Origin of the sequence: Corallococcus sp. AB045 (assembly GCF_003668895.1) — a bacterium.
Classification (GTDB): domain Bacteria; phylum Myxococcota; class Myxococcia; order Myxococcales; family Myxococcaceae; genus Corallococcus; species Corallococcus coralloides.
Map to the genome: position 1 here is coordinate 1 of NZ_RAWN01000022.1, position 55,074 is coordinate 55,074.

Consider the following 55,074-nt stretch of genomic DNA (forward strand, 5'->3'; position numbering starts at 1 on the left):
GGACTCACGGCGACTCCGGTGGAGAGGGTGGGGGCGGGCACGGACGCCCGCTCGAGGTCGATCCAGTGGCGCTGCCGCTGGAAGGGATACGTGGGAAGGGTGACGCGCTGGCGCTGCTCGTCGGCGTGGAAGGCCCGCCAGTCCAGGGCCACGCCCCGGCGCCAGAGCTGGCCCGCGGCGGTCAACAGGGCGGTCCAGTCCGCGGCATCGCCGGTGGACTCGCCCAGGGAGGCAAATACCCGCGAGCGCTGGTCGGCCGTGGCCTGCTGCCGCGCCAGCGTGGCGAGCGTCACGCGCGGGCCCACCTCCAACAGCAGGTGGTCGCCCTTGTCCCAGAGTGTGCGCAGCGCGGGGGAGAAGCGGACCGTGTCACGCAGGTGCCGCGCCCAGTATTCAGGGGACGTCGCCTCGGAGGCCTTCAGCCACGTGCCCGTCGCGGTGGAGACGATGGGGATGCGCGGCTCGGACAGGCGCATGCCCTTCACCGTCTCCAGGAAGGGCGCCACCGCGGCGTCCATCATCGGCGAGTGGAACGCGTGCGACGTCTGGAGCATCCGGCACGCGGTGCCCTCCGCCTCCAGCGCGGCCTGCAGCCGCTGCACGGCCTCCGTGGGCCCGGACACCACGCACAGGCGGGGCCCGTTGTCCGACGCGATGGCCAGCCCGTCCGTCAGCTTGGGCGCCACCGCTTCGGCGGACAGGCGCACCGACAGCATGCTGCCCGGCGCCTGGGCCTGCATCAGCTGGCCGCGCTTCGCCACCAGGTGCAGCGCGTCCTCCAACGTGAAGACGCCCGCGAGGCACGCGGCGACGAACTCGCCCACGCTGTGGCCCACGAGCGCGCCCGGCCGCACGCCCCAGCTCCACCAGAGCTGCGCGAGCGCGTACTCCACCGTGAAGAGGGCCGCCTGCGCGAACGACGTCTGGCGCAGCGCCTCCGCGGCCTCGGGAGATTCCGGGTCCTTGGGGAAGAGCACCTCGCGCAGGTCGCGCCCGAGCAGCGGCTTGAGCACCTCCGCGCACGCATCCACCGTGGCGCGGAAGGCCGGCGCGTGGCGGTACAGCCCGTGCGCCATGTCCGGGTGCTGCGAGCCCTGACCCGGGAAGAGGAACGCGACGGGCGGCGTGGACTCCAACCCGGAGGCCTCCGGCTCCGCGGCCGTCAGCGCCCGCACCGCTTCCTCATGGGTGCCCGCCACCACGGCGCGGCGGAACGGGAACGCCTTGCGGCCCGTGGCCAGCGTGTGCGCCACGTCCGCGAGCGAATCCTCCGGATGCGCCTGGAGGTGCGCGGCCAGCCGCAGCGCCGCCTGCGTCACTGCCGCGGGCGTCTTCGCGGACAGCGTGAGGAGCTGGCGCGGCTTCGACGGGCCGGAGGCCGGACGCTCCGGGGCCTCCTCCACCACGACGTGCGCGTTGGTGCCGCCCACGCCGAACGAGCTCACCCCCGCGCGCAGAGGGCCCGTGCCCTCCGGCCACGCGGAGCGCTTCGCCTGCACGAAGAAGGGGCTGCGCGGGAAGTCGATCTTGGGGTTGGGCGTCTGGAAGTGCAGCGTCGGCGGCAGCTCGCGGTGCTTCAGCGAGAGCACCGTCTTCAAGAGGCCCGCCACGCCCGCCGCGGCGGTGAGGTGGCCGAAGTTGCTCTTCACCGAACCGATGGCGCAGAAGCCCGTGTCGGACGTGTGCGCGCGGAACGCCTGGGACAGTGCCTCCACCTCGATGGGGTCGCCCAGCGGCGTCGCCGTGCCGTGCGCCTCCACGTAGCGGATGGTGCGCGGGTCGATGCCCGCGTTCGCGTGCGCCGTCGCGATGGCGGTGGCCTGGCCCTCCACGCCCGGCGCCGCGAAGCTCACCTTGGCCGCGCCGTCGTTGTTGATGCCCACGCCGCGCAGCACCGCGTGGATGACGTCGCCGTCCGCCTGCGCGTCCGACAGGCGCTTGAGCACCACTGCGCCCAGGCCGTCGCTGAAGAGGGTGCCGGTGGCGTTCGCGTCGAAGGGGCGGCAGTGCCCGTCCTGGGAGAGCATGCCGCCCTCCTGGTACAGGTGGCCGGACTTCTGCGGCACCGTCACGGACGCGCCGCCCGCCAGCGCCACGTCGCACTGGTGCGTCTGGAGCGCCCAGAAGGCCTGCGCCACCGCGACCAGCGACGTGGAGCACGCGGTGTTGAGCGACAGCGCGGGCCCGCGCAGGTCCAGCTTGTGCGCGACGCGGGTCGCCACGTAGTCCTTCTCGTTGGCGACCATCGCCTGGAAGGCGCCCACCCGGCCCACGATGTCCTGCCGGGGCAGCACGTGCAGCGGCTGGTAGCTGTTGTTGTGCGTGCCCGCGAAGACGCCGATGAGGCCGGGGTACGTCTCCGGCACGCAGCCGGCGGACTCCAGCGCCTCCCACGCCGTCTCCAGGAACAGGCGCTGCTGCGGATCCATCACCTGCGCCTCCTTCGGCATGATCCCGAAGAAGGCCGCGTCGAACAGCTCCACGCCGTCCAGGACGCCGCGCGCCCGCACGTACTCGGGGGCGTCGCGCTCGGCGGCGGGCACGGACGGGTCCACCTCCTCGCGCGTGAAGGTGGCGACGGACTCCACGCCGCCCACCAGGTTCTTCCAGAACGTCTCGACGTCAGGCGCGCCCGGGAAGCGGCCCGCCATGCCGATGATGGCCACCGGCTCCGCGCCGCCCGCCGCCTGCTGCCGCTTCGCCTGCCGCGCCTCCGCCAGCTGCTTGAGCGACGGACGCGACGCGTCCCCCGTCAGCACCGCCGCCAGCTGCGCCACCGTGGGGGACTGGAACAGCTGGACGATGGGGATCTCCAGCCCGTGCGCCTGCCGCAGCCGCGCCACGCACTGGAGCGCGAGCAGCGAGTTGCCGCCCAGCTCGAAGAAGCTGTCGTGCACGCCCACCCGGTCGATGCGCAACAGCTGCGCCCACGCGTCAGCGAACGTGCGCTCCAGCGGCGAGCGCGGCGCGACGAACGCCTGCTGCAGCTCCGGCCGCGTGGGCAGCGGGGCGGGCAGGCTCCGGCGATCAATCTTCCCGCTGGGCGTGCGCGGCAGGGCGTCCATCACCACGAACGCGGAGGGCACCATGTAGTCCGGCACCCGCGTGGACAGGTGGCGCCGCAGCGTCCCGGCCGCGTGCTCCAGCGTGCCGTCCGGGACGACGTAGGCCACCAGCCGCTTGTCGCCGGGCACGTCCTCGCGCGCCACCACCGCCACCTGCTTCACCGCGGGGTGGCTGCCCAGCGCGACTTCAATCTCGCCCAGCTCGATGCGGTAGCCGCGCACCTTCACCTGGCCGTCGATGCGGCCCAGGAACTCCACGTTGCCGTCCGGCAGCACGCGCGCCAGGTCGCCCGTCTTGTACGCGCGCTCGCCGGTAGCAGGCTTGAGCGGGTGCGGCACGAAGCGCTCCGCCGTCAGCGCCTCGCGGTGCAGGTAGCCCTTCGCCAGGCACACGCCCGCGAGGAACAGCTCGCCGGACTCGCCCTGCGGCACGGGCTTCTTCTGCTCGTCCAGCACCAGCAGCTCGCAGCCGTCCACCGCCTTGCCAATGGGCGGCAGCGCGGGCCACGTGTCGGGCGAGCCCCGGAGCACGTAGCTGGAGACGACGTGCGTCTCCGACGGGCCGTAGTGGTTGTGCAGCGCGCAGCCCGGCAGCGCGGAGAAGAACGCGCGCAGGTGGTGCGTCACCTGGAGCTGCTCGCCCGCGGTGACGACCTCGCGCAGGGCGGGCGGCACCTTCTGGTGCGAGGTGGCGATCTCCGCCACGTTCTGCAGCGCGATGAAGGGCAGGAACAGCCGCTCCACGCGCTCGTCCGCCAACAGCTGCAACAGCAGCACGGCATCCAGCCGCAACTCGTCCCGCACCAGCACCAGCGTTCCGCCGGAGCACCAGGTGCCGAACAGCTCCTGGAACGACACGTCGAAGGACAGCGGGGAGAACTGCAGCGTGCGCGTGCCCGGCCCCGCGATGGACTGGCCCAGCTGCCACGCGATGAGGTTGGCGAGCGGCCGGTGCCCCATCGCCACGCCCTTGGGCGTGCCCGTGGAGCCGGACGTGTAGATGGCGTAGGCGAGCCCCTCCAGGCTGGACGCGTCCACCGGCGAGGCCGGGGCCTCCGGAGCGAAGAGGGCAGGGGACTCATCCAGGCACAGCACCGGGCCCGCGAAGGCAGGCAGCCCCGCGCGCAGCTTCGCCTGGGTGAGCAGCACTGGCGCCTTCGCGTCCTCCAACATGAAAGCCAGACGTGGCGCGGGATAGGCCGGGTCCAATGGCAGATACGCGCCGCCAGCCTTGAGCACGGCCAGCACCGCCACCACCATCTCCACCGAGCGCTCCAGGCACACGCCCACGAGCACGTCCGTGGTGACGCCCAGGCCCCGCAGGTGGTGCGCGAGCTGGTTGGAGCGGCGGTCCAGCGCCGCGTACGTCAGTCCCGCTCCCTCGAACCGGACCGCCTCGGCGTCGGGCGTCAGGGACGCTTGCGCGGTGAAACGCGCCACCACTGTCTGCATGTGCGCTGCGTCCACGGACTTATCCCCCAGGGCCATCCGAGCGTCAGGTTCCGGGCGTTTGAGATTGAAGAGAATGGGAAAGACGGGTCAACCCGGTCACACAGCATGCCATGCCTGGAATGGAATGATCGCGTCTGGGCAGATTCCTTACATCCAGCCGGTCCCTCGGCCGCTCCCCAACCACCACATTCAGAGAAAGCGCGAGAAGAACGCCAGCACCCTGCGTGGATATTCTTCGGGCGAAATCTGGAGGTAGCTCTCGTGCCCCGCGCCCGGCACGCGCCACTTCTCCCAGGGTCCTTGACCCTGGCGAAGCAGGTCGTCCAGGGCCGCGTCCGGCACCCACGGATCCGACTCGCCCGCCACCAGCAGCACGGGGCGGCCCGCGAGCGCGGCCATGTCCCGCGCGGGCTGCACGGCGTTCACGTCCACGCCCGCGCGCTTCATCACCCCCAGCGCCGGCCACAGGCCCAGGGGACCCCAGTGTCCCAGCTCGTCCTGGAGCGCCTGGGCGGGGGCCACGGCCGCGGCCTCCACCACCACGGCCTTGAGGCGCGCATCCTCCGCCGCGGCCTTCAGCACCGAGTAGCCCCCCAGGGAGAACCCGAGCGCGCCGATGCGCTTCGCGTCCACCTCCGGCTGGAGCGCGGCGAAGTCCACCGCCGCCCGCACCTGGGCCGCCTCGCGGTCGCCGTAGGTGGACACCGTGCCGCCGCTCTCGCCGTGCGCGCCCAGGTCGAAGAGCACCAGCCCGTACCCGGCCCGGGCCAGGAAGCGGGCCTCGGGCAACAGCTGCGTGCGGTTGCCCGACAGCCCATGGACCAGGACGACGAGCGCCCCGTCGCGCGGCGGCAGGTACCAGCCCTTGAGCTGGAGGCCGTCGCGGTCCTGGAACGCCACGTCACGCAGGCCGGTGAGCTCCGCGTCCTTCGGAGGACTGCCCACCGGTTGCCGGGGCGGGTGCACCTCCTGGGAGATGTAGCGCGCGCTGCGCACCGCGACCCAGGCCGCCATCGCCAGCAGGGCCACGCCTCCCAGTAGAAGCCCGGCGACGAGCGGATGCTTCACGCGGACTCCCGGGCCACCCACGCGTCGAGCTTCGCCTCCAGCACGTCCAACGGCAGCGAGCCCGTCAGGAGCACCTCGTCGTGGAAGGCCTTCACGTCGAAGCGCGCCCCCAGCGCGGCCTCCGCCCTGTCGCGCAGCGCGCGGATGCGCAGCTGGCCGACCTTGTACGCCAGCGCCTGGCCGGGCCACGCGATGTAGCGGTCCACCTCGTTGGTGACGTCCAGCTCCTGGCGCGGCGCGTTCTCCATGAAGAAGTCCAGCGCCTGCTTCCGCGTCCACCGCTTCGCGTGCAGGCCGGTGTCCACCACCAGCCGCACCGCGCGCCACATCTCGTAGGCGAGCTGGCCGAACTTGTCGTGCGGGTCGTCGTACAGGCCCAGCTCGTCGCCCAGGGACTCGCTGTACAGCGCCCAGCCTTCATCGAAGGCCACGTAGGACGTGAAGCGGCGGAAGTCCGGCACGTCCGTCTGCTCGGAGGCCAGGGACACCTGGAAGTGGTGGCCGGGCACGGCCTCGTGCAGCGTCAGGGGCACCATCTCCCAGACGGGCCGCGTCTCCGGGCGGTAGAGGTTCACCTGGAACGTGCCCGGGCGCGAGCCGTCCGCGGAGGCCGGGAAGTAGAAGCCCGTCGTCACGTCCGGGGCCATGGCCTCCGGGATGGGTTCGACGACGTAGGCCTTCTTCGGCATCGTCCGGAACAGCCGCGGGAGCAGCGGGTCGATGCGGCGGGCCAGCGTCCGGTAGCGCGCGAGCAGCGACTCGCCGGTGGGCTCGTAGAAGCGCGTCTCCGTGCGCAGCGTTTCGAAGAAGCCCTGGAGCGTGCCGGTGTAGCCCGTGCGCGCCATCACCGCGTCCATCTCCGCGCGCAGCCGCTGGACCTCCGCCAGGCCCACCGCGTGGATCTCCTCTGGCGTCATCCGCGTCGTCGTGTGCCGGCGCGCGAGCACCGTGTACAGCGCTTCGCCGTCCGGGAACTGCCACACGCCCACCGTCTCCGGCGCGGCGGGCAGGTACTCCGTGGTGACGAAGTCCAGGGCGCGCTTCAGCGCGGGCATCACGGTGTTCGCGATGGCGTCACGGCCCGCCTGCGAAAGCCTTCGCGCGTCGTCGGGAGAGAAGTCCTTCGGTATGCGGGTGAAGGGGCCGTAGAAGCCGCTCTGCGTCGGATCCTTCACCACCTGCCGCTCCAGCTGCGGCGGGATGCGCTGGAGCACGATGCGCGGGTGGATGCGGTGCTGGCGCATGCCCTCGCGCATCAGCGCCACCACCTGATCCGCGTAGGCGCCGAAGCCTTCCAGCCGCTTCACCCAGTCCTCGTAGTCCCGCACCGTCTCGAAGCGCAGGGTGTCCGCGAGCTGGTACGCCGTCTGGAGCCCCGGCGGCTGCTTGAGCCCCTCCGGCAGGCCTCCCATCTGGTTGAGGGGCAGGAGGTGACTCTTCACCCCGTACTCCTCAATCCAGGTCTCGTGCATCCGGCGGAAGAGGTCCAGGTGCAGCCGGTCCGCGTCGCTGTCCAGCGCGGCGCGGTCCACGTCCTGAAGCCTGCGCAGCACGGTGTGGCTGTGCTGGTGATCCGCCTCCAGCGCCGTGAGGCTCAGGTCATCCCATCGGTCATTCCAGCGCCGGTCCCCCAGGAGCGACGCGTAGGTGGGGTACTGCTGGAGCGAGTACTGCCACTCCGCTTCCAGCAGGGCGTGCAGCGAAGCGGACGCGGCGCCGCGCTGGGGGACGGACTCGGATGACATGGACGGACTCCGGCGTGGAAACCGCGGCTAGACGAACAGAGAAGGATCGAACTCGTCCACGTTGACCGGCAGCAGCCGGGGCAGGGGACGCTGGAACACGCGGGCGTTGAGCTCCAGGTCGACGACCTTCAGGCCCAGCGGGGTGAGCTCGCGGAATTTCTGGCTCACGTACTCGCGCAGGCCGAGCACAGCGACCTGGCGCTTCTCCTCCAGCAGGGGCTTGAGCGCCTCCGCGAAGTCCGCGCCGTCGTGGCTGGCCAGGCCCACCGCCGCCTGCGGGCGCTGGGTGCGGATGTTCTCCAGCAGCTTGAGGATGCCCAGGTCCACGACCTTCTGGTCCGGACGGCCGTGCAAGAGCGCCACTTCACAGCCCGCGGACTTCAGCGCGCGCACGAAGCCAATCATCGCGTCCGGCAGCTGCTCGCCGCGCGAATTGAGCACCACCACGCACCGCACCGGCTTGGGGAAATACGTGTCGCAGAAGGCGACGAGCCGGTCGAACTGCACCCGGTCCTGGGGCTCGGGCTTGCGCCCGACGATGTTGGAGACGGCCCAATCAACGTTCTCGGCGTCGATGAGGACGTAGGATGCTGCGGCGGGGCGGGCGGATTGCATGGCGGGGACAATACGCGGGGTTCCGGCCGTTGGGGGTTTTCATCGACCCAGGCGAATTCGTTGGAACTCCTCCAACAACAGCTCTGACACACGTCGTACGCGGGGAATATCCAGCGCGGACTTCGCGCACACCAGGTGGGTCTGGCTCCGGGAGAAGGGCCCCAGGTCCAGCTCCAGCGGGACCAGGCGCGAGGGGCGGGCGAAGCGGTGCGCCAGGCGCGCCATCACCATCGCGCCCAGGCCGGCCTCCGCCGCCGCGAGCATCACCAGGTAGTTGTCCGCCGTGAATGACGGACTGAAGCCGGGGATCATCGACTCCAATTGGGGGTTGGGCGGGACGGCTTCGTAGGGAGGCGCCCAGGCCACCCAGGGCAGCTGCTGGAGCGACACCTTCTTCGGCAGCCGGGCCTTGAGGGCCTTGGACACGAAGACGGCGTTGGGGACCTCCAGCGTGTCCACGAGCTTCAGGTCCGCGCTGGTGGGAGGCCGTCCGCGCAGCGCGAGGTCCGCCTCGCCGCGCCCCAGGTCCAGGTATTGAATCTGGGATTGCACCTCCAGGCGCAGGCCCGGGTGCTTCTGGGAGACGAAGGCGGCGAAGGGGGCCACGAAGTCGAAGCTCATGTAGGGCGTGGCCGTCACGCGCACGATGCCCCGGGGCGAGCTGTCCGCGGACTCCGCCGCGCGGTGCAGCTCTCCGGCCCACTCCGCCATCTTCTTCGCGGGCACGAGCAGCCGCTCACCCGCCGCCGTGAGCGCCGCGCCATCCACGCTCCGGCGGAACAGCGCCGAGCCCACCGCGTACTCCAGCGCGGCCAGCCGCCGGCTCACCGTGGGCTGTCCGATGCGCAGCCGCCGCGCGGCCCCGCTGAAGCTGCCCGTCTCCGCGATGGCGAGGAACAGCCGGGCGTCATCCCAGGAGATATCCATGAATGGATGGCATCATGCCGCTTTCGCGGATTTCCATCCACGGACGCATCGCGCATCTTGCCGCCTGTCCCGAACGCCCGGTGCCTCGCGCCGGAAGGAAGAAGGAGTCCGCCATGAAGTCCTCCCTGCTCGCGCTCTGCCTCGGTATCGCTGGGTTCACCACCGGCTGCGCCACGTCCTCGCACGGCGTCCAGAAGTCCGCGCTCGGCGTGACGCGCCCGGCGGACGCGGTGCTGGCGGAGCTGGACGTGCCCGGGCCGGTGGAGCTGGAGACGGTCACTTCGTGCGACTGGGCCGTGGACCGGAGCGGCCTCATCAACCTGGACCACCCGACGGCGAAGGCGGCGCACCTGGAGGACGGAGACGAGCCCGCGCAGGTCTTCTTCCACGCGCTGCGCCACCCCACGAAGGGGATGTACATCGTGGACACGGGCGTGGAGACGGCGCTGCGGGACGCGCCGGACCGCGCGGCGCTGGGCAGCATCATCGTAAGCGCGATGCACATGGAGAAGATGAAGGTGCTGGCGCCGCTGGGCGAGTGGCTGGCGAAGCAGCCCCAGCCGCTCTCCGGCGTCTTCCTCACGCACCTGCATCCGGATCACATCAGCGGCATGGCGGACGCACCGGCGGGGACGCCCGTGTACACCGGCCCGGGCGAGGCGGGCCTCCGCGCCTTCCGGAACCTGGTGGTGCAGGGCGCCACGGACCGCGCGCTGGAGGGCAAGCCGGCGCTGTCGGAGTGGAACTACACGGCCGACCCGAAGGGCCTCTTCGACGGCGCGGTGGACATCTTCGGGGACGGCTCCGTGTGGGCGCTCTGGGTGCCGGGGCACACGCCGGGCAGCACCGCGTACCTCGTGCGCTCCACGAAGGGGCCGGTGCTGCTGTTGGGCGACGCCAGCCACACGCGCTGGGGCTGGGAGCACGACGTGGAGCCGGGCACCTTCACGGAGGACGGGCCGCGCAGCGTGGAGAGCTTCAAGAAGCTGCGCGCCTTCGTCGCGGCGCACCCACAGGTGGAGGTGCGCTTCGGCCACCAGCACTGAGGCGTGCTCCTCCCCGGAACGCACGGCGGTAGGCGAGGGGACTGGTGGTGACGAAGCGTTGGAAGTGTTCGCGGAACGTGGTGGGCGAATGGAAGCCCACTTCTTCCGCGACGGCCTCCACGGACCGACCGGTGGTCTCCAGCAGGTGCTGGGCGCGGCGCACGCGGGCGCGCAGGAGCCACTGGAGCGGCGTGGTGCCGGTCTGTTCCCGGAAGCGACGGCTCAGGGTGCGCTCGCTCATCGCCGCCTTCCGGGCGAGGGCTGGGAGCGTGAGCGGGCGGTGCAGGTGGTCCTCCATCCAGCGCAGGAGCGGCTCCAGCGACGCGCCTTCCGGTGAAGGTGGTGCGTGGGTGATGAACTGGGACTGGCCGCCGTCGCGCTCCAGCGGCATCACGGCCAGCCGCGCCGCATCCGCCGCCACGGCGGAGCCATGGTCGCGCCGCACCAGGTGCAGGCACAGGTCCAGGCCCGCCGCCGCGCCCGCGGAGGTGAGGAACTGGCCGTTATCGACGTAGAGGACGTTCGGGTCCACCTGGATGAGGGGATGGCGCCGGGCCAGTTCCTCCGTGCCCATCCAGTGGGTGGTGGCGCGCAGCCCGTCGAGCAGCCCGGTCGCGGCCAGAAGGAAGGCCCCGGAGCAGATGGACGCGATGCGCGTGCCCCGGCGGGCCGCCGCGCGGAGCGCCTTCAGGAGCTGGGGTGGAAAGGGTGCGGAGACATCCGAGATGCCCGGCAGGACGATGGTGTCCGCGCGTGCCAGCGCGCCCAGGCCGTGCTGGGTCTTCACCCGGAATGCGCCCGCGTGGACCTCGGGTGTCACGCCGCAGACGCGGACCTGGTAGCCCGCGCCGCCGCCCGGCAGTCGCACGCGGCCGAAGACCTCGGTGGGAATCGCGAGGTCGAAGGGCACCACTCCATCCAGCGCGACGATGGCCACGGTGTGCATGGCGGGAAGATGCCAGGGTGGGGGTGTTCCCGCCAGCCGGGTGCCGTGGCGGGAAGTCGTCGAAAGATGGCGTTTCCGCCACTCACGGTAGGGGTGGGGCCCGTGTCATACGGACGAGGCTTCGTGGCGATGGCCGCCACTGCGTGTCCGGGACGTGTGACGGGTGTTGATCTACCGCTTGCTGCTCCTGCTGAAGTTCGTGGGTGTGGTGCTCTACGGCGGCGGGCTCGTGGGGGCGCTGGCCGCGACGGAGTCCCGGGACCGCAAGCGCGCGGTGCACGCCATCGCGTCACCGGGGTTGGTGGTGACGTGGACGGCGGGCTACCTGCTCACGCTCCAGTTCAACATCGCGTTGACGGAGGCGTGGATCCTGGGCGGGTTGACGCTGTCGCTGGTGTCGCAGTTGGCGCTGGTGGCCATGGCGTCCAGAGGACAGCGCACGGTGGCGGGGGCGCTCTGGGCCGCGGTGCCGTTCTTCTGCGTGTTGGTGCTGATGGTCTTCCGGCCGCGCTGGCCCTGGGTGGACACATGAATGCGCTGAGACAGCTGCGGTGGGTGGCCTTCCTGGAGGGGATGTCCTTCCTGGGGCTGCTCTTCATCGCGATGCCGGTGAAGTACCTGTTGGATCAGCCCCTGGCGGTGCGGATTACCGGCAGCGTCCACGGGCTGCTGTTCCTGCTCTTCGTGTCGTCACTGTTTCGCGCGGCATCCGAACACGGCTGGACGGCGCGCCGTTCGTTCGCGGTGTTCGGCGCGTCGCTGGTGCCGTTCGGGAACTTCGTGCTGGACCGCTCGCTGCGGCGGGAGGAGCAGCGAGCGGAGGAAGGCACCCCTCATCCGTAACGGGCGCCTACCGCAGCCGGAACGACCCCTCGGAGATGATCAGCAGCTCCACTCCGGTGGTGGCCTTGGGGCCGAAGGCCGTCAGGGTGGCGGAGGCACCTCCGCGCACCGCGGCGTCATAGGTGGAGAAGGCACTGACCACCGCGTCCGAGAGCACCGTGGCGGACGCCTTTCCGGACTGTTCCAGCACCGTGCCCAGCGTGGCTTCGAGCGTCGCGCCCGCCTGCGCTCCCACGTGGACCGCCGAGTCGAAGGCGAGCTGGTTGCTGCTCGTCACCCCCAACTGAGCCCCCATCACAGACGTGCTGCCGCCGGTCGCGAGCTGGGTGTTGTAGTTCGCCCAGGCCGTGGCGGCGGCGCTGGCCGACGTGGCGGAAGAGAGGTTCGCGCGCAGCGACGTGGCGGCGGTGTTCGCCTGCTGCACTGTCAGGTCGGTGGCGCTCGCGCCCTGGAGCAGGGCCTTCACGGCGGCCTCGGTGACCCGGGCCTCCAGCGCGGCGGCGGCTCGCAATGACACGTCCGCGACCGCGATCCCTGCTCCCGAGGACAGCCGCGCATCCACAGCCATGCGATAGGCCACGCTGGCCTCGCGCTCCGCCTGCTGGTCCTGCGCGTCGTTCGCCTGGGGCGTGGCCGCGCGCACCGCCGCGAAGAACGTGTCGTAGGCCCCCGCCGCGGACTGTCCGCCGGCATCCAGCGCCGCGTCCAACTGCGCGGACGCATCCAACGACGCACTGAAGAGTTGCTCCTGCGTGACCGCCACGCCGGCCCGGGTGTACGCCTTGATCCGCGTCGCTTGCGCCGCGCGCACCGCCGCGGCGAGCGCCTCCACCGACTCGGTCGCCGTCTCCTTGAGCTGGCCCCGGACCGCCGCCGCCTGCTCCGCGTTCAGCCGCGCGCGCAGGTCCACCGTGTCCACGCTGTTCGCCGCGTCCCCGTCCCGCGCCATCTGGACGAAGACCTCCGCCTCCAGCGAGGACTCACTGGTGATGGGCGGCGCCGTGCGCACCTCCTGACCGGTTTGCGGCGTCGTGGAGTCCAGCACCGCGGAGCCCACCGTGACGCCCGCCCGGTTTACAGCTTCGATGATCAGCCGCTGCCCCGCGCCGTCCAGCTCCAGCATGTAGCTGCCATCCGCCTCGACGTCGGCCTCCGCCAGCGTGGTCAGGTCTCCGGACGCCACCACGCGGCTGATCCGCACCGTGGCCGCCGCCGAAACCGTCCCATCCCCGGCCAGCGCGGGCGCGCCGTCGGTGAGCCCCTGCGACTGCTGCCCGCCTCCGTTGGTGACGTGGCCCTGGACCTTCACCTTGTCGCCGCCACAGGCAGCGAGCATCCAGCACACCAGTGCACCCAGAACCACTTCACCCGCGCGACGCGTCTGCATGAATGGGGAACTCCCGGCCGGGCGAAAACCGCCTCGGCGTCATGGCCGGGATTACGCACCAGGGGATTGGCTGGATTCAAGCCGACGTCAGCTCAGCTTCTCGAGCAGGCTCCGGAGCTCGGCCTGCTCCGCCGCACTCAAGCGGCCGAGCCGCGCGCCGAACGCCTCCGACAGCATCGCGAGCCCCTTCGCCGTCACCTTGCGACCCGCCGGGGTGACCTGCAGCCGGTGCCGCCGCAGGTCCTCCGCGTCGATCTCCCGGCGCAGGAAGCCCGCCGCCTCCAGCCGCTTCACGTACACCGTGATGGTCGGCTTCGGCATGCTCAGGGTCGCCGCCAGCTCGGCCGGGTAGGGGTGCTCCTCCACCTGCGCCAGCACGAACAGCTCCTTCGTGTCCAACCCCAACCCGGAGATGTCGGGCGAGACCCCCGCGATGACCGACATCAACAGGTTGTAGTTCAGCGACCAGATCTTCGCCGGGTCGATTCTCGACATGGGCCCTTGCGCGGAAATTGGTACAAAATTAAATCAATTCAAGGCTGAACCAATTCGGCCTCCCTGAAACGGTAACACATCCCCTGGAGCCCCCATGCCTCTCGACCATTACGTCACGCTCGGCCGCTCCGGCCTGCGCGTGAGCCCGCTGTGCCTTGGTGCGATGACGTTCGGTGAAGACCTTGGCTGGGGCACCAGCGTGGAGGAGTCCCAGCACATCATCGACCGGTTCATCGAACTGGGCGGCAACTTCATCGACACCGCGAACTTCTACACGAAGAGCCATTCCGAGAAGATCATCGGTGACCACGTCGGCAAGCACGCTGCCCGGCGCGACCGCCTGGTCATCGCCACGAAGTTCAGCGGCAACCTCTACCCCGGCGACCCGAACGGGGGCGGCTCCGGCCGCAAGTCCATCATCTCTGCGTGCGAGAACTCGCTCCGCCGCCTGCAGACCGACTACATCGACCTCTACTGGCTGCACAACTGGGACAAGCACACGCCCATCGACGAGACGATGGCCGCGCTGGAGGACCTGGTCCGGGCCGGCAAGGTCCGCTACCTCGGCGTCTCCGACACGCCCGCGTGGAAGGTCGTCGAGGCCAACGTCACCGCGCGCTTCCGGGGCTGGTCGGCCTTCATCGGGTTGCAGATTGAATACTCGCTGCTCGAGCGCAGCGTGGAGCAGGAACTGGTCCCCATGGCCCTGGAGCACGGGCTGGGCATCACCCCCTGGTCGCCGCTCAAGAGCGGCGCGCTCAGCGGCAAGTACACGCGCAAGAACGCGGGCCAGCTGAAGGGAGACCGGGGCGCCTTCATCGAGCCCTACCTGAACGAGAAGACCTACACCGTCGTCGACGCGCTCGAGGCCATCGCTCGCGTGCATGAGAGCACTCCGGCGCGCGTGGCGCTGGCCTGGGTCATGGCGAAGCCGGGGGTGGGATCGACCATCATCGGCGCGCGGCGGATCGCGCAGCTCGAGGACAACCTGAAGGCCGCCGACGTGAAGCTCACGGCCGAGGAGCTGGGCCGGCTGGATGAGCTCACGAAGCCCACGTTCGGGTTCCCGCAGAGCATGGAGCCCATGTTCCCCTCCATCCACAACGGCGGGACGACGGTGAACGGCATCCAGATGCCGGCTTCCCCCTTCGGCGTGGAGAAGGGCGACAAGATCTACTGACCGCCGTCACCGCCGGGGCCGGGGCTTCGTGCCCGGCCTCGTCTCCTCGCGCGCGAACGCGTCCGCCACGAAGTCCACGAACACGCGGACGCGGGGCGACAGGTGCCGGCGCTCCGGATAGACGACGAACACGTCGGGCCCCGGCGAGTGCACCTCGCCGAGCACGGCCCGCAGCCGCCCGGAGGCCAGCGCCTGCGTGGCGACGAACTCCGGGATGCGCGCGATGCCCACGCCCTCCTGCGCCAACGTCAGCAGCGCTTCGTTGTTGTCGGACGCGAAGGGGCCGGGCACGTCCACCTCCTTGCCATCCAGTCGCCACGGGACGCGCTGGCCGCCGCGTAAGTAAGCCAGACACGCATGGCGCTGGAGGTCCGCCACCTTCCGGGGCGTGCCGTGCCGGCGCAGGTACGCGGGTGAGGCGCAGATGACGGCGCGAGACTCTCCCAGCCGCCGCCGCACGAGCCGCGTGTCCGCGCTCTCCCCCATGCGCAGCCCCACGTCCACGCGCTCCTCCACCAGGTCGATGAAGCGGTCCGTGAGTCCCAGCGCGCACTGAATCTGGGGATACGCGGCGAGGAACGCCGGCAGCCGTGGCACCAGCCAGTGACGGCCCAGGTCCATGGGCGCGGTGACGTGCAGCGGACCGCGAGGACCCTTCGACTCGCGCAGCTCTCCTTGCGCCGCCTCCAGCTCCGCCACGATGCGCTGGCCCCGCTCGAAGAGCGACAGCCCCTCCGGTGTCGGCTGGAGCCGCCGCGTGCCGCGCTGGAGGAGCAGCACCCCCAACCGGCCCTCCAGGCGGGCCACCGTCTTGCTGACCGCGGAAGGGGACACGCCGAGCGCCCGGGCCGCCGCGCTGAAGCTGCCCGTTTCGAGCGTGCGCACGAAGGCGCCCAAACCGGCGAGCGGCTCCTGGATGAGGGTCATTCAAGAACTCTAGGAACAGGACATGTGCCCGGCAAGCCACTACCCGTCCATGGGGGAACAGTGCAGGTTTCCTCCCATTCACGGGAGCGGACCATGAAAGTCTTCGTGTTGGGCGCGACGGGGTACATCGGCGGGTCGGTGGCGGCGCGGTTGATGGCGGCGGGGCACCAGGTGGTGGGCACCGCCCGGACGCAGGACAAGGCGCGGGAGCTGGAGGCACGCGGCATCCAGGCGACGGTCGCTTCGTTCGACGACCTGGACGCGCTCGCGCGGCTGGCGAAGGAAGCCGACGCGGTCATCAACGCGGCGTCCGCGGACGAGCGCAAGGTGGTGGAGGCGCTGCTCGCCGCGCTGAAGGGCTCCGGCAAGCACTTCATCCACACCAGCGGCTCCAGCATCGTCGCCACCGACGCGGGCGGCGAGCTGACCCCGGGCGTGCACGACGAGGACACGCCCATCGAGCCCGTCCCGGAGAAGGTGGCGCGCATCTCGCTGGACAAGACGGTGCTGGACGCCGCGAAGGACGGCATCCACTCGAACGTCATCTGCCCGTGCCTCATCTACGGCAAGGGCCTGGGCCTGAACCCGGACAGCGTGCAGCTGCCGCCGCTCATCCGGTACGCGCGCGAGTCGGGCACGGCGCGCTACATCGGGAAGGGCGAGAACGTCTGGTCCAACGTGCACATCGAGGACCTGGCGGACCTGTACCTCCTGGTGCTGGAGCGCGCGCCGGCCGGGACGTTCTTCTTCGCGGAGAACGGCGAGGCGAACTTCCGCGACGTGGTGACGGCCATCGGCAAGAGCCTCCACCTGCCCGTGGGCAGCATGCCGCTGGCGGAAGGGGAGAAGCGCTGGGGCGTGGAGCTGGGACGGCTGGCGCTCGCGTCCAACAGCCGTATCCGCGCGAAGCGGGCTCGCGCGCTGGGCTGGAAGCCGCACCGGCCCTCCGTGTTCGACGTGCTCGCGGAGCTGAAGTAGCCGCGCGCCCTCGAAGTAGGCCGCGAGCCCGGCAAGGCTCGCGGCCTGCTCACGTTCATGCCGGCGTCAGTCCGCCAGCATGAAGCCCACCTTGGCCTTGCGCGCCTGCGCCGGGAAGTTGCGCGCCACCGCGTCCGCCAGGTAGCCGGTGAGGTTGGGGAACACGTAGTCGCGCTCGGCGGCGGTGTTCAGCCCCAGCCACGAGGCAATCGTCCAGCCGTACTGCTCCACCGAGAGCGTGGGGATCCACCGGCCCCGCTCGTCCGTGGAGCCATCCAGTGAGCCGGTCAGGTCCAGGCTGGGAAAGGTGCCGTAGAACGCCCCTCCCGCCACGCGGTTGCCCAGGACGATGGCGTGACCGCCCCAGGCGTGGTCCGTGCCGCTGTCGCCGTTCTCCAGCAGCGTCCGGTTGAAGTCGCTCATGGTGAAGAGCGTGGCCTGCGGCGCGTTGGAGCCGAACACGGCGGTCTGCGTCTCCAGCAGCGTCATCGACTTCTGGAAGGCGTCCAGCGCGAAGTCCAGCTGCTCGAAGAGCTTCGGCTGATCCACGTCCTCGTCGTGATGCGTGTCGAAGGAGCCGAAGCCCACGGAGAACACCTGGCGCTTGAGGCCCAGGCCGCCCTTGTCCACCGGCATGGCGCCCGCCACCAGGTCGCGCACCACCTGGTAGAGCTGCGTGTGCAGCGTCCACTTCGCGGTGTCCTCCGGCGGCAGTGAGGGCTCGAAGTAGTGATCGATGGTCAGGCGGGTGACCTCGGGCAGCTGTGCCCACGCCGCTTCGCGCGCGGCGGCGCGGGCGGAGGAGAAGCCCTGCGCCGTGGTGAACACACCCGCGTAGGCCGTCTCCAGCACGTTGCCGTCCTGCACTGGCATCACGTCCGCCAGCGCCGACTGCTGGAGCTGGTCGAAGTCCGACGGCGGCGTGTTGACGGTGCGGAACGCGAGCGTGCCGTCCGGGGCCACCACCATGGGCTTGCGCTCCACGCCCGCGCAGAAGCGCGGCTTGCCACCGAACGACGTCACCTCCGGGTAGTCCGGCGGCGTGCTGGAGTTGAGGACGTGCAGCTTGTCCGCCGCGCGGCCGCCCCAGCCCGTGACCTTGATGTCGGAGGTGACGGTGCTGGAGCCGGGGTTGGCCAGCGCGCTCGCCCATGCGTCCTGCTGGTCGCTGTGGGAGAAGAGGTTCTCCGTCACGGCGGGGCCGCCGGCCAGGTAGTCCGCCTTGGTCAGCGGGAGCACCATCGGGCCCACGTTGCACACGAACGCGGCGCGGCCCGACTGGAAGTGCGCGCGCAGCTTCGAAAGCGTCCTGGGCATGCCGAAGGGGGTGGAGGGCAGGTTCGAGGGGCTGATGAGGTCCAGTTGGTCCGTCTTCAGGCCGACGGTGGGACGTGCATCCAGGTACGCCGCGTAGGCGTTGGTCTCCACCGGAACGATGAGGTTGTTGCTGTCGTTGCCTCCCAGCAGGAAGACGCAGACGGCCACGCGGCTGCCGGCGTAGCCGTTGAGGGTGGCCGCTTGGGCGTTGCCCACCCAGCGGGGAAGGGCGGCCGCGGCGGCCAGGAAGCCCAGGCCCTGCGTGGCGCGCCGGAGGAACTGGCGACGGGTCGTGGTCATGGGGTTCACCGCTGGACCTGGAAGGAGGGGGAGAGGAACGTCAGGTAGAGCGCCAGCTTCTTCTTGCGGATGAGCGAGTTCGCCCGGCTGTCACCCATGGCCGTCAGCAGCTTCTGCTCCAGCTCTGGCGCCATCGTGCCGTGCAGCCAGTAGCGGCCCAGGTACGCGACCAGGTCCGTGTTGGTGGACGGCAGCAGGTCGTAGTCCACGGTGATGCCCGCGTTGGCGGCGCTGTTGGTGTAGAGGAACTCGTGCAGGAAGTTGGCGCGCGCCGTGAGGGTGGCCGTGTCCAGGATGGCGAACTCGGGCCCCACGAGGCCGTCCGCGCCCGGCAGCGGTGCGTTGGGCGGGTAGTAGCTGAACACGGAGGGCGAGCGCGGCACCCACTGGTTCATCGACTTGCTCCAGTTGCTGAGCTTCAGGCCCGGGTCCTTGGTGGCCGTGTCCAGCGTGGGATCCAACCAGCGGACGACATGGGTGACGAACAGCGCGGGCGAGCGCAGGTGGCCGTAGCCGGGCCGCAGCGCCACGGGCGGCTGGGCGCCGCGCGCCTCGGTGTCCTCCAGGATGGCGCGCACCACCGCCTGGAGGTTGCCGCGCGTGCCGGTGCCGTCGTTCTTGAAGACGTTGGCCACGCGCCGGACGTAGTTGGGCGTCGGGTTGCTCGTGACCAGGTGCTGGATGAGCTGCTTGCTGATGAAGGGCGGGACGTTGGCGTCGTTGAAGACGTTGTTCAGCGCCTGCGTCAGGTGCGTGGTGATGTCCCCGCCCTCCGTGGTGGAGACGCCCCGCAGGAGCACCTGACGGCTCTTGTCGTGGTTGTTGTCGCAGGGCATCAGCGGGTTCTTGTAGTCGGGCGTATTGCCGGCGGCGCCCTTGGCCGGACACGCCGTGGCGTTCCAGGTCCAGCCGGACAGGGCGTGCGCGAAGGCCTTCACCTGGTCCTCGCTGTACGCGCGCTGCCGGTTGCCGTTGGTGTCCAGCAGCGCGGTGCCGTCGTTGTTCAGCTTGTCCGTGCCCAGCGTGAAGAGCTGGAGCATCTCCCGCGCGTAGTTCTCGTTCGGGTCAATGGGGTTGCCGTACTTGTCGAACGCGCGGTTGTTCGCCATGTCCAGGTAGCGGCCCATGGCGGGGTTCTTCGTCACCTCCTCCAGCAGCGTGCGGAAGTTGCCGAAGGCGTGCTGCGACAGCAGGTTCATGTACCCCGCGAGCGCCACCTTGGAGTCCGGGTATGGCGTCCGGGTGGACTCCGGGATGCCGTTCTGGGAGACGACGAAGATCTGGCTGAGCGCGAACGCCACGCGCTGGCGCAGCTGATCCTCTCCCGTCACCGCGCGCTGGAAGAACTGCGAGCCCAGGTCCTGGGCGCTCTCGCCGTCATAGGGCGTGGCGGGCTGGAGCGCGAACTGCTCCGTGAGCGACTGGGTGATGCCCACGGACATCACGCGCTCCACGGTGCCCACCGGCGCGGGCGCCACGCCGCGCGCCAGCTTGGGGCCGAAGGAGGACTGCTCCAGGAAGCGGATGCTGTTCGCCTCGCCAGGCGTCTCCAGGGACTCCGCGGCCTGTTCGGCCCGGCCCAGGACTTCCTGCTGTTCGGGGGGAGGGGACTCTGTTGCGGAAGGACCGTCGGCCTGTGTGCAGGACGTGGCGCACAGGGCGAGGGCCAGGGCGGCGCGACGAAGCATCCGGTACCTCCTGGGGACTGCGGGGGGGATCGACCCCGGAACGCCGGGGCCGCGACGTCACGAAAGATTCTAAGAGATATGTTAATTCGTCGAAAGCGGCTTTTTCTGGTAGTGCCGGAACCATGGGATGCCGGAGGTTTCTTCGCGCCCGGATGCGGGGCGCGGGCCGTATGTCTGGCGACCCCGTCTTCCAGCGAGCCCGTGATGCCACCCGTCCCACCCTGGTCCTGGTTCTCCGTGCTGTTCCTGGGGGCGCTCTGCGCCTGCGGCACGCCTGTCCCCGCGCCGGTCCCTCCCGAGGACACGCCGCCCCTGAGTGAGCAGATGGATCCCGCCCTGGCCGCGCGCCTCCAGGTTGCGCGCGAGGCCGTGCTGGCGGACACGTGCTTCCGGGAGCGGCCGGACGGGGACGGGTGTGAGTGGGGAGAATTCCCCTTCGACCCTGGCGCGTTCGCGATGAGCCACGACAGCGGCGAGGCCATCCTCGTCATCGACGACTTCCCCACGTTGCCGCTGCGGACGCTGCGCTACCAGAACCGCCTCCGGGGGTATTTCCGGGTGGACGGGCAGGGACGGCTGGCGCCGGCTTCCTTCTCCTGGCGGGTTCCCGTCACGCTCTACCGGGTGCTCCAGTCGTTCGCGACGCCGGACTGCCTCCCCGCGGAGCAGCTGCGCTCCCTGGAGTCGCTGCTCTCGGAGACGTACCCCGACCAGGCCAACGACAGCGCGGGCCATGGCAGCTTCGTGTTCTCGGTGCTGGTGGAGACCAACCCGCACCAGTCCCTGGTCCTGCTGGACACGTTGCGCTTCCAGACCTTCGCGGCCGAGGAGTTCTGCGACGCCTCCGGGACACCCGCGTCCTTCGAGCGCCTCCGGGCGAAGGCCTCGGTCGTCGCGGACGGGCTGCGCGGCCTGATGGCGGAGCACGGCGTGCGCTACGTCAACCTGAGCTCGGGCGTGACGCTGGCCTCGGTGCGTGAGGACTGGATGGCGTCCTGCCAGGGGCCCCTTCCCGGTGACGACGTGCTGCGCGGAAAGCTGGAGGCCTATACGCCCATCTACGCGGCGCTCTTCAACACGCCGGGCGTCTTCACGGCCCAGTCCGCCATCGATGCCGTCAGTCCGGTGGAGAATCCCTTCGACTTCCCGTCGGAGGCCTTCCCCAACCGGCTGCGGGTGGGGTTCATCACGGTGCTCGAGTCCGGGCTGGACGCGGAGGGCCGGGGGGCGCATGCGTCACTCGGCGGCTGGCCGGCGCGGGCCAACGTGGACCTGTATGTGAATACGGGCGTGCTGCCCCAGCGGCCCTTCGAACACAACCGGACGCCGCTGCTCCAGGCGGATGCCTTTGGCGTGGACATCCTGCCCATCACCCGGGCCACCACGTCCTGGGTCACGCCCCTGGCCCTCTCCCGGTTCATCCACGCGCGGTCCGCGCACTTCGCGGGGCAGGAGCTGTCGGACGCGTTGATCCGCCAGGTGATGGAACGGATGAGGCCGCCGCGTTGCGCGGACCTGCCCGGGGGCGTCTGCATCTACCAGGACCCGCTGCTGCACGGGCAGACGGAGGCGGTCCGGCTCAACTACCGCCGGCGGGAGTACACCGCGCCCTGAGTGCTCCCGGCGGGGCACGATGGTGTAGGAAGGCCTCGTGACGCCTCAAAGCCTCCCCACGCGCCCCGTCTCCACGGCCGCCTTCCATGGCGTGTCGCTGGCCTTCTTCACGGGCTGCGCCGCGTGGCTCGTGCGCGAGTCGCGGGAGCTGGGAGGCCGTCCCGGGATGATGGCGCTGGGCGTGGCGGTGGCCTCGGCGGGACTGGCGCTCGTGGCGCTGGGCGCGCTCGTGGCGCTGCTGCGTAGCGGAAGACTCCTGGCGCTGCGCTCGCGCGCGGAGATGGGCACCTATGCGCTGGTGCTCGCGACCATGGCCGTGCTGGCGCTGGTGGGCCTGCGGCTCTTCTCCTCGGAGGGACGGCCCGCGCTCGCCACGTTCTGTCTGGGCGTCGCCGGGTGGCTCGCGGGAGTGGGGCTGCATGGCGTGCCCGCGCTGTTCCTGGGCCCCACGGGCTTCATCGATTCGCTGGGGCGGCGCACGCCGTTCTCCCGGCTGGAGTGGTTCTCGTTCCAGCGGGAGACGGGGGACCTGCCCCGCGTGCGCCTCCAGGCGGGGCACGGGACGCGGCTGCTCCTGGCCGCGCGGCTCGCGAGCTCGGACGAGGACGCGGTGCGGACCGCGCTCGTCGGAGCGGGCCTTACTTCCCGGCGGCGGTAGCGTCCTTCCACGGGTCTCCGCCCACGCCGAAGGCCTCCAACCGGAAGGACTGCGTGCCGGAGACGCTCACCAGGCCCAGCACCGGGACGCTGGGGGACCACTGGGCGATGATGCCTCCGGCGTACGAGTACTCCGACACCGCCAGCTTCTTGCCGGCGATCGTCTCCGTCGTCTCCCGAAGCGGGTGGGGTCTCCGGTCGGCGCCCGGTTGGTTGAACGGCGCGGGCCTGTCTTTCGGCGGACGGCCGGGCACGCGCAGGCGCATGAGCAGCACGCTCTTCGCGCTGAAGCGCTCGCCCTCCACCAGGAAGTCGAAGCCCACGCGTCCGGCGGCGGGCACGTCGAGCTCGATGACGACCCACCGGCCGCGCTTGCCCTCGTGGCGTCCCGGACCGCCCAGCTTGATCACGAACTGCGGGGGCCCGTCCGGCGACATGTTCACGTAGCGCGCCCAGCCACCTTCACGCACGACGAGCGGCAGGCCGAACAACGCATCCGGCGCGCTGTCCTGCGCCCGGGCGGGCAGGGCCCCCAGGCCCACGAGCAGCAACGCGAGCAGCGTCAGGAACCGTCCCACGCGTCCCCCGGACTTGTCCGGCGCTGAGCCCCGGACCGATAGTGCTGTTCCCATGCGCCGCCTCCTGTGTCCCGTGTGCACCGCAGTGCTGCTCTCCGCCACATCGGCCATGTCCGCCGCGCCCGACGCGGGCCTCGCTCCCGCCACGACGGTGGCCCCATCCGACGCGGGGACACCCGCCCCCGCGGATCCGCCCATCGCCCCCGACCGCCTCGCGGAGGCGCGCGCCCTGGTGCCGCCCCTGCTGCTCTACGGCCAGCTCCAGCCCGTCGTGGGCACGTGGGTGGAATACACCGTCCGTTCGAAGCAGGTCACCTTCCCCGTGCGCGCCGCCGTCGTGGGAGAGACACCGCGCGAGCGCGACACGCTCTACCAGGTGGAGCTGGACTACCAGACGGCGCCCCGCGTCCTCATCATCGCCTGGGTGGCTCGCGCCGGTACCGGCCGCGCCGTGGTGGAGCGGCTGGCCATCACCGTGCCGCCCAGCACCCCCGTCGCCATCCCGGTGGACCTCCTCGCGGACCACGCCGCGCTCCGGGGTGCGCCCGTCCGTCAGCGCGACGTCGACCTGAGCGCCGGCCCCTTCGCCGGCAAGGGCCGCGAACAGACCTTCCGCCTGGAATCCGGCCAACAGATGACGGTGGTGACGGCCGCCACGGTGCCGGTGTTCGGCGTGGAGTCCCTGCGCGACGCGGAGGTCACCTGGACGGCGCGGAAGAGCGGCACCGGGGCCCGGCCCACGCTGGACTCCGTGCCCCTGTCGCTGCCCCGGCTGCCCGTGCCCTGACCCGAGCCTTCAGCCGAACGGGTAGCCCAGCACGCAGTAGAAGCCGCGGATGTAGATGGTGAGCGCCGCGAACATCTCCGGCGCGAACGTGGTGATGGCGCCAACGCCGAACATGAACGCCATCAGCAGCACCGTGAACTCCGCCATGGCCTGTCCCCGCGAGCGGGAACGCCGCATCCACCGGTAGCCACGCGACAACCAGCCATTCATCGATTCGACTCCTGGGGAAGGGGGGCACGCTCGAGCACGAACGTGATGAGGGATTCGGGCGGACCGTCCTTGTCGAGCGGCGCCAGCGTCAGCGACAGCCGCTCACCGGGGCGCTCGAAGTCGAGCACCTCCACGCCGCGCGCGAGGCGCCGGTCCGAAGGCGTGTAGCCTTTGGCGGGCAGCTGCGCCCGGTAGAACTCCGCGAGCATCTGGGGCGTGCCGTGCGCCACCTGCGTGAGCGTGGTGCTGCCCGAGCCCAGGCCTTCGTTGCCTTCGTCCACGCGCAGCACCGTCACCGCGCCCGGAGGCTGCGGCAGCGACGCGGGCGCCGTGCCCTGCAGGTGGATGCCCTCGCGCGCCTCCACCAATGAGGGGAACACGAGCGTGCGCGTCGTGGCGCCACCCACGCGGATGGTGGTGACGGCCACCAGCGCGCCCAGCCGCTCGTCGTAGTAGTTCACGGAGCCGCCCCCCGCGCCGTCGTCCTGCGTGACGATGTGGCGGCCCCGCAGCCGGAACTCCCGCGCGTAGAACTCCAGCACCTCGCCCGGCGGGTGGTCCGTTTCGAAGTAGAGCATCTCCATGGGGCTGCCGTTGGTCACCAGCCGGCCCATGGGCACCATCACCGCGCCGGGAAAGGGCGGGATGACCCGCGTCACCCGGCCCACGCCAGCATCCGGAAACGGCGGCGCCGGAGGCAGGGCGACCTGGGGCGTGGTGGGTGGCTTCGCCGGGGCCTCCGTCGACGGGGCCGGCGGGTCCTTCAGCAGCGCGGCGGTGGCCACGAGCGCGAGCAACCCGCCCAGGCCCAGCCAGCGCGTGAGCGCGCCCGTGTGGTCCGTCAGCCCGCTCATGGGATGCAGGCGTCGCTGTTGTAGTGGAAGTACGCCGCCGCCGCCGTCGTGGACTGCGTGTAGACGGACTCCGGCTGGTTGGAAATGGTCGCGCCCTGGAAGAAGTTCCCCCGGCACCGGTAGGAGCGCATGGGCCAGTTGTCGCCCCGGCCTCCGGAGTTGGAGAGGCCGCGCTTCGTGCGGATGGCGTTGGGCTCGCAGTTGCCGTAGCAGTAGCTGGTGTCGTTGCGCCAGTAGGCGGCCTGGAGCACGTCGCCGGGCACCGTGCGCGTCGGCCGGACCGCGTTGAAGCGGCCCGCGTCCGGCACCGCGCGGATGACCACGGACTGGCGGATGTATTCGTCGGAGAAGGGGAAATCGAGCCCCAGCACGGACAGCACCGCCGAGATGGAGTTCATCGCCCCGCCGCTGACGCCCGCGTAGACGATCTGGCTGGAGCGGTCATGTGTGAGCTGCTCCACGCGCGGATACGTCTGCGACGGAGCGTCGCCCGGCCCCCACGCCTTCCACGTGTCGTGGAAGAGGTAGAAGTGCTCCTGGAAGTTCAGGTCCAGCTGGTTGCCGTCGAAGCCCGTCGTGTAGAGGGCGACCTCGCGGGGGATGATGTGGTTGACCAGCCGGACCTGCACGTCCGCCTGGACCGCACCGACGCTGGGGTCGAAGCCCATGTCCTGGACCAGCTGCTCCGGCGAGCCGCCCAGCGCGCCAATGGCCGCGCCCGCCAGTCCACCCACGCCGGCCTGCCCACCCATCTTGGACATCTCCACGCCTTCGAGCGGCGCGTCCGCGTTCTGGGCCTGCACCTGAATGGTGATGCCGTTGCGGTAGGCCGTGCCCAGGTTTCCCGTCTTGGTGGAGCCGTCCAGGTCCTGGTAGCGCTGCCGCGCCTCCGCCGCGATGGTGGAGACGTCCTGGCGCATGGTGCGCTCGAAGGCGACGAAGCGCGCCATCTCCGCCATCTTGATGCGCGCGCGCTGCACCTCCCAGAAGTAGTTTGCCCAGAGGACGAGCACGACGAGCAGCGGCGCCAGCAGCGCCAGCTCCACCGTGGCCGCTCCCCGCGAAACGCGGCGGACGTGAAGGGGACGAGGGCGCATCAGTAGTTGATGCCTTGAATGAGCCATTCGCTGTCCTCCCATGCGGGCACCAGCCACTTGAGGTGATCCGCGTCCCAGTGCGTCTGCACGGGCGCCAGGCGCGCGGTCCAGAGCGGGTTGAAGAAGTTGGGCTCCTCCTTCCACGCGTTGGGGCGGTGGTAGATGGCGCGGCCCACCGCCATGGCCATCATGCCGCCCGTGCGCTGGCGGAAGTCCGCCGCGTAGCCGTCCTGCTTGCCGCCCACGTACTCCCAGGTCATGTCCAGGTACGACTCGCGGATGCCCTCGTCGTTGTTCTCCGCGGTGTTGTACTTGCCGTCGCCGCTGCCCTCCATGAACGCGTTGTTCTTCAGGTTCTCCAGCTCGTAGACGGGCTTGTTGCCGCTGCGCTCCGCGCCCATGTCCTTGCCCAGGACGATGAGGTTGCACGGGTAGCCGAAGTGGTTCTGCCGCGGGCTGACGAAGCTGGTGTCGGACGTGATGAACGGCGTGATGCCCAGCCACGGGTGGTGGTCATCCGTCTTGTTGGAGCCGTATTCCTGGTGGAAGCCGCCCCGGTTGTCCGCCGCCGCCCGGAAGCGCAGCCGGAAGACGTCGCTCCAGCCGAACAGGAAGCAGGTGGGGCGCACCTCGATGCGGATGTCGTCCGACGCGAAGAGCTGATCCTTGCGGTTGTTCTCGAAGTTCTCGTCGAAGCTCTTGATCTGACTGTCCGCCGTCTTGCGGATGCGCAGCTCGCCAATGCCGACGCACAGCCGGAACTCCCACCTGCGCCCGATGAGGATGGGCCCCTGGCCCTCGGCCGTCCACGGCCGGCGCACGCCGTTGGCCAGGTTGCCCATCAGCAGGCGGTACTTGGCCATGTTCGGATCCGACAGCTTGTTGCCCGTCACCAGCTTCCCGCGCGTGAGCATGCCGGTGGGGTCCACGCCCATGGTGGGACTGCTGCTGAAGGGGCCGTCGTCCAGGACGTGCAGGAAGTTCTTGGCGTTGGAGTAGTTGATGTCGCTCGGGTTGCCGAACAGCGAGGACACGGACGCGTTGTTGAAGGACTGCCCGGAGTCCATGTCCTCGGTGACGTCCGCCCGGGGGTCGGTCTTCCTGATGACGTCCCCGTGCCCCTTCGTGGTGTAGAGGTCGAAGAGGGTGCCCGTGAGCATGGCCTCCTGGGCCAGCCACAGCGCGATGTTGAGCGCTGTAATCACCGGGATGAGCAGTCGTGAGACGGTCTCCACCGTCACCTTCCAGGCTTTTATCGCCGTGGACACGGCCGTGAAGACGGCGCCGATTCCGGGGATGTATTGCAGGTACTTGGCCGCGACGCCGATGGTGCGGTCCAGGTACACCGCGTGGCTCACGTAGGACATCAGCGTGAGCATCGCGGAGTAGTGCACGATCATCGCGCGGTTGGTGTACGCGAGGAAGTTGTAGGCCCGCGCCTCCTTCACCGCCAGCGAGTACGCCTGCGCGTCCGCGGCGTCCTGCAGCTTGATCTTCTCGTAGACGCCCTGGCCAATGCCTACCGACGTCATGATGGTGACGGCCAGCACCAGCATGACCACCACCCCAAGCACCATGGCCTGCCCGCGCTCGTCGCGCCGCAGTCTTCGCAGTATCCGGAACATCCGAGGGGGTCCTTCTGGCCAGCGCCGGGGGAGGCGCTAGCCGTCCACGGCGCACGAGGTGGGGCCATGCGCGCCGTTGAGGAAGTTGGACTGCATTCGCATCGAATAGGTGGCCACGACGGGGATGGCGAAGACGTTGCTGTCGGCGAGCGTGCGGATCTTCTTGTGGTCGTTGCTCTGGCCCGCGCCCTGGTCCTCCAGGTGGTCCGTGAGGCTGCCGCCGTTCACCTTCTGGGTGGTGAAGTTGACGCCCCGCATGGCCAGGCCGTTGAGCGCCTCGCGGCCCATGTAGAAGGCGTGCAGCTGCCAGTTCGCGAACGGGATGCGCATCTCGTAGAAGTACGTGATGCGCACCGTGAGGAGGTTGGCCTCGATGACCTGCGCGTTGCGGATGTCGTCGAAGTCCACCTCCAGGCCCGACAGGTGCGAGCCATAGGAGGAGAAGAGGGTGGGCAGCTGGCTGCGCCGGGGGTTGAGCACCTCCACCCGCACGCGCTCCAGGTTCACCTGCTGGTAGCGCTGGTTCTGGTCCGCGAGCTTCTCGTCCGTGTACGCGTCATGGACCAGCGCCACGTTGATGAGCGTGTCCACGCGGCCCTTGCCGCCGGACTTGGGAGGACCCAGGGTGGGCAGCAGCGCCACGTAGGCGGCATTCTTCATGATCTCGCAGTCGCCGCTGTTGACGATGCCCGCGCGCGCTGCCCGGTACGCCGCGTACTCCGTCATCAGCCGCGCATGGTGGAGCGTGCCCAGCTGGAGGATGCCCAGGATGAGGAACACCATCACCGGGATGACCAGCGCGGACTCCACGACCGCCTGACCCGACTCACCGGGATGGGTTGAATGGGACCTTTTCATGGGACGTCCAATGTTCACACAGCGTGTTGCCGGGATGCCAGTTGGCGGCCCCTGGGTCGCCCGCCAGCCTCCCCCATGAAACAAGGGCCATCCAATACAAGACGTAAAAAGACGGTATCGGGCACGTGGACGCGCCCGTGCCGGAAGAGGCCACCCTGCGGGTGGAGGTGAAAGCTACCGCGCGCGCTTTCCGGGTTTCGGGCCCTGCACCAGCGTGGCGACGAGGGTCTGCGCCAGCACTTCCGCCGGAGATCCCTGGAATCCGGAGCAGGTGAGCTTGAGGCTGATGATCCCGTGCAGCCCTGCCCAGAAGACCTCCGCCAGCTGCTCCGCGGGTGTGGCCTCCGGGGCCCGGCCGGCCGCCTTCAGGTCCGCGCAAGCGCTGATCAGCAAGGCGAAGGACCGGGGGCCCTCGCCGTGCTGCTTGTCCTGGAAGAGCTCCGCGGACAGCTTGGGGTCCTCCATGAAGATGAGGCGGTAGGTCTCCGGGTGCTCCAGGCCGAAGGCCACGTAGGCCTCCGCCTGCTCACGAACCCCGTGCTGCTGGACGACTCCGCGCTGCGCGGGCTCCTGGGCTCGGTGCACAAGACGCCGTACCCGGAAGGCATCCGTCAGACGCTCGCGGCGCTGCGCCGCGAGCAGGAGGCGAAGGCAGGTCCGGCCCGGGTCGCCGCGACGACCTGAGCCGGAGCGCTCACGCGGGCCGGGGCGCCGGGGGACGAGCGGGGCCCAGGCCTCGCTCCCGCGTGCGTTCGTTCGCCAGCCGCTGCCGGTGGCCCGCGAGCAGGTCGCTGCGGGTGAGGATGCCCACGACGTGTTGTGGCTGCGTGCGGGAGACGACGGGCAGGCGGCCCACGCCCTCGTCCATCATCAGGTCCGCCGCCTCGCGCAGGGAGCTGTCCTCGAAGACGACCGCGGGCGGCCGCTTCACCACGTCCCGCAGCCGCCGGCCTTCGGTCGCGTGGCCGTCCAGCAGATCCCTTCGCGTGACGACACCCACGAGCGTCCCTTCCCGGGACACGACGGGGAAGCCCTGGTGTTTGGAGCCCGAGGCGTCGGACGCAAGCCACGCGCGCACCTCTTCCAGGAGCATGTCCGCCTGCAGCGTCACCACGAGCTTGAGGCCGTGGTCGCGCACGAGCGCCGTCCCCAGCGCGTCCGCGCCCAGCTCCGTGGGGATGCGGGCGCCGCGGCGGGCCAGCTTCTCCGTCATGATGGAGTGCCGCATGAGCAGCGCGGACACCAGGTAGGACGCCGCGCAGCCGGCGAGCAGCGGCAGCAGGCCCAGCGGCTGCCGGGTGGTCTCGAAGGCGAACACCACCGACGCGAGCAGCGCGCGTGACGCCCCCGCGAAGAGGGCGGCCATGCCCACCAGCGCCGCGACGCGCACGTCCACGCCCAGGCTGGGGAACAGCTGCGTGGCCAGCAACCCCAGGCCGGAGCCCAGGCCGCCGCCCAGCGTGAAGATGGGCGCCAGCGTTCCTCCAGACGTGCCGCTCCCCAGCGCGACGGACCAGGAGATGAACTTGAGCGCGCAGAAGAGGAGCATCGCCGTGCCCACGAAGCGGCCGGACAGGATGTCCTCGATGTTGGTGTAGCCCACGCCCAGCGTGCGCGGGGAGAAGTAGCCCACCACGCCCACGACGATGGCGCCCAGCGCGGGCCACCACATCCAGTGGATGGGCAGCTTCTCGAACATGTCCTCCAGCCAGTACACCGCGCGCGTGCACGCCACGGAGGCGACTCCAATGAAGAGGCCCATCACGCCGTAGAACGCGAGCGCCCCGCCGGACGGAGTCGTCAGGTCGGGGATGGCGAACGCGGGCGCGCCGCCCATGAAGGCGATGCGCACGCCGGTGGCGGTGGCGGTGGCCAGGGCCACGGGGATGACGGAGCGGGGCTTGAACTCGAAGAGCAGCAGCTCCACGGCGAGGAGCACGGCGGACACCGGCGCGCCGAACGTGGCGGCCATGCCCGCGGCGGCGCCCGCGGCGAGCAGGGCCTTGCGCTCGTCCGCCGTGACGTGGAGCCCCTGACCCAAAAGCGACCCCAGCGCGCCACCCGTGGCGATGATGGGGCCCTCCGCGCCGAACGGGCCGCCGGTGCCGATGGCGATCGCCGCCGACAGCGGCTTGAGCAACGTCATGCGGGGCGGGATGCGGCTCTGGTTGAACAGCACCTGCTCCATGGCCTCCGGGATGCCGTGACCCCGGATGGCCCGCGAGCCGTAGCGCGCCATCAACCCCACGATGATGGCGCCCGCCACGGGCACCAGCACCACCCAGCCGCCCAGCGTGTTGTCTCCGGGCGACACCGGCTGCGCGGACAGCCGCCCGAAGAAGGCCAGGTTCGTGACGAAGTGGATGAGCGCGCCCAGCCCCTGCGCCACCAGCCCCGCGACGACCGCGAGCACCACCGCCAGGCCGCTGATGAGCACGGTGCGGGAGTCCACCGCCACGGAGACGGGAGGGGTGCGCAGGCTGGCGAGCGCGGGGCCCATCGACGGGGCCACGGGGAGGCCGGAGCGCGCCTCCGCCCCCTCGCCCAGGCCCTCTTCGATGCGTTCCACATCAGGTTTCTTCATCGGTGTGCTCCTGTGTCTTGCTGCGCCGCGAAGGGCGCGAGGTTTCTTCCTCGAAGAAGAGCGGGGCCACGTCCCCGTCGAGCCCCAGGGCGCGCACCCAGGCGTCCAGCCCCTGGACCAGTCCCGCGCGCACGTCGGGCTTCAGCCCGCGCAGCCCGGAGATGAGCCGGGCCTGGGCCATGGGCGGCGCCTTGCGTATGAGCGCGCGGCCCTTGGGCTCCAGCGCCACCTCCACGCGGCGGCCGTCCTCGTCGGAGCGGCGGCGGCTCACCAGCCCCTGTTCAATCAGCTTGGTGACGACGACGGACACGCTGCTCTGGTGCGTGAGCGTGCGCTCCGCGAGCGTGTTGATGGAGCAGGGCCCGCTCTCCGCCAGCTCCTGGAGGATGAAGAGCTGGGCGCCGCTGATACCGACCAGCCGTTCGGAGGCGCGGGCGGAGACCCGCAGCAGCCGCACCAGCCGCCGCACGCCGTCCATGGCCGCGCGCACCTCGCCGGACACGTCCGGGGACGTCGGCGTTCGATTTGTATGGGAGCCCATATAACTGCCCGCAACCTACGGGGCAGGGCTGGCGGGCACAAGCGAAAGCGCGGGGGATGCCTGGCCGCCGGGGGGCAGAGGGGGGACTCACCGTCGGAGCGCACGGCCGGTACGTGTCACGGCTGGAACGACAGCGAGGCCCGGCAATGAAGCCCGGGCCTCGCGAGAAAGCGGACCGCGGCTCAGCTGTCGGCGGTGAGGGACTGCTCGGCGGCGGGATGCTCCTCGCTGCACACCTGCGAGGCGTCTTCGGCCTGACGGGCCTCGTCCCCGGTCACGGAGGCCGTGGACACGGACACATCCGGGACGCCGCCGCAGGACATGTAGTTGGTGTACTCGCCACACGTCGTTTCGACCGTGAGCCCGATGTAGCACGCCTCCTCGCACAGGACGTTGCGACAACCGATGTAGCTGCACTGGAACGGCAGGGCAAAGGCAGCCGTGGGGACCAACGACAACACAGCGGAGGCAGTCAACAAGGACTTCACCAACGTGCGCATGCGTGCTCCTCGTGAGGGAACGGCGCGGACACCGTGAGCCTGTTTCCCAGACAAGTCAATGCATGTCATTGGGAGGGTTTGTCATCACCCTGGGGTGATGCGTGTTGTTGGGAAACTTTCCGGCGTGACGGTGCAACGCTTTGCGTCGCGGGCGGTGGCGGTACCGTCGCGCTGTCGCGCTGCGCCAGCAGCCAGTCCACGAAGAGGCGCGCGGCGGGACGCAGCCGCCGGTGCGCGGGGTACACCACGAAGTAGCTGGCGCGGGTGGGCACGATGGGCCCGGGCAGCCGGATGAGACGGCCGTCCGCGAAGTAGGGCGTGGCGATCTTCTCTCGCGCCAGCGCCGCGCCCAGGCCCTGCACCGCGGCCATCAGCGCGCCGGTGGTGTCGCTGAAGCTGTAGCGCTCCTCGAACCGGGCCCCGCGCACGCCCGCCGAGCGAAACCAGTCCTGCCAGCCCTGGCGGGACAGGTCCGCGATGAGCGGGAGCTTCGCCACGTCCGCCGCGTCGCGCACGTGCTCGATGCCCGCGAGCCGCGCGGAGGCCACGGGGAACAGGGCGTCGTCCATGAGCGGCTGCGCGCTGAGGCCGGGCCAGGGCCCCTGGCCATAGCGGATGCCCAGGTCCGGCCCGCCCTCGTCGAAGCGGGTGAGCGCCATCTCCGTGTCCACGTGGATCCGGACGCGCGGATGCCGCGTGGTGAAGTCCGGCATGCGCGGCAAGAGCCACGCGTACGTCAGCGAGTGCACGGTGGTGACCCGCACCACGGCGTCCTCGTCCCGGGAGTGTTTGAGGCCCCCGAGCACGTGGTCCATGTCCGACAGCGCGCTGCTGGCTGCGTCCGCGAGCTGGCGCCCCTCGGCCGTCAAGGCCACGCCCCGGGCATGCCGCTGGAACAGGGCGACCCCCAGCCGGTCCTCCAGCTTGCGCACGTGGTGGCTGACGGCGCTCGCGGTCAGGTGCAGCTCCTCCGCGGCGCGGGCGAAGTTCTGGTGGCGGGCGGCGGACTCGAAGGCCGCCAGGGCGGGGAGCAGGTCGGTGCGCAGGTGCATGGGGACGAGCCTCAAATCTGGCTCATGTCTGCCACGGAAAGGATGCGCTTGTGAAGAAAGGGCCCCGGCGTGAAGAGAGGGCCAGACAGGAATCAGATTCCTTCCTCGCACGAGGGCCGCCATGAGCGCATCCGGTCTCACCCATCCCCAGGCCGTGACTCCTACCTTCAACAGGGCGTGGCTCACGCCCCTGGAGCTGGGCGGGCTGGCCGCCATCTGGGGCGCGTCCTTCTTGTTCCTGCGCATCGCGGCGCCGGCCTTCGGTCCCATCCCCCTGGTGGAGCTGCGCCTGGTGCTGGGCGCGGCGGTGCTGATGCCCTTCCTCTGGCGTGCTCGCTCGTCCATCCCTCCCGCGCTGTGGCCCCGGCTGGCGTTGGTGGGCGTCATCAACGCGGCGGTGCCCTTCTCGCTGTTCGCCTGGGCCGCGCGGCAGGCCCCCGCGGGCGTCGGGGCCATCACCAACAGCATGGCGGTGCTCTTCACCGCCCTGGTCGCCTTCGTCTTCTACGGCGAGCGCATCGGGGCCCGGCGCGCGCTGGCGCTGCTCACGGGCTTCGCCGGGGTGGTGGTCCTGGCCAGCGGCAAGTCAGCGGGTGCGAGCGTCGCCTGGGCCGTTGCGGCGGGGACCACGGGCGCGTTCCTCTACGGCATCGGCGGGAACCTGGTGCGCCGCCACTTCGCCGGACTGCCGGCCGCCGCGGTCGCCTCCGCCACGCTGGCCTGCGGCGCGGTGCTGCTGCTGCCCTTCGCGGTGGCCACGTGGCCCACGGAGTCCATCGGCCTGCGCCCCTGGTTGGCGGGAGCAGCCCTGGGCATCATCTGCACCGGCCTGGGGTACGCGGTGTTCTACCGCCTCATCCAGCGCATCGGCGCGCCGCGCGCCGCCGTCGTCACCTACCTGGTGCCGCTGTTCGCGCTGACCTGGGCCTGGCTGCTGCTGGGCGAGCCGCTGACGCCCACCATGCTGGTGGCTGGCACCCTCATCCTGGGGAGCGTGGCGCTGGGGCAGTCCTCCTCCGCGCCGAAGTCGAAGTGAGGCGTCAGCGCCGCTCGAACTTCCAGATGCGGTAGCCGTCGCGAACCGGCTGCATGAACCTCCGGACGATGAACGCCGGGACGCGCTTCCCGGCCAGTTCCAGGGCGCGCAGGGGGACGGAGGTGGAGGACGCGGCCGTGTAGCCCGCCTCCAGGAAGAGCGCCTCCGGCGTGTCCGTCATGTCCTGGAAGGACGCGCCCATGCTGGCGAGCACTGCGTGCAGGTCGGCGCTGTATTCGCGCTGGAAGCTTTCGCGCATCAGGTCGCAGTACACGGCGTGGTGGGGGAACACCTGCTGGAGCACCGTGAGCATGTCCCGGCGCTGCGCGTGCGACAGGTACATGAGCACGCCCTCGATGATGACGTGCGTGCGCCGCGAGTCTTGGTATCGCTCCAGCTTCCGGGCGAGTGACTCCGTCGCGAAGTCGATGGAGAGCCGCTCGAGCGGATTCTTCGCCTCCGTCACCGGCAGCTTCGCGTCCTTGAGCGTGAGGATGGCGGGCTCGTCCACCTCCAGCCACCGGCCGCCGCGAAGCCGGTAGGCCCGCGTGTCGAAGCCCGTGCCCAGCACCACCACTCGCGCGTCGGGAGCGCGGTCCAGCTCCTCCTGCACCAGCGCGTCGATGATTTGATGCCGCGCGGCGTTGCTCGCGTTGGGCCGGTCGAACGACTGGAAGCGGGACCAGATCTGCCGCGCCTCGTCATCCATGAAGCGGGAGGCGAAGGTGTCATTGCACAGCGGCCGTGGCTTGCGCGCGTCCTCCGCCCGGCAGGCCAGGGTGTAGTACGCGGTCTTCGAGATTGCGTTGGCCATGGTTTGAGCTCCTTGAAACCTGCTCACAGCTTGCATGAGATACGCGCTTTCTCGAAAGGTTGGTCCAGATGCGATTCATGATGGCCCTGGGCGTGGTCGCGTTGGGTGCGGGCTGTGCACATGCTCCGAAGCCGGCGGACCCGGCCGCGCGGGCCCAGCAGCTCTCGGAGGAAGCGGATCAGGCGTACAAGGCGCTGGATTTCGAGCGGTGCGCGGAGCGGTTCCAGGCTGCCGGTGATGCGAACGCGGAGGGGCCGGACCGCGCGGAGTTCCTCTATCGGGCGGCGGGGTGTGCCTCGCTCGCGGGCCACGCGGACGCGGCCGTGGACGTGCTGAAGCGCGCGGTCCAGGGCGGCTACTACGACGCGGATCACCTCGAATACAACCCGGAGCTGGCGGCGCTGCACGCGCTGCCCGCGTGGAGCGGCATCGTGGCGGAGGCCCGCGCCAACCTGGCGAAGGCACCCGAGGCGCCCTTCATGACGATGACGCTCATGGGCGTGGATGCCTTTGGTTCGCGCAAGGTGGACCAGGAGGCGGTCCAGCGGCTGATGGGGCTGGAGGTGGGCAAGCCCATCGTGGGCAGCGGCGCGATCTTCAGGCAGAAGGAGGCGGCGCTGCGTGAGCAGTACGGCCTCGCCTACGCCCAGGTGAGCATGTCCATCTACTTCGCGGACGAGCGCAAGGGTTCCGCCTTCGTAGTGGTGGACATGGTGGACGCCGAGGACGCGGCCCGGCTGCGCTTCCTCCCCGAGCCCAAGGGGCACGCCACGGATCCGGAAGGACTGCTTGCCCGGTGGAACGATTATGTGGAGCGCCTGCAGAAACTCCAGATGCAGGGGAAGATGTCTGAAGACACCAGCTGCAAGGTCGCGAATTGCATCGGTGGGTTCGGCCATCCAGACCTCGCGTCCTTCGAGCCGGAGTTCCTCGCGAAGGTGCCGGGGCAGCTGGACGCGTTGACCGCTGTCCTGCGCGAGGATGCGGACCCGGAGAAGCGGGTCGCGGCGGCCTACCTGCTTGCCTACGCCCCTACCCTCGAGGAGACAGCGCAACGGCTGCAGCCCTCCATCCGGGATCCGGAGTCCGGCGTGCGCAACAGCGTGCTGCGCGTGCTGGCGTCCACGCAGGAAGCCGCGACGAAGCCCCTGCTGGACGTGGCCAGGGTGGCGGACGCGGTGACGATGCCGAAGGCAACCGACCGCAACAAGGCGACGCACCTCCTCAACTACCTGCTGGACGACCTTTCACCCGAGGCGCTGAAGGCGCAGCGTGCCGGGCTGCTCCGCCAACTGGGAGAACACCTGGTGCGGATGTCCGCGCTCACGTTGCCCATCAACCGCGACCCCGCGGTCCTGGTGCTGAAGCAGCTCTCCGGTGAGAAGTACGAAACGGCCGAGGAGTGGCGCGCGTGGCTCGCGCGTCAGCCGAAGACGGAAGGGTAGGGGTCCGCTCAGTCCCCGACGATGACGGAGACAGGTGTGGAGAACTGCCGCACGACGCAGTCCTCCGCGCCCCCGTCCTCCCATGCCAGCATCGCGAACTCGGCCGGTTCATCGAGCGCGATGATGGGGTGGTGCCACACGCCCCGGTGGTAGTTCACGCCCTGGCCGGGGCCGCAGACGAACGCCACGAGCCCGTCCAGGTCGGGCCCGCCCGAAGGCGCGGTCGGCGCGACGCAGACCAGGAAGCGCGAGCAGCGCATGGGCAGGAACGCCTGGCTGGACTGGGGATGGTGTTCGAGCAGCTTCACGGTGAAGGGAAGCGGCTGCGGCACGGAGCGGAACACCGCGAGGTTGGGCTTCGCACCCGGCCGGCCGTTCTCCAGCCGCGCCGACCAGTCGAAGCGCACCGCGGTGCCCTGGTTCGCCGAAGCGCCGCTCTTGAGCCCGGCGGACACGACGTCGCCAAAGGGAGCGAAGCCCTCCGGCGTCAGGGGCAGGGCGACGATGGAGCGGAGCGGGGCGGAGGCGTCCTTCATGAGGGGGACTATAGGGGCGAGTGCCCGGGTCCCACCCCCTCCAAGGTCGTCGGGGTTCAAGGAGATATGGGGCCCCTTTCCCGCATGCGTGGGAAAGGGGCCTGGTGCTGGTTACTTCGCGGCGACGGTGGACTCGCCCAGGATGTTGAAGGTGCTGGCGGCGGCCTTCACGTCGATGGAGGAGAAGCCGGTGTACGGATAGTGGCCGTCGCCGATGTCCTCGACGATCTCCAGGAAGTCGCCGCTGATGCGCTTGCCATCCACATCCAGCGTGAAGGCATCACCGGTGCCGCGGAAGGTCCAGCTGCAGGCGCCCGGGGCGACGCGGCCGTACATGCTGCTCCCCATGCCGTGGTTCTTGAAGCCGAAGTCGTACCGCGTGAGCCCGATGTGGATCTGGTACCACACCGAGCCGACGCCGTAATCGGGCTCGAAGTAGTGCGAGTTCAGCAGCATGTTGCCGCGCCACAGGTTGACGGTGAAGGGCGAACCGCCCGACCGGCCCGTGAACGAGGGCCGCAGGGTCACCTGATCGCGGTCCTTGCCCGGCTGGACGCTGATGGTGCTGACCACCTGGTCGCCGTCACGCGCGGCGAGCGTGAAGCCCTGGCCCGCGGCGCCCACGCCACCCAGCTCCGTCTTCAGCACCCAGTCGACGGCGCGAGGGAACTCGCTGGAGAAGCCGTCCGTCTTCACGTTGGTCAGGTTGGACACGGCGATGCTCTTGCCGGTGTTCGTGAGCGTCGCGCGGCCCGTCGCGCAGTTCTTGATGCCCTCGAAGCCCTCGATACAGGTCCGCTCGGCCTTCGCTTCCTGCGTGGCGAGCGAGTCCCCCGTGCTCGTGGTGGGCTCTTCACCCTGGCAGCCCGCGGCCGTGACACTCAGGAGCGCGGCCGTCAGCAGGCGGCCCGTCAGCTTCATCATCATGGAGAAACCTCTCGTTGGTGGGGGATGACTGCGTGCCGGTCCCGGTAGAGCCCGGCGCGGGTCGCGCTTGCACCCACCGAGCCACCCTTCGACCCGGAGGTCCCTCCTCTGCGCAGGGCACCGCGAGGCCCGTCCGCGTGGCGTGTCAGGTCACAGCCAGGGGCCCTGCGTAACCTGTCGTGTCACACGGGAGCGGAGGGAGCGAGCCCCGGGCTCCTGGTCGGGAAAGGGCCGGAAGGACACGGCGCGCGCCGCCTCCTCCCTGCCATCCCGTCCGCCCGTCTCCACCGTGAGTGAAGGAGGCAACGACAGTCATGGCGCAGGGATATTCCATCAACATCGGTTTGAACGCGGTGGATCCGAAGCACTACGCGGGCTGGGACGGCCAGCTGCAGGCGTGCGAAGCGGACGCCGAGGACATGATCAGCATCGCGAAGGCGCAGGAGTTCAGCCGCGTCCGCCCCTTCCTCACGAAGGACGCCACGCGCGCGAAGGTGCTCGCGGAGCTGGGCGAGGCGGCGTCGGTGCTCCAGGCGGGGGACCTGTTGCTGTTCACCTACTCGGGGCACGGCGGCCAGCTCCCTGACATGAACGGGGATGAGGACGACGGCCTGGATGAGACGTGGTGTCTGTATGACGGGGAGCTCGTCGACGACGAGATCTACCAGGCGATGGGGAAGCTCAAGGCGGGCGTGCGGGTCTTCATGCTCTCCGACAGCTGCCACAGCGGCTCGGTGAGCAGCGTGGCCTATGCGGCCCTGCGCGCCAGCGGCAGCCTGCAGTTGCTGGCGGATTCGATGCGGAGCACGGAGCCCACGGAGCGTCGTTTCAAGGAGATGCCCCTGGGCATCGAGCAGCGCACGTACCGCGACAACAAGGCGATGTACGACGCCATCCTGAAGGGGTTGCCCAAGGAGGATCCAAGGCTGACGCTCAAGGCCACGGTGCTGCTCATCTCCGGCTGCCAGGACAACCAGCTCTCCAGCGACGGCGTCCACAACGGCCTCTTCACGGCCAACCTGCTGCGCGTGTGGAACGGGGGGAAGTTCAAGGCCACCTACCCGACCTTCCACCGCCGCATCCTGCGCACCATGCCCCCCATCCAGTCTCCGGCGTACTCCATCATCGGAGTCCCCAGCCGAGAGTTCGAGCGGATGGTGCCATTCCACGTGAGCTGAGGCTTGACCGGAAGCGAGGCGCGGCGGTCCGGAAGGCCTGTTGTAGGCTGCCCGCGCATGAGCGAGACGGACGAGGAGCGCCAGCACCTGTTCAACGACGTGGAAGTGTCTGTGAGAGGGGGCTGCGAGGACGAGGCCTCGATCCTGGCGGGCCTGGATGACCGCGTCGAGATGATGCTTGGGACCACCCATGCGGCGCTCGCGGAGGAGCTGGGGGCCTATGCTCGCCAGCTGTTCCGCGAGCAGCAAGGCATTGAGGCGGCATGGACGGAGCCGAGCCTGAACGACTTCATCGACAGGGCCTTCGAAGAGCTGGATGCGAAGGGCATTGTCACGTCACAGGGCGTGGGCCACACGATGTCCGACGGCTGGTCCGATGTGAACGGGCTCGCCTCGCGTCGGCGGCCTGTGCCGCGTGGCGCGGTCTTCTTTCATGGCCAGGACCTGGAGAGCGGCGTCAGGGGAGAGGGGTTGCTGCTGGCCTTTGGTGCCTATGAAAACGACGAGGCCAAACAGGAGGCCGCAAGCCTCGCCATCGCCCGCGAGGTCCGCGAGACGCTCGCTCGACATGGTGTGCGCACCGAATGGAACGGCGACGTCAACGAGCGTCTCCTGATTCCTCCCTTTGAGTGGCGCAAGCGCCGCTACACCCAGATGGACTGGGAGTAGGAAGGGGAGCGATGAGGCTTCACGCCCCATCGCTCCCTTCATTTCAGCGACGCGTCCTAGTCCTTCGTGCAGACGACGTCGTCGACCTGGAGGTGGTCGCGGTCGGCGACGCTGCGGCTCGGATAGAAGAACAGGCGCCAGTCGCGCACGTTGCCGGTGAAGCGGAAGAACACCGGCTGCCACTCGTCGCTGTCCACCGTGATGAAGTCCGTCTGCGGGCTCCAGCCGCCGCTCGAATAGCTGCGGTGACGGATGCTGCCGTGGCCACGCACGCGGTACGAGCAGGAGTAGTTGCCCGTCGGCACGTTGAACTTCTCGGTCGTGAAGCGCTCGGCGATCTGGATGGGCACCACGAACTGCAGCGCCGCCGAGCCGCCGTGCACCGCGCTCGTGTAGCGCGCGAGCCGCGAGGGCTTGATCTCCGTGCCCGGGTCCGCGATGCCGTTGTCCTGGCCGTACCAGTAGTCCGGGACGTAGTTGTTCCCGTAGTAGGGGATGGCGCGGGTGCTCCAGTTCTCGAAGCCTCCGTTGCGGATGATGTTCGCGGAGTGCTCGGCCGCGACGCAGCGGCGGGTGGCCGGGTCGCAGGCGGGCAGGGCGCCGCGGCAGTCATACGTCGTGAAGCAGGCGCCTTCGGCCAGCTCGCACACGCCCGTGGTGGGATTGCAGCTCGTCGCCGGGTTGCTGCACGTGACGCCCGCGCAAGGGTCGCCCTCGATGCAGAGGTGCGAGGCGGTGTCGCAGACGGGCGTCTCCGGCGTCCCCGCGCAATCCGCGTGGCGGACGCAGCGGTCCTCGGCGGTCACGCAGGTGTGGGTCGCATCGCAGGCCTGCCACTCGCTGCAGTCCATGGAGTCGTCGCAGCGGCCAGAGAGCGGCTGGCAGGTCGCGGTGGCGTTGTCGCAACGCGCCCAGGCCTCGCAGCTGACCGAGTCGCACGGCTCGGGGGCCCGCACACAGCGAACGTTGTCGATGAGCAGGTGATCGCCGCGGGTGTTCCGGACGCTGAAGATGAGCTCGAAGGTGTCGAAGACGGAGTTGGCCAGGTTGAAGTTGTAGCTCACCTGGGTCCACGTCCGGGTGTCGACGGAGGTGTAGGACGAGTAGCTGGAGAAGTCGGTGCCGAAGAAGCCGTTGCGGACGTCACCGGTCCCCCGCGCCTGGTAGGTGCAGGAGTAGCGGCCCGCGGGCATGGACTTCGCCGCGGTGCTGAAGCGGCGGTGCGTGGACGAGGTGTTGATCAGCCGTGCCGCGTTCACGCCCTCGAAGGCCTGCGACGTGACCTTCTGCACCACGTCTTCGATGTTCGTCGTGCTCCCGGACCACAGCGCCGGAAGCGCCCCGGGCCACTCCTCGAAGCCGCCGTTGTCGATGACGTTCGCGTCGGGGGGCCCGCCCGCGTCCGGCGTCTCCGAGCCCGCGTCGGTCGGCTCGGTGCCGGCGTCCGGCGTCTCGGTGCCCGAGTCCGGCGTTTCAGTGCCGGCGTCCGGAGTCTCCGAGCCCGCGTCCGGCGTCTCGGTGCCGGAGTCGGGCGTCTCGGTGCCCGAGTCAGGAGTTTCCGAGCCCGCGTCGGACGGCTCGGAGCCGGCGTCGGTCGGCTCGGAACCGGAATCCGGAACTCCGACGCCCGCGTCCGGCCGGGACTGCCCGGCGTCGGGCGCCTCAGGAGAATTCGAATCACCACCGCACGCGACGGCCAACACCAACAGCGAAGTCAGACACACTCGAAACAACGTCAACGCAGCCTCCGGTTCCAGAACTGGATCTTTCGTACCACACTGTACAGGAGAGCCATCACCCGCAGGGGCTGTCACCGCCGTCCTCCCCATGGGAATGGCCGGAAAACCCGAGGCAGGAAGCCGCTGGGCCTCAGCGGCTCCCGGGCGGCGCCCGCCGCTTCGCGCGAGGGCGGATGGGCGCGAGCACGAAGGCGAGGCTCATCAAATGCTCTCGGCCGGGCGCCCGCGACTGACTGGTGAGCTCGCAGAGGCGCTCGATGAGTCTGTTGACCTCTTCGACGTCCCTGGTGCTCAGCCAGCCCTTGTTGCGAGCGGTCCAGACTCGGAGTCCTCATGTTCGCTTCGTCCGTGTTTCACACCGTGCGCCGTGGCGCGCTCGCACTCACCGCCGCCGTCCTCGCTTCCTGCGCCTCACTCCCCGCTCCTTCCGTCGCGCCGGAGACGCTCTCGCCCGAGGCGGTGCGGGCGGACCTGCGCTTCGTGATGGAGACCCTCGAGCGCAATCATCCGGACCTGGCGCACTCCATCGACCGGAGCGAGCTCGATCGCGCCCGGGTGGAGATGGAGCGCACGCTCGACCATCTCCTGACCCATGACGAGGCCTGGGCGGCGCTGGCGCGGCTGAGGTGCCGTGGCGGGAGTGGGGGACGCGGTGCGGGTCCGCCAGTCCGGTGGCGTGCAGAGCGTGGTCCTGCCCCGCACGGGGCTGATGTTGTCCTATCCCCGGTTCGTGCTGGACCGTCCCTCGGGGGCAAGGGAGCCGGTGCTGCTTCAGCCGGAGGTGGTGCTTGAAGACAATCCGTTGCACCCACGTGCCGCCGTGGATGTCCTGCTGTCTCGGCCCGTGGACTCGCGCGTCCCCTGATTTTGAAATTGTGTGTGTTTGTCTTGGATGTATTGGAGCCACACCGGAAGTCCGTAAGTTTTGAACGCCGGTCAAGGACCTGCCAGGGAATGTCCCTGAGACAGAGGGGAACAACCTTCCAGGGGAGGGTGATCCGCACGCCCCGGAACTTCGTTGCATATCGTCATTTTTTTGACGCACTGCGGGTGTGTGCTCGTGTGTCGCGACAGCGCATACGTATTTTCCACGTGTGTTGCATGTGTGTGCAGGTGTTTCCGGAAAATAATTGTTTAAATGGCTGGACAAACATGGCGATGTTTTGTTTTTGATTATGCCATTGGGTTGGGGGGCACCATGCGAGCGCGCCAGGGGGGCGCCTCCGCCGTGACTCCCTTTTTGTCGGAGGAGAGCGGCCATGGCGAACGCGGTGTTCTCGTCGAGCGTGACCTACACACCCAGCGGAGGCGGTTCGCTCACCCAGGGGTTCCGTGTGGCTTTTCCGTATACGGCCTCCTCGGCGGGAACCGTGGATGTCGCCGCCGGCTCCACGACCGCGGTGGACATCGGTTTCGGGACCGTGAGCGAGGTCCTCGGCTTCGTCCTCCAGAACAACACCGACAAGGACATCGCCATCAAGGTGGGCGCCAATGTCCTCTACAAGCTCGCGGCGGGGGGCGTCCTGATGCACTGGTCCCCGGTGAAGTCGGGAGCGTCCCTCACCGGCGTGAGCGCGACCCCCGACACCCCCACCAACCCCGGGACGATCGAATACGTCGTCCTCGGGAACTGACCGTCTTCAACAACGAGGCCCACCATGCCTGCACGTCTGCATCCAGGTGTATACGTTGAAGAGGTTCCCAGCGGCGCACGAGCGATCGAGGCGGCGGGGACCTCGACGGCCATCTTCGTCGGTGACACCGAGCGCGGCCCGCTCACGCCCACGCGCATCAAGGGCGTCGCGGATTACGAGCGGCAGTTTGGCGGCTTCAAGCGCCACGCCGGTGTCGCGCCCGCGGCGAGTTCCGTGGTCCTGCGGTACGCGATCGACGCCTTCTTCCGCAATGGCGGCACGTCGGCGTACGTCCTGCGGGCCATCACGAACACCACCGTCTCCCCGGCCAAGACGGGGGCCCGGGCCAGCCTGGGCGTCGTGGCCTCTTCGCCCGGCGCGTGGTCGTCCAACCTGGCGGTGGTGCTCGGCGACTCCAGCGACGGTGACGCCTCCCGGTTCCGCCTCTTCGTGGTCTACACCTTCCCTGGCACCTCCGACGGCGTCATCGTCGAGCGCTGGGACCGGCTCTCCGCCACCCCCACGGATGAGAACTACGCGAAGGACGTCCTCCTGCGCAGTTCCTACATCCGCTGGCAGGACGGCCCCGTCGTGAAGCCGGCCGGTCCCGCGGATGTCGCGGGCGCGAGCCCGCTCGACACCGCCATCGTCGCGTCCGCCGCCAGCCACCTGCTGACGGGCGGCACCCAGGGCAACGCGGACTTCCCGAACGGCAGCCTCCCCGGGCTGCTCTCAGCGCTCGATGAGGTCACGGACGCGAGCCTGCTCGTCGTCCCCGCCCAGTTGGGTGAGGCGGACAACGACGTGGTGACGCGGACCCAGGCCGCGCTCGACTACGTGACGGGCCGCCCCCGGCAGGACCTCTTCTGCATCGCGGACATGCCCCGGTCCGCCAACAAGACGGCCACGGAGGCGGCGTCCGCCACGGTCGCGTACATCCGCAACGCCGTGCTCACGACGACGAACTTCGGCGGCGTGTACTTCCCCTGGATCGAGATCAGCGATCCGGCGGGCGTCGGCCGGGACCCAACCCTCGTCATCGGGCCGAGCAGCTTCGTCGCGGGCATCTTCTCCCGCACCGACCAGCGCCGCGGCGTGTGGAAGGCCCCCGCGGGCCTGGAGGCGACGGTGCTCAACTCCCGGCGCCTGGACTACAACCTGCTCGACGCCCACCAGGACGCCCTCAACCCGCTGGGCATCAACGGGCTCCGCGCCCAGCCCGGCGGAGGCAACGTCGTGTGGGGCGCGCGCACGATGCAGCCCGGGTCGGAGTGGCGCTACGTGCCCGTCCGGCGCACGGCCATCTTCCTGCGCACGAGCATCTACAACGGCATCCAGTGGGCGGTGTTCGAGCCGAACGATGAGCCGCTCTGGGCGCAGCTGCGGCTCACCATCGGCGGGTTCATGGAGCAGCTCTTCCGCCAGGGCGCGTTCGCGGGCCGCACCACCCGCGAGGCGTTCTTCGTCAAGTGTGACGCGGAGACGACGCCGGAGGCGGATCAGATCGCGGGCATCGTCAACGTGTCCGTCGGTTTCGCGCCGCTCCGTCCAGCCGAGTTCGTCGTCGTCCGGCTCAGCCAGATCGTCAATCAGAAGGCGTAGCGAGGGCATACGGCCATGGCACTCTTTTCTGTCAACAGCCACCGGAGCGACCCGTACAAGAACTTCAAGTTCCGCGTCCTCATCGACGGGCGCCCGGTCGCCGGGCTCTCGAAGATGAGCGCGCTCAAGAAGTCGACGGAGGCCGTCGAATGGCGTGAGGCCGGAGACCCGTCGATCGTCCGGAAGATGCCGGGGCGCACGAAGTTCGAGCCCATCACCCTGGAAGCAGGGCTGACCCACGACACCACGTTCGAGGAGTGGGCCAACCTGGTGAACAACCTGGACGGCGCCGCGGCCATGTCGCTCGCGAAGTACCGCAAGGACATCGCCATCGAGGTGCTCAACCTCCAGAGCACCCCGGTCCTCCGCTTCAAGATCCGCCGCGCGTGGGTGAGCGAGTACCAGGCCACGCCGGAGATGGATGCGAACGCCAACGCGGTCGCCATCACCATGGTCAAGATCGAGCACGAAGGCTTCCAGCGAGACACCACGCTGACCGAGCCCGCCGAGACCTGATTCCTCCTCCTCCACCGGCCCACGGAGATCCGAGATGGCCACAGAGCGGATCGATAACCCGTTCGCCCGGCGACGGGCGCAGCCAGGTCCTGCCCCGAGGGAAGGGGACGGCGCGCGCGAGGTCCGGCCACAGCCCCAGCCGGAGTCCGCGCCGCCGCGTCCCATGGCGCCCGCGGCCACCGCCCGGGGCGTGCACAAGCCGCTCGCTCCGCGCTCCGAGTCACCGCTTCGGGCCATGACCGGCTACGAGGAGGAGGCCGTCGAGGCCCACCAGCGGGACTCCAACACCGCCGCGCTCTGCAATGAGATCGTGGCGCGGTGCTCGGTGGCGCCCGGCGCGGACTTCGAGGCTGCGTACGCGCGCGTCCGGGAGCTGACGACCGTGGAGCGCGATGCCGCCCTCGTCCGGATCCGCCAGCTCTCCCTGGGCGACGTGGTCCACCTGGAGGTGGCCTGCCCCACGTGCGGCCACAAGAACGAGGTCGACTTCAAGCTGAGCCACCTCCCCCTTCCGGAGGCGCCGGTCCCCACGGAGGTCGAGATCGAGCTGCCCGGCCACGCTCTTCCGGCACAGCCCGCGGAACGCACGGCGCTCGCGCGGACGCCGACGGCGGGAGATCAGGAAGATCTGCTGTCCGCCGGCCTGGAGTCGGAGTCGGCGCGCCGCACGTTCCTCCTGGCGCGTGTGCTGGTCCGGTACGCGGGAGAGGAGGGGCCCTTCGACGAGCCGTTCGTGCGCGCGTTGCCCATCGCCGCGCGCGCCGCGATCGAGCGGGCCATCGAGTCGGCGCTCCCGGACCTCGACCTCGGCATGGCGGTGCAGTGCTCGTCCTGTAGTGCCGGTTTCGAGAGTCCGTTCGACGTTGCGGCTTTTTTTTTGCCGAGCTGAGAGGGAGGGGGCGACGGATGTTGCATGACGTCCACAGGCTGGCCGCGCACTACCACTGGAGCGAGGACCAGATCCTCCGCCTGAAGCTCCCCCGGCGCGCCGCGTACCTGGCCCTCATCGAGGCCGAGGACGACCAGCACCTGTTCGATGCGCTCGGAGAGGGGTAAGGCGCGATGGCGGCCCTGTCGCGGATCGTCCAGGGACCCTTGCGCGGCGCCGCTGATGGCGCCGCGGGTGAGGCCGCGCCGCGTGCCGCGCCGATGAGCGTGCGCGCCACCGAGTCCGACCGCACGGCGCCCGCCGTGGACGTCCCGGCTGGACCACTGTTCCCCGCGCGGATGTCGGCCTCTGTTCCGGTGGAACCCTCGCCGGAGCGTCGCACTGCTGGCGCAGGGGCCTTGCCGGAACCGCTGGTCCCCGGCCGTCCCAACGGGGTTGAGCCGCCACGCGCCGCCGCTCCTGTTCCTTCAGCGTCAGTTCCCGCCGCCCCCCAGGTCGCCGCGCCGGGCGTCCCGGCCGCGAAGGTCCCGGTTGCCGCCACTCCTGTGGCCTCCGCCGTGGCCGGTCCTGCTGCCGTCCCGCCCGCGAGGCCGTTGGTCGCGGAGCGTCCCCGCCTTCCCGCCATGGCCGCGCCGCTCGTGGTGCGAGAGCGCGTGGTCGAGCGCCGCACCGAGCGCGTGGTGGACCGCGTCGTCGAGCAACGGGTGGTCGTCACGGCGGCTGTTCCGCGCGAGCCCCTGGCCCCCGCGCCGGAGCGCCCCGCCGTGGAAGCTCCGCGCTGGGCAGCTCCGCCGCTCACTCCGCTGACGCCGCCATCGCCTCGGAGCGCGCCCGGGCCCTCCACGGGCAGCGCGGACGAGCGGACTTCGAAGCCTCCCCTGGCGGCTTCCCGGCCTCCAGAGGCCCTGCCTGCGCCGCGCCCGTCGGCTCCTTCCGAGGACAGACCTCCTCGCGCGGTGGCGCCCACTCCCGTCGTGACTGCCCCCGTCGTCGCGCAGCCCTCCGGCACGGCACAGGCGAAGGCTGCTCCGCCCTCGGCGCCACCCCAGCCGAAGGTGCCTGCCGGAAGTCCAGCGCCAGTCCCCGCGCCGAGTTCCTCGCAGCCCACTCCGCCCGCGCCGCGCCCTCGCGCCGACGCCGCGAGCGTGCGCCCCGCACCCGTGCCTGCGCCGCAGCGAGCGCCTTCGCCCGCGCGTCCCGCCCCGCCGAGCATCTCCATCTCGGTTGGCCGCATCGAGATCGTCGGCAGCCGTGCGCCCGCGCCACGGCCGGCCACGGTGCACGCGCCGCGCTCTCATCAGATCGAACCGGGGCTCCCGCTCGGTCCTTTCGGCGGGAGGTGGTAGGTGGCGACGTTCAACAACCTCTACCACGCGACCGAGGCCATCAAGCACGTCCTCGAGACGCGGATCACCCCGGCGCCGGGCAACGTCATTGCCGGCCCGCCGCCCGACACCGCCATCACCATCGAGGAGCTGCGGGTGTCGCTCCTCTGGGTCAACGAGCAGGCGGGCCACAAGAACGACGGCTACATCCGCAACCCCGACGGCACGTCTTCACCGCCGCCCGCGTCGTTGTCCCTCTTCGTGCTGATCACCGGCTACGGCGAGGACCCCGAGACCAACTCCGCCGGTGCCCACCGCCTCATCGGCGAGGTGCTGCGGATCTTCCACTCGGAACCGCACATCGAGCTGCCCATCCCGGCGCTGCCGAGCAACAGCGGCAGGGGCCGCATCTCGCTCGCTCTGGTGCCGCTCACGCCCGACCTGGTGGAGAAGCTCTTCTCGCCGCTGCAGATCAAGCACCGGCCCTTCCTGCTCTACGAGGTCGGTCCGGTGCAGCTCGTGAGCAAGCTCGCCGCGACGCCGGTGTCGCCGGTGGTCGCCCCGGGAGGCATGGTCCTGACCGGGCCCTCCATCTCGACACCGCCCCGCATCGGACGGCTCGTGCCGAGCAGCCTCGCGGAAGGGGGCTACCTGCGCATCGATGGGGCCTTCCCGACGTCCATCGACGCGGTCTGGATTGGCGCCAGGAAGTTCGTCGCCGGTGGCTTCGACGTCATCGAGCCGGGCCGCGCCATCGGGCTCAAGCTGCCCACGGCCGGACCGAACGCGGTTCCATCGGGTGTCCACCGCGTTTCGGTGATGAGCGGCAAGGTGGGCTCCGAGCCCGCGGACCTTCGCATCGTGCCGGCGGGCACCTGGTCGGTCGATGGACCGAAGGTCCTCTCCGTGGCGAAGGGCGCGACCTTCAAGCTGGAGGGGCAGGGACTCGCGCCCGCCACGCAGGTGTACCTCTGGCCGGACAGCGGCATCTTCGCGCCCACCGACGTGCACCGGATTGGCGGCCTCACCGTCACGCCCACGTCGGTGGAGTTCACCGTCCCCAGCCTGACTTCCGGCGACTACCGGTTCTCGGTCGAGCTGACCCTCGGGGCTTCGGTGCCGTTGCAGTTCACGCCGTTCGTCACCGTGGAGATCAAGGGATGAGGGACTCCGCGCCTCCTCCCGTGTCCGCGCTCGCGCTCGCGCGTGAGCTGGTGCTGCTCGGTGCGGAGGCAGCGGTCCGCGAGCGCGAGACCGCCACGTTCGACGCGGCGGCGGGGTTCGCGCATGCGCCCGAGCGGTTCCGGGAGCTCGGCGAGCGGATGCGCGCGTGCCTGCTGAGGCAGGACCCCATGACGGCCCGCCTGCGTGGCCGGCTCGGGCTCTCCGAGGAGGGCACCTGGCTCGTCGTCCTCGCCGCCGCCGTCGAGGCCCACCCGGAGTGCGCCGCGGCCGCGAGCATCCTCGCCGAGGACGAGCGCGTCCAACTGGTGACGCCGGCCGCGTTCGCCCGGCTCCTCGTGTCCGCGCAGGGCGTCCCGTTCGAGCGCTCCCTGTCCGAGGCGATCGAGGGCGGCGCGGCGGAGCGCATGGGCCTGGTGGAGCGCATCGAGGCGGCCGTCCAGAAGCCGCTCGCGCAGGTGCCCGTGCGCCTTGCCCCCGCCGAGGCCCGGCGCCACCTGCTCGCGGACGTGCCCGACGTGGAGCCCACGCAGCTCGCCATCACGCGCGAGCCTCCCTCCCAGCGGTTGGGACTGCCCCGGGCGCTGGTCGAGGGCGCCCGCGCCATCCTGGATGAGGAGGGCGTCCTGTGCCTCCGCGCCGGGACGGCCCGCACGTCGCGCCAGCTGGGGCTCGACCTTGCCTCCGTGGCCGGGGAGACGGCCTTCCTTGTCGGCGGCGCGGACGAGCCGCCGGACGCGGCCGAGGTCATGCGCCTGCGCGGTGGGCTCCCGGTGGTGGACCTCCACGCCGCCTGCCAGTCGCGCCCCTTCCCCGAGCCGTGGATCCGGATGGTCTCGAGGCACCTCCCCGCGGTGGTGCTGCTCGTGCCACACAACGCGTACACCGGCGCCTGGCCCACGGTGGATCTGCCGGAGCTGGACCTCGATGCGCGCCGCCGCGTGTTCGAGGCCGAGTTCGGTGAAGGACCCGTGGCCGCGGCGCTGGCCCTCCGCTTCCGCTCGAGCCTCGACGAGGTGCGCGCGGCCTCGCGCGCCGCCACCACGAAGCTGCGCCTCGCGGGTGGTGCATCCGCCGGAGTCGACGCCGACGCCATCGCCTCGGAGCTGCTGGCCCAGGGCGCGCGGAAGATGGGCCGGCTCGTCACGCACATCCTCTCGCGCGCGGTGTTCGACGACCTCGTCGTGCCGCCGCACCTGCGCGACACGCTCGTCGACATCGTGGGCTTCTACCGCGCGGCACCCCGGGTGCGCGCCGAGATGGGCCTCTCGGGTGCGTCGCCGCTGGGCCGCGGCCTCTCGTGCCTGTTCTCGGGCAGCCCCGGCACGGGCAAGACGTTCGCCGCGCAGTGCCTCGCCAGCGCGCTCGGGCTCAACCTCTACCGCATCGACCTGAGCCAGGTCGTCTCCAAGTACATCGGCGAGACGGAGAAGGCGCTGTCGCGCGTGTTCGAGGAGGCCGAGGCCGGGCACGGCATCCTCCTCTTCGACGAGGCCGACGCGCTCTTCGGCAAGCGCAGCGAGGTCAAGGACGCGCACGACCGGTACGCCAACGTGGAGGTCGCGTACCTGCTCCAGCGCATGGAGTCCTTCGAGGGCATCAGCATCCTGACGACCAACCTGCGCAGCAACATGGACACCGCCTTCCTGCGCCGCCTCCGGTTCGTGCTGGAGTTCCCCATGCCGGATGCGTCCATGCGGACGTCGCTGTGGCAGCGCTCGCTTCCGCCCGTCGCGCGCTGGGCTCCCGGGTTGGACCTGCGGCACTTCGTGGAGCGCTTCAGCCTGGCGGGCGGGAGCATCTACAACATCGGCGTCGCGGCGGCGCACCTCGCCGCGTCGGAGCCTGACGGCCTCGTGCGGATCGATCACCTGGTCCGCGCCACGTACCGGGAGCTGGAGAAGGTCGGGCTCGGGCGCTCGCGGGAGGACTTCGGGCCGCTCGCCGTCCACCTGCCGGGCCACGCACAGGAGTTGAACGGCAAGCCCGTGGTCTGGGCGAGGGGGCGCGCATGAGCGGCATCTCCGTCCGCATCGACACCATCTCGGTGCTGGGCCTCTCCGACGAGGTCCGCGCGCAGGCCGTCCAGGCGACGGTGCAGGACGCCCTGCGCAGGCTCGCGGAGCGCCTCGCGAAGTCCCCGCTCGCGCGCTCCGGTGTGCAGGAGCTTGCCCTGGAGCGGCTCTCGCTCGACGCGCTCCCCGCGGACGAGCTGCTTTCCGAGCGCGGCGCGGAGCGTCTGGCCGACGAACTCTACTCCGCCGTCATGAGGAGGTTCCCGTGAGCGACCCTGTCAGCTACCTGCGAGGCGCATTCATCGCGTATGAGCCGGGCGGCTACCCGAACGGCGACAAGCGGGTGATTCCGTTCCGCTTCAACCCCGAGATTTTGACCCGGGCCTTCCAGGTCGAGCAGGGCAAGAGCGGCTCCGGCACGGAGGGCGCGGCGAAGGGCTCCGGCAAGGGAGAGCAGGGGGCCGACGCCGCCAGCGGCAACGTCAAACAGACGCTGACCGTGCAGGTGCGGTTCGACTTCGACGACCGGCTCCAGAGCGCGGAGAACCTCCCCGCGGAGCTGGGCATCCTCCCGGAGGTCAGCGCGCTGGAGGGACTGCTCTTCCCGGCGGAGAGCCCGCAGGACCGCAGCTCCGACGGCAAGGAGCCCGTGAAGGCGCGCAAGCAGCGCCCCACGGTCCTGTTCGTGTGGGGCAAGAAGCGCGTGCTCCCCGTCCGCATCACCGGGATGAACGTCAACGAGACCCGCCACAACCGCGACCTCAACCCCATCCGCGCGGAGGTGGACGTGCAACTGGAGGTGCTCACCGACGCGGACGCCAAGGACAACAAGGCCGTCCAGGACGCGCTCGCCTTCACCGCGTCGAAGCGCTCGGAGATGGCGCGGCAGTTCCTGGATACGACGGCCGCGCAGGGGACCAACATCCTGCCGCTCTGACGCGAAAGGCGCTCACCCGTGATCGACAAGACGAGCCGATACGCGAAGACCCCCACGGACACCGCCACCGACGCCTCCGGAGAGGACGTCACGCTCCTGTCGCTCCGCGAGATTCCGGCGACGGGCGGCGTCTTCTTCCACGCGCCCGGCGAGGGGGAGCGGCTGGACAACCTGGCCCAGCAGTACTTCCGCGATCCGAAGAAGTTCTGGCGCATCTGCGACGCCTCCAGCGTCCTCGACCCGTTCGACGTGCTCGTCCCCGGACGGCCCGTCCTCATCCCGCCGAACCGCTGAGGAACCATGCCGGATCCGCGCATGCTCGTATCCATCGATGGGGAGCCGATCGAGGCCTCGGTGCTCGGTCTGCTCACCCGTATCGAGGTGCGTGAGAGCGACGCGGACCCCAGCTTCCTCGCCCTGCGCTTCAACGCCACGCAGTCGCCCGAGGGCGAGTTCTCGCCGCTGGATGACGGCCTCTTCGTGCCGTCCGCGAAGGTGTCGGTGCAGATTGAACCGCCCGGCGGCACCTCCGTGCGCCTCTTCGAGGGCTTCGTCACGCACGTGCGCCCGCACTTCGAGTCCGTCGAATCCAACAGCTACGTCGAGGTGCTCGCCATGGACGCGGCCGTGCTGCTCGCGGCCGAGGAGCGGGTGGAGGCCTATCCCGATGTCACCGACACCGAGGCCGCGGAGAAGGTCTTCACCCGCTACCAGCTCGCCTTCTCCGGAGAGACGACCGGCACGCGCCACGAGGAGAAGAAGCAGCTCCTCGTGCAGCGCGGCACCGACTGGGAGTGGGTCCAGCGCCTGGCCCGGCGCAACGGCTTCGTCTGCTACCTGGAGCCCGACCCGCAGAGCGGCGCCGTGACGGCGTACTTCCGGCCGCGCGCCATCAAGGACACGCCCCAGCCCGACCTCACCCTCCTGCGCGACGATCCCAACCTCAAGTGGTTGGATCTCCAGGCCACGATGAGCGGGCCCGCTCGCGTGAAGGGCTCGGCGATCGACCCCATTGGCAAGCGGCTCGTGCGCTCCGACGGCAGCCCCAAGCTGGATCCGCTGGGGGACGGCCTGGTGGGCGACGCGCTGGAGAAGGGGCTGAAGCAGGCGGGGGCGACCGGCTCCGTCACGCTCCTGCGCGACCCGTTCCCGGCGGAGACGGCCATCGCGGATGAAGGCTCGGCGGCCACCGACCGGGCGCTGTTCGCGGTCGAGGCGAGGGGAGAGGTGGACACGCCCCTGTACCGGGGGCTCCTGCGCGCGCGCCGCCCGGTGCTCATCAAGGGCGTGGGGCGGATGTTCGCGGGCGTCTACTACGTGCGCGCGGTCCGGACGACGGTGGACGAAGGGGTGATCAGCCAGACCTTCGTCGCCGAGCGCAACGCGCTGGGCCTCTCCGGGAAGGAAGACTTCGGCCAGAGCGCCGAGGAGGTTCCGCCGCAATGAAGGTGGAAGACCTGCTGCGCACGTTCGAGGAGCGGTTCCTGCACCGCTTCTACGGAAAATACGAGGGCGTCGTCACCGACAACGCGGACCCCCTGGAGCTGGGGCGCCTGCGCGCGAAGGTGCCCGCCGTCCTGGGCGAGGATGTCCCGTCGGGCTGGGCGCTGCCGTGCGTGCCCTACGGCGGAGGCAAGGACCGCGGCTTCCTGTTCACGCCGGAGGTCGGCGACACGGTGTGGATCGAGTTCGCGGGCGGCGACCCGAGCCGGCCCATCTGGTCCGGCTGCTTCTGGGGCGCCCCGGAGAGCACCGGCCAGGCCGACGACCTGGGCACCGAGAAGGGCACGGAGGTGCCCACCTCCGAGGACACCAAGGCCGGCCCGATGAAGCACGTGCTCCGGACCAAGGCGGGCCACCGCATCTTCATGGATGACGACGGAGAGGTCGTCGTGCTCGCCCACGGCGGCGACAAGGTCGAGCTGCGCCTGACCAAGGACGGCGAGCTGATCATCAAGGCCGACAAGATCAAGCTGGGCGACGGCGCGGAGCAGGCCGTCGTCCTGGGCAACGACTTCATGCAGTTCTTCAACAGCCACACGCATCCCACCGGCGTCGGGCCGTCCGGGCCTCCGACCCAGCCGATGCAGTCGAGCCACCTGTCGAAGAAGACCTTCACGGAATAGGTCGCGCCCATGCCCCTCGTGTTCGACACGCTCAAGACCCAGCTCGAACAGACCTGGCTCGTCCCGGAGGGCGGCTCCTATCCGCAGGACGTGAACGAGTCCGCGGACCACTTCGCGACCGCGGTGTCCAGCTGGTTCGCGGCGGGGCAGGCGGCGGGGATTCCCTGCGCGACGGCGCTCGCGCGCAAGTCCCAGCTCGCGGCGGCGGCGGCGGGTGCGCTCGCGGCGCAGTCGGCGCAGGCCGCGGGCACGCAGCTGGCCATGGGCGTGGCGGCGTACATGGCGGGCCAGAGCTTCCCGCCCGGGACGGCGTCCTTCCCGACGGCGGCGGGCGCGGCGGTGTCGCAGATGATCTCCGTGTTCTCCGACGTGGACGGGTCGGTGTCGCAGAAGGCGCAGCAGATAGCGACGGCGTGCACGCTGCTCGCGTCCACCACCCTCGTCATCTTCCCCGTTCCCCCTGGCCCGCCGCCCGCGCCCATCACCTGAGGAGGACTCCCATGGCCGATCGCTTCCTCCAGCACCCATTCCGGTTCGGCGCCCAGGGCGGGGTCGCCGTCATCGATGACGCGGACAAGCACCTGCGCGACAAGATCCTCGCGGTCCTGTTCACCGCGCCGGGCGAGCGCGTCAACCGGCCGGACTTCGGCGTGGGCCTGAACCGAGCCGTCTTCGACGAGCTCAATGACCTGACGATTGGAGCGCTGGAGTTCCGCATCTCGCAGTCGCTCCGCCGTGACATCGGCGATGAAATCCTGGTGGACGGCGTCGACGTGGAGGCTTCCCCCGAGGACGGCGAGCTGTGGGTGAAGATCGCCTTCCGCCGCCGCACGGACCGCCTGCCTCGCAACCTGGAGGTGCGGCTGTGACGTCCCCGTGGTTGCAGTGGTCCGGCCGCCATGGGACCTCGTTGTTCCAGGGCATCGACTACCTGGAGCTGAAGCTCCTACCCAACGAGCAGGCGCCCACGTCCGCGACGCTGGTCGTCCACCTCCAGCGGACCTGGGTCGCCCCCAAGTTCTCCGAGAAGAGCTTCGCCATTTCGGGCGGGCTGCGGATCACCGACCTGGGCTTCACCTACGTGGGCGAGGACAGCGCCCAGAAGACCGTCACGCTCGCGCTCTCCAATGTCGGTGATGCGTCCGAGTACACGTTGACGCTGCTTTCCACCGGAGAGGGGCCGAACGGCCCGCGGGTTCATCCCTTCTTCGGAAGCGCGACGTTCGACTTCACGCTGAGCTGCGAGGGCGGCGACTGCCGGCCCCTCACGGAGCAGCCGCCCAGGGCGTTGCAGCCGCGGCCCGCGGTGGACCTGCTCACCAAGGACTTCTCGGGCTTCGTGCAGATGTTCGGCGACTGGGTGCGCGTGAAGAACCCGGCGTGGGCGGACCTCTCGCCCGCGGCCCTGGAGCGCGTGCTCGTGGAGTTGCTCGCGCACCACGGCGACCTGCTGAGCTACTACCAGGACCGCGTCGCCAACGAGGCGTTCGTCGACACGGCCAGCCAGCGGTACTCCCTGCGCCAGCACGCGGAGCTCCTCGGGACGCGCCTGTTCGACGGCACCGCGG

The 55,074-nt window shown here is 70.3% G+C and carries 55 protein-coding genes (1 of these 55 only partly in view); 29 read left to right on the forward strand and 26 right to left on the reverse strand.

All coding sequences use genetic code 11. From position 1 onward, the window contains the following. From D7Y21_RS07750 to D7Y21_RS07770, 5 genes are all read right to left on the reverse strand, one after another. On the reverse strand, positions 1-4,532 hold a 4,532-nt coding region (locus tag D7Y21_RS07750), incomplete at its 3' end, for a polyketide synthase (protein WP_158627251.1). Between the two features lie 174 nt (positions 4,533-4,706). Beyond that, a complete protein-coding gene (locus tag D7Y21_RS07755) occupies positions 4,707-5,585 on the reverse strand; it encodes an alpha/beta hydrolase (protein ID WP_147469213.1) in 879 nt (292 codons plus the stop codon). Further along, entirely contained in the window at positions 5,582-7,330 is a 1,749-nt protein-coding gene (locus D7Y21_RS07760; RefSeq protein WP_121712231.1) for a DUF885 family protein, read from the reverse strand. Before D7Y21_RS07760 ends, D7Y21_RS07755 begins: the two co-directional genes overlap by 4 nt. Positions 7,331-7,357: 27 nt before the next feature. Beyond that, positions 7,358-7,945, reverse strand: coding sequence for an NYN domain-containing protein (locus tag D7Y21_RS07765; protein ID WP_120564301.1), 588 nt, complete (start codon positions 7,943-7,945; stop codon positions 7,358-7,360). Positions 7,946-7,984: 39 nt separating this feature from the next. After that, entirely contained in the window at positions 7,985-8,872 is an 888-nt protein-coding gene (locus D7Y21_RS07770) for a LysR family transcriptional regulator (RefSeq protein WP_121712233.1), read from the reverse strand. Positions 8,873-8,985: 113 nt separating this feature from the next. On the opposite strand from D7Y21_RS07770, the gene D7Y21_RS07775 reads away from it, so the two are divergent. After that, the gene (locus D7Y21_RS07775) at positions 8,986-9,918 is read left to right on the forward strand and encodes an MBL fold metallo-hydrolase (protein WP_120564496.1); all 933 of its coding nucleotides are present in this window, start codon (positions 8,986-8,988) and stop codon (positions 9,916-9,918) included. On the opposite strand, the gene D7Y21_RS07780 is transcribed toward D7Y21_RS07775, so the two are convergent. Then, positions 9,851-10,864 (reverse strand): GlxA family transcriptional regulator, encoded by a 1,014-nt coding sequence (locus D7Y21_RS07780; RefSeq protein WP_121712234.1) that lies wholly within the window; start codon positions 10,862-10,864, stop codon positions 9,851-9,853. The two genes, D7Y21_RS07775 and D7Y21_RS07780, sit on opposite strands and share 68 nt — an antisense overlap. Positions 10,865-11,027: 163 nt before the next feature. Here D7Y21_RS07780 and D7Y21_RS07785 point away from each other — a divergent pair, with 163 nt between their 5' ends. Beyond that, entirely contained in the window at positions 11,028-11,396 is a 369-nt protein-coding gene (locus D7Y21_RS07785) for a hypothetical protein (protein ID WP_120564304.1), read from the forward strand. After that, positions 11,393-11,707: a DUF3817 domain-containing protein gene (locus tag D7Y21_RS07790; RefSeq protein ID WP_121712237.1), complete on the forward strand. Its 315-nt coding sequence runs from the start codon at positions 11,393-11,395 to the stop codon at positions 11,705-11,707. Before D7Y21_RS07785 ends, D7Y21_RS07790 begins: the two co-directional genes overlap by 4 nt. Positions 11,708-11,714: 7 nt before the next feature. Here the strand turns inward: D7Y21_RS07790 and D7Y21_RS07795 are convergent, their stop codons facing one another. Both D7Y21_RS07795 and D7Y21_RS07800 read right to left on the reverse strand, forming a co-directional pair. After that, a complete protein-coding gene (locus D7Y21_RS07795; RefSeq protein WP_147469214.1) occupies positions 11,715-13,094 on the reverse strand; it encodes a hypothetical protein in 1,380 nt (459 codons plus the stop codon). Between the two features lie 87 nt (positions 13,095-13,181). Continuing rightward, positions 13,182-13,589, reverse strand: a complete 408-nt coding sequence (locus tag D7Y21_RS07800; protein ID WP_199735379.1) for a MarR family winged helix-turn-helix transcriptional regulator — start codon at positions 13,587-13,589, stop codon at positions 13,182-13,184. A 94-nt stretch (positions 13,590-13,683) separates the two neighbouring features. On the opposite strand from D7Y21_RS07800, the gene D7Y21_RS07805 reads away from it, so the two are divergent. Further along, complete coding sequence (locus D7Y21_RS07805) at positions 13,684-14,769, forward strand: aldo/keto reductase (RefSeq protein WP_121712240.1); 1,086 nt, start codon at positions 13,684-13,686, stop codon at positions 14,767-14,769. A 6-nt stretch (positions 14,770-14,775) separates the two neighbouring features. On the opposite strand, the gene D7Y21_RS07810 is transcribed toward D7Y21_RS07805, so the two are convergent. Continuing rightward, entirely contained in the window at positions 14,776-15,696 is a 921-nt protein-coding gene (locus D7Y21_RS07810) for a LysR family transcriptional regulator (RefSeq protein WP_121712242.1), read from the reverse strand. Between the two features lie 93 nt (positions 15,697-15,789). Between D7Y21_RS07810 and D7Y21_RS07815 the strand changes: the two genes are divergently transcribed. After that, on the forward strand, positions 15,790-16,674 hold the full coding sequence (locus D7Y21_RS07815) for an NAD-dependent epimerase/dehydratase family protein (RefSeq protein ID WP_121712244.1): 885 nt from the start codon (positions 15,790-15,792) through the stop codon (positions 16,672-16,674). Positions 16,675-16,740: 66 nt separating this feature from the next. Here the strand turns inward: D7Y21_RS07815 and D7Y21_RS07820 are convergent, their stop codons facing one another. Together D7Y21_RS07820 and D7Y21_RS07825 are read right to left on the reverse strand one after the other, a co-directional pair. Continuing rightward, positions 16,741-18,291 (reverse strand): DUF1501 domain-containing protein, encoded by a 1,551-nt coding sequence (locus tag D7Y21_RS07820; RefSeq protein WP_121712246.1) that lies wholly within the window; start codon positions 18,289-18,291, stop codon positions 16,741-16,743. Positions 18,292-18,296: 5 nt separating this feature from the next. Further along, positions 18,297-19,979 carry a DUF1800 family protein gene (locus D7Y21_RS07825; RefSeq protein ID WP_121712248.1) on the reverse strand — a complete coding sequence of 561 codons (1,683 nt, stop codon included), beginning with the start codon at positions 19,977-19,979 and terminating at the stop codon, positions 18,297-18,299. A gap of 204 nt (positions 19,980-20,183) precedes the next feature. Between D7Y21_RS07825 and D7Y21_RS07830 the strand changes: the two genes are divergently transcribed. Then, on the forward strand, positions 20,184-21,593 hold the full coding sequence (locus tag D7Y21_RS07830; RefSeq protein WP_121712250.1) for a hypothetical protein: 1,410 nt from the start codon (positions 20,184-20,186) through the stop codon (positions 21,591-21,593). Positions 21,594-21,630: 37 nt separating this feature from the next. Further along, positions 21,631-22,251 (forward strand): hypothetical protein, encoded by a 621-nt coding sequence (locus tag D7Y21_RS07835; protein ID WP_121712252.1) that lies wholly within the window; start codon positions 21,631-21,633, stop codon positions 22,249-22,251. Here the strand turns inward: D7Y21_RS07835 and D7Y21_RS07840 are convergent. Continuing rightward, a complete protein-coding gene (locus tag D7Y21_RS07840; protein WP_233591647.1) occupies positions 22,232-22,882 on the reverse strand; it encodes a hypothetical protein in 651 nt (216 codons plus the stop codon). The two genes, D7Y21_RS07835 and D7Y21_RS07840, sit on opposite strands and share 20 nt — an antisense overlap. Here D7Y21_RS07840 and D7Y21_RS07845 point away from each other — a divergent pair. Beyond that, entirely contained in the window at positions 22,881-23,615 is a 735-nt protein-coding gene (locus D7Y21_RS07845; RefSeq protein ID WP_121712254.1) for a hypothetical protein, read from the forward strand. The two genes, D7Y21_RS07840 and D7Y21_RS07845, sit on opposite strands and share 2 nt — an antisense overlap. A gap of 9 nt (positions 23,616-23,624) precedes the next feature. On the opposite strand, the gene D7Y21_RS07850 is transcribed toward D7Y21_RS07845, so the two are convergent. The 6 genes from D7Y21_RS07850 to D7Y21_RS07875 form a co-directional block, all read right to left on the reverse strand. Beyond that, positions 23,625-23,825, reverse strand: a complete 201-nt coding sequence (locus tag D7Y21_RS07850) for a hypothetical protein (RefSeq protein ID WP_014395637.1) — start codon at positions 23,823-23,825, stop codon at positions 23,625-23,627. After that, positions 23,822-24,679, reverse strand: coding sequence for a hypothetical protein (locus D7Y21_RS07855; RefSeq protein ID WP_121712256.1), 858 nt, complete (start codon positions 24,677-24,679; stop codon positions 23,822-23,824). The genes D7Y21_RS07850 and D7Y21_RS07855 overlap by 4 nt, the downstream gene beginning before the upstream one ends. Then, positions 24,676-25,776 (reverse strand): pilus assembly protein, encoded by a 1,101-nt coding sequence (locus tag D7Y21_RS07860; protein WP_233612016.1) that lies wholly within the window; start codon positions 25,774-25,776, stop codon positions 24,676-24,678. The genes D7Y21_RS07855 and D7Y21_RS07860 overlap by 4 nt, the downstream gene beginning before the upstream one ends. Then, positions 25,776-27,401 carry a pilus assembly protein gene (locus D7Y21_RS07865; protein ID WP_121712260.1) on the reverse strand — a complete coding sequence of 542 codons (1,626 nt, stop codon included), beginning with the start codon at positions 27,399-27,401 and terminating at the stop codon, positions 25,776-25,778. The genes D7Y21_RS07860 and D7Y21_RS07865 overlap by 1 nt, the downstream gene beginning before the upstream one ends. Before the next feature lie 36 nt (positions 27,402-27,437). Continuing rightward, positions 27,438-28,259 carry a TadE family protein gene (locus D7Y21_RS07870; RefSeq protein ID WP_120564319.1) on the reverse strand — a complete coding sequence of 274 codons (822 nt, stop codon included), beginning with the start codon at positions 28,257-28,259 and terminating at the stop codon, positions 27,438-27,440. A gap of 174 nt (positions 28,260-28,433) precedes the next feature. Next, positions 28,434-28,769: a TetR-like C-terminal domain-containing protein gene (locus D7Y21_RS07875; RefSeq protein ID WP_233612017.1), complete on the reverse strand. Its 336-nt coding sequence runs from the start codon at positions 28,767-28,769 to the stop codon at positions 28,434-28,436. Here D7Y21_RS07875 and D7Y21_RS07880 point away from each other — a divergent pair. Continuing rightward, positions 28,749-28,943, forward strand: a complete 195-nt coding sequence (locus D7Y21_RS07880; RefSeq protein ID WP_233591651.1) for a hypothetical protein — start codon at positions 28,749-28,751, stop codon at positions 28,941-28,943. The genes D7Y21_RS07875 and D7Y21_RS07880 overlap by 21 nt on opposite strands. A gap of 10 nt (positions 28,944-28,953) precedes the next feature. Here the strand turns inward: D7Y21_RS07880 and D7Y21_RS07885 are convergent, their stop codons facing one another. The 4 genes from D7Y21_RS07885 to D7Y21_RS07900 form a co-directional block, all read right to left on the reverse strand. Next, a complete protein-coding gene (locus D7Y21_RS07885; protein ID WP_120564320.1) occupies positions 28,954-30,843 on the reverse strand; it encodes a chloride channel protein in 1,890 nt (629 codons plus the stop codon). After that, complete coding sequence (locus D7Y21_RS07890) at positions 30,830-31,384, reverse strand: MarR family winged helix-turn-helix transcriptional regulator (protein WP_121712261.1); 555 nt, start codon at positions 31,382-31,384, stop codon at positions 30,830-30,832. Before D7Y21_RS07890 ends, D7Y21_RS07885 begins: the two co-directional genes overlap by 14 nt. 182 nt (positions 31,385-31,566) lie before the next feature. Then, positions 31,567-31,884, reverse strand: coding sequence for a hypothetical protein (locus D7Y21_RS07895; RefSeq protein ID WP_120564322.1), 318 nt, complete (start codon positions 31,882-31,884; stop codon positions 31,567-31,569). A 65-nt stretch (positions 31,885-31,949) separates the two neighbouring features. Next, on the reverse strand, positions 31,950-32,936 hold the full coding sequence (locus tag D7Y21_RS07900) for a LysR substrate-binding domain-containing protein (RefSeq protein WP_120564323.1): 987 nt from the start codon (positions 32,934-32,936) through the stop codon (positions 31,950-31,952). 121 nt (positions 32,937-33,057) lie between these two features. Between D7Y21_RS07900 and D7Y21_RS07905 the strand changes: the two genes are divergently transcribed. Further along, positions 33,058-33,972, forward strand: a complete 915-nt coding sequence (locus tag D7Y21_RS07905) for a DMT family transporter (RefSeq protein WP_120564324.1) — start codon at positions 33,058-33,060, stop codon at positions 33,970-33,972. Positions 33,973-33,976: 4 nt separating this feature from the next. Here the strand turns inward: D7Y21_RS07905 and D7Y21_RS07910 are convergent, their stop codons facing one another. Further along, complete coding sequence (locus D7Y21_RS07910; RefSeq protein ID WP_158627252.1) at positions 33,977-34,786, reverse strand: class I SAM-dependent methyltransferase; 810 nt, start codon at positions 34,784-34,786, stop codon at positions 33,977-33,979. Positions 34,787-34,854: 68 nt separating this feature from the next. Between D7Y21_RS07910 and D7Y21_RS07915 the strand changes: the two genes are divergently transcribed. Beyond that, complete coding sequence (locus D7Y21_RS07915; RefSeq protein ID WP_121712265.1) at positions 34,855-36,231, forward strand: hypothetical protein; 1,377 nt, start codon at positions 34,855-34,857, stop codon at positions 36,229-36,231. 8 nt (positions 36,232-36,239) lie between these two features. Here D7Y21_RS07915 and D7Y21_RS07920 read toward each other — a convergent pair whose 3' ends face one another. Continuing rightward, on the reverse strand, positions 36,240-36,767 hold the full coding sequence (locus tag D7Y21_RS07920) for an ureidoglycolate lyase (protein WP_121712267.1): 528 nt from the start codon (positions 36,765-36,767) through the stop codon (positions 36,240-36,242). 111 nt (positions 36,768-36,878) lie between these two features. Next, positions 36,879-37,694 (reverse strand): hypothetical protein, encoded by an 816-nt coding sequence (locus D7Y21_RS07925; protein ID WP_120564328.1) that lies wholly within the window; start codon positions 37,692-37,694, stop codon positions 36,879-36,881. A 314-nt stretch (positions 37,695-38,008) separates the two neighbouring features. On the opposite strand from D7Y21_RS07925, the gene D7Y21_RS07930 reads away from it, so the two are divergent. Beyond that, complete coding sequence (locus D7Y21_RS07930; protein ID WP_121712269.1) at positions 38,009-38,872, forward strand: caspase family protein; 864 nt, start codon at positions 38,009-38,011, stop codon at positions 38,870-38,872. Between the two features lie 57 nt (positions 38,873-38,929). After that, entirely contained in the window at positions 38,930-39,541 is a 612-nt protein-coding gene (locus D7Y21_RS07935; protein ID WP_121712271.1) for a hypothetical protein, read from the forward strand. Positions 39,542-39,597: 56 nt separating this feature from the next. Here D7Y21_RS07935 and D7Y21_RS07940 read toward each other — a convergent pair whose 3' ends face one another. Continuing rightward, the gene (locus tag D7Y21_RS07940; RefSeq protein ID WP_121712272.1) at positions 39,598-41,280 is read right to left on the reverse strand and encodes an invertase recombinase-like protein; all 1,683 of its coding nucleotides are present in this window, start codon (positions 41,278-41,280) and stop codon (positions 39,598-39,600) included. Positions 41,281-41,911: 631 nt separating this feature from the next. Here D7Y21_RS07940 and D7Y21_RS07950 point away from each other — a divergent pair. From D7Y21_RS07950 to D7Y21_RS08025, 16 genes are all read left to right on the forward strand, one after another. Beyond that, positions 41,912-42,145, forward strand: a complete 234-nt coding sequence (locus tag D7Y21_RS07950) for a hypothetical protein (protein WP_121712276.1) — start codon at positions 41,912-41,914, stop codon at positions 42,143-42,145. 394 nt (positions 42,146-42,539) lie between these two features. Then, a complete protein-coding gene (locus D7Y21_RS07955; RefSeq protein WP_120564333.1) occupies positions 42,540-42,914 on the forward strand; it encodes a hypothetical protein in 375 nt (124 codons plus the stop codon). Between the two features lie 24 nt (positions 42,915-42,938). Further along, complete coding sequence (locus D7Y21_RS07960) at positions 42,939-44,516, forward strand: phage tail sheath subtilisin-like domain-containing protein (protein ID WP_121712278.1); 1,578 nt, start codon at positions 42,939-42,941, stop codon at positions 44,514-44,516. Between the two features lie 15 nt (positions 44,517-44,531). Then, the gene (locus tag D7Y21_RS07965; RefSeq protein ID WP_120564335.1) at positions 44,532-45,032 is read left to right on the forward strand and encodes a phage tail protein; all 501 of its coding nucleotides are present in this window, start codon (positions 44,532-44,534) and stop codon (positions 45,030-45,032) included. 34 nt (positions 45,033-45,066) lie between these two features. Beyond that, positions 45,067-45,921, forward strand: coding sequence for a hypothetical protein (locus D7Y21_RS07970; protein WP_121712280.1), 855 nt, complete (start codon positions 45,067-45,069; stop codon positions 45,919-45,921). 17 nt (positions 45,922-45,938) lie between these two features. After that, a complete protein-coding gene (locus D7Y21_RS41705; RefSeq protein WP_158619294.1) occupies positions 45,939-46,088 on the forward strand; it encodes a hypothetical protein in 150 nt (49 codons plus the stop codon). Positions 46,089-47,267: 1,179 nt separating this feature from the next. Continuing rightward, a complete protein-coding gene (locus D7Y21_RS07980) occupies positions 47,268-48,410 on the forward strand; it encodes a Pvc16 family protein (RefSeq protein ID WP_121712284.1) in 1,143 nt (380 codons plus the stop codon). Then, positions 48,407-50,443, forward strand: a complete 2,037-nt coding sequence (locus tag D7Y21_RS07985; RefSeq protein WP_199735380.1) for an ATP-binding protein — start codon at positions 48,407-48,409, stop codon at positions 50,441-50,443. Before D7Y21_RS07980 ends, D7Y21_RS07985 begins: the two co-directional genes overlap by 4 nt. Further along, on the forward strand, positions 50,440-50,712 hold the full coding sequence (locus D7Y21_RS07990) for a hypothetical protein (protein WP_120564340.1): 273 nt from the start codon (positions 50,440-50,442) through the stop codon (positions 50,710-50,712). Before D7Y21_RS07985 ends, D7Y21_RS07990 begins: the two co-directional genes overlap by 4 nt. Then, on the forward strand, positions 50,709-51,380 hold the full coding sequence (locus tag D7Y21_RS07995) for a hypothetical protein (RefSeq protein WP_121712286.1): 672 nt from the start codon (positions 50,709-50,711) through the stop codon (positions 51,378-51,380). The genes D7Y21_RS07990 and D7Y21_RS07995 overlap by 4 nt, the downstream gene beginning before the upstream one ends. Positions 51,381-51,398: 18 nt before the next feature. Further along, the gene (locus D7Y21_RS08000) at positions 51,399-51,674 is read left to right on the forward strand and encodes a hypothetical protein (RefSeq protein ID WP_120564342.1); all 276 of its coding nucleotides are present in this window, start codon (positions 51,399-51,401) and stop codon (positions 51,672-51,674) included. Between the two features lie 21 nt (positions 51,675-51,695). After that, complete coding sequence (locus tag D7Y21_RS08005) at positions 51,696-52,826, forward strand: phage late control D family protein (RefSeq protein WP_158619295.1); 1,131 nt, start codon at positions 51,696-51,698, stop codon at positions 52,824-52,826. Beyond that, on the forward strand, positions 52,823-53,506 hold the full coding sequence (locus D7Y21_RS08010) for a phage baseplate assembly protein V (protein WP_199735381.1): 684 nt from the start codon (positions 52,823-52,825) through the stop codon (positions 53,504-53,506). The genes D7Y21_RS08005 and D7Y21_RS08010 overlap by 4 nt, the downstream gene beginning before the upstream one ends. A gap of 9 nt (positions 53,507-53,515) precedes the next feature. After that, positions 53,516-53,995, forward strand: coding sequence for a hypothetical protein (locus D7Y21_RS08015; protein ID WP_121712288.1), 480 nt, complete (start codon positions 53,516-53,518; stop codon positions 53,993-53,995). An 11-nt stretch (positions 53,996-54,006) separates the two neighbouring features. Then, positions 54,007-54,375, forward strand: a complete 369-nt coding sequence (locus D7Y21_RS08020; protein ID WP_120564344.1) for a GPW/gp25 family protein — start codon at positions 54,007-54,009, stop codon at positions 54,373-54,375. Beyond that, a protein-coding gene (locus tag D7Y21_RS08025) for a baseplate J/gp47 family protein (RefSeq protein WP_121712290.1) crosses the window boundary here: on the forward strand, positions 54,372-55,074 show its 5' end (the start). 1,736 nt of this gene lie beyond the right edge of the window; 703 of the gene's 2,439 nt are visible here — the first part of the coding sequence; it begins with the start codon at positions 54,372-54,374; its stop codon lies off the right edge, out of view. Before D7Y21_RS08020 ends, D7Y21_RS08025 begins: the two co-directional genes overlap by 4 nt.

Excerpts from the sequence above, each read along its gene's own strand:
- D7Y21_RS07760 (WP_121712231.1), bottom strand. The coding sequence starts at position 7,330 with ATGTCATCCGAGTCCGTCCCCCAGCGCGGCGCCGCGTCCGCTTCGCTG.
- D7Y21_RS07765 (WP_120564301.1), bottom strand. The coding sequence starts at position 7,945 with ATGCAATCCGCCCGCCCCGCCGCAGCATCCTACGTCCTCATCGACGCC.
- D7Y21_RS07770 (WP_121712233.1), bottom strand. The coding sequence starts at position 8,872 with ATGGATATCTCCTGGGATGACGCCCGGCTGTTCCTCGCCATCGCGGAG.
- D7Y21_RS07775 (WP_120564496.1), top strand. The coding sequence starts at position 8,986 with ATGAAGTCCTCCCTGCTCGCGCTCTGCCTCGGTATCGCTGGGTTCACC.
- D7Y21_RS07780 (WP_121712234.1), bottom strand. The coding sequence starts at position 10,864 with ATGCACACCGTGGCCATCGTCGCGCTGGATGGAGTGGTGCCCTTCGAC.
- D7Y21_RS07790 (WP_121712237.1), top strand. The coding sequence starts at position 11,393 with ATGAATGCGCTGAGACAGCTGCGGTGGGTGGCCTTCCTGGAGGGGATG.
- D7Y21_RS07795 (WP_147469214.1), bottom strand. The coding sequence starts at position 13,094 with ATGCAGACGCGTCGCGCGGGTGAAGTGGTTCTGGGTGCACTGGTGTGC.
- D7Y21_RS07800 (WP_199735379.1), bottom strand. The coding sequence starts at position 13,589 with ATGTCGAGAATCGACCCGGCGAAGATCTGGTCGCTGAACTACAACCTG.
- D7Y21_RS07805 (WP_121712240.1), top strand. The coding sequence starts at position 13,684 with ATGCCTCTCGACCATTACGTCACGCTCGGCCGCTCCGGCCTGCGCGTG.
- D7Y21_RS07810 (WP_121712242.1), bottom strand. The coding sequence starts at position 15,696 with ATGACCCTCATCCAGGAGCCGCTCGCCGGTTTGGGCGCCTTCGTGCGC.
- D7Y21_RS07815 (WP_121712244.1), top strand. The coding sequence starts at position 15,790 with ATGAAAGTCTTCGTGTTGGGCGCGACGGGGTACATCGGCGGGTCGGTG.
- D7Y21_RS07820 (WP_121712246.1), bottom strand. The coding sequence starts at position 18,291 with ATGACCACGACCCGTCGCCAGTTCCTCCGGCGCGCCACGCAGGGCCTG.
- D7Y21_RS07825 (WP_121712248.1), bottom strand. The coding sequence starts at position 19,979 with ATGCTTCGTCGCGCCGCCCTGGCCCTCGCCCTGTGCGCCACGTCCTGC.
- D7Y21_RS07830 (WP_121712250.1), top strand. The coding sequence starts at position 20,184 with ATGCCACCCGTCCCACCCTGGTCCTGGTTCTCCGTGCTGTTCCTGGGG.
- D7Y21_RS07845 (WP_121712254.1), top strand. The coding sequence starts at position 22,881 with ATGCGCCGCCTCCTGTGTCCCGTGTGCACCGCAGTGCTGCTCTCCGCC.
- D7Y21_RS07840 (WP_233591647.1), bottom strand. The coding sequence starts at position 22,882 with ATGGGAACAGCACTATCGGTCCGGGGCTCAGCGCCGGACAAGTCCGGG.
- D7Y21_RS07850 (WP_014395637.1), bottom strand. The coding sequence starts at position 23,825 with ATGAATGGCTGGTTGTCGCGTGGCTACCGGTGGATGCGGCGTTCCCGC.
- D7Y21_RS07855 (WP_121712256.1), bottom strand. The coding sequence starts at position 24,679 with ATGAGCGGGCTGACGGACCACACGGGCGCGCTCACGCGCTGGCTGGGC.
- D7Y21_RS07860 (WP_233612016.1), bottom strand. The coding sequence starts at position 25,776 with ATGCGCCCTCGTCCCCTTCACGTCCGCCGCGTTTCGCGGGGAGCGGCC.
- D7Y21_RS07865 (WP_121712260.1), bottom strand. The coding sequence starts at position 27,401 with ATGTTCCGGATACTGCGAAGACTGCGGCGCGACGAGCGCGGGCAGGCC.
- D7Y21_RS07870 (WP_120564319.1), bottom strand. The coding sequence starts at position 28,259 with ATGAAAAGGTCCCATTCAACCCATCCCGGTGAGTCGGGTCAGGCGGTC.
- D7Y21_RS07885 (WP_120564320.1), bottom strand. The coding sequence starts at position 30,843 with ATGAAGAAACCTGATGTGGAACGCATCGAAGAGGGCCTGGGCGAGGGG.
- D7Y21_RS07890 (WP_121712261.1), bottom strand. The coding sequence starts at position 31,384 with ATGGGCTCCCATACAAATCGAACGCCGACGTCCCCGGACGTGTCCGGC.
- D7Y21_RS07895 (WP_120564322.1), bottom strand. The coding sequence starts at position 31,884 with ATGCGCACGTTGGTGAAGTCCTTGTTGACTGCCTCCGCTGTGTTGTCG.
- D7Y21_RS07900 (WP_120564323.1), bottom strand. The coding sequence starts at position 32,936 with ATGCACCTGCGCACCGACCTGCTCCCCGCCCTGGCGGCCTTCGAGTCC.
- D7Y21_RS07905 (WP_120564324.1), top strand. The coding sequence starts at position 33,058 with ATGAGCGCATCCGGTCTCACCCATCCCCAGGCCGTGACTCCTACCTTC.
- D7Y21_RS07910 (WP_158627252.1), bottom strand. The coding sequence starts at position 34,786 with ATGGCCAACGCAATCTCGAAGACCGCGTACTACACCCTGGCCTGCCGG.
- D7Y21_RS07915 (WP_121712265.1), top strand. The coding sequence starts at position 34,855 with ATGCGATTCATGATGGCCCTGGGCGTGGTCGCGTTGGGTGCGGGCTGT.
- D7Y21_RS07920 (WP_121712267.1), bottom strand. The coding sequence starts at position 36,767 with ATGAAGGACGCCTCCGCCCCGCTCCGCTCCATCGTCGCCCTGCCCCTG.
- D7Y21_RS07925 (WP_120564328.1), bottom strand. The coding sequence starts at position 37,694 with ATGATGATGAAGCTGACGGGCCGCCTGCTGACGGCCGCGCTCCTGAGT.
- D7Y21_RS07930 (WP_121712269.1), top strand. The coding sequence starts at position 38,009 with ATGGCGCAGGGATATTCCATCAACATCGGTTTGAACGCGGTGGATCCG.
- D7Y21_RS07935 (WP_121712271.1), top strand. The coding sequence starts at position 38,930 with ATGAGCGAGACGGACGAGGAGCGCCAGCACCTGTTCAACGACGTGGAA.
- D7Y21_RS07955 (WP_120564333.1), top strand. The coding sequence starts at position 42,540 with ATGGCGAACGCGGTGTTCTCGTCGAGCGTGACCTACACACCCAGCGGA.
- D7Y21_RS07960 (WP_121712278.1), top strand. The coding sequence starts at position 42,939 with ATGCCTGCACGTCTGCATCCAGGTGTATACGTTGAAGAGGTTCCCAGC.
- D7Y21_RS07965 (WP_120564335.1), top strand. The coding sequence starts at position 44,532 with ATGGCACTCTTTTCTGTCAACAGCCACCGGAGCGACCCGTACAAGAAC.
- D7Y21_RS07970 (WP_121712280.1), top strand. The coding sequence starts at position 45,067 with ATGGCCACAGAGCGGATCGATAACCCGTTCGCCCGGCGACGGGCGCAG.
- D7Y21_RS41705 (WP_158619294.1), top strand. The coding sequence starts at position 45,939 with ATGTTGCATGACGTCCACAGGCTGGCCGCGCACTACCACTGGAGCGAG.
- D7Y21_RS07985 (WP_199735380.1), top strand. The coding sequence starts at position 48,407 with ATGAGGGACTCCGCGCCTCCTCCCGTGTCCGCGCTCGCGCTCGCGCGT.
- D7Y21_RS07990 (WP_120564340.1), top strand. The coding sequence starts at position 50,440 with ATGAGCGGCATCTCCGTCCGCATCGACACCATCTCGGTGCTGGGCCTC.
- D7Y21_RS08005 (WP_158619295.1), top strand. The coding sequence starts at position 51,696 with ATGCTCGTATCCATCGATGGGGAGCCGATCGAGGCCTCGGTGCTCGGT.
- D7Y21_RS08010 (WP_199735381.1), top strand. The coding sequence starts at position 52,823 with ATGAAGGTGGAAGACCTGCTGCGCACGTTCGAGGAGCGGTTCCTGCAC.
- D7Y21_RS08015 (WP_121712288.1), top strand. The coding sequence starts at position 53,516 with ATGCCCCTCGTGTTCGACACGCTCAAGACCCAGCTCGAACAGACCTGG.
- D7Y21_RS08020 (WP_120564344.1), top strand. The coding sequence starts at position 54,007 with ATGGCCGATCGCTTCCTCCAGCACCCATTCCGGTTCGGCGCCCAGGGC.